This window comes from Dokdonella sp., assembly GCF_017744955.1.
Taxonomy (GTDB): domain Bacteria; phylum Pseudomonadota; class Gammaproteobacteria; order Xanthomonadales; family Rhodanobacteraceae; genus Dokdonella_A.
In genome coordinates this window covers 398,928-456,598 of record NZ_JAGIAG010000002.1, presented here as the reverse complement: position 1 = coordinate 456,598, position 57,671 = coordinate 398,928, and the positions used below count along the sequence as shown (strand labels likewise).

Genomic DNA, 57,671 nt, shown 5'->3' with positions numbered 1-57,671 from the left:
GCGCTGCGCGCGCCGTGCGCCTCACCGAGGTCGGCGAACCCTATGCGCGCGCGGTGCGCGAGACGCTCGATCAACTGGCCGCCGCTACCGCGGCAGTGACCACCCGTCGCTCCGGCGCCACGCTCAACGTCAGCACGTCGGATGGTTTCGCCGGACGGTGGCTGGTTCCGCGCCTGTATCGTTTCCATCGCGCGCACGGCGGCATCGACGTACGCGTGTCCACCACCGGCAAGCTGGCCACCTTCCTCGGCGATGGGATCGACGTCGCCATCCGTTACGGCGGCGGCGCCTATCCGGGGCTTACGTCGGAATGGCTCGCCGACGAGGAAGTCTTTCCCGTGTGCAGCCCGCGGCTGCTGAAAGGCGCACATGCGCTGCGCAAGCCCGCGGACCTGCGCCATCACACGCTGATCCGCGACAACTATCCGATCGGCTGGGCCGAATGGTTTTCCAGCGTCGGCGTCAAGGGCGTGAACCCGCGCGGCGGCCTCACCTTCGACTCCTACACCTTCGCCGTGCAGGCCGCCGTGCAGGGCGAAGGCGTCGCGCTGGGCCGGACCATGCTGGTGGCGGACGATCTCGCCGCGGGCCGGCTGATGCGGCCCTTCGAGCAGGCGCTGAAGGCGACGTCGAGCTTCTATCTGGTCTATCCACCGCAGACGATCCGCCAGCGCAAGGTGAAAGCGTTCCGCGACTGGATCTTCGCCGAGATGGATACCCGCCTCGCGCGATGACGGGGCTCGCGAGCGGTCTCGACCGCCTCCGGCGATTCACCAGCGCGGGACCGCAATCGCCTGACACACCCGCACATCGCCGCCCCCGAGCAGCGTACGCGGACGCATTGCCGTGGCCCCGCCCTAAGGCGGGTTCTTCGTTCGCGCGTCCGGTGTACGATCCGCGCGCAGGTTCCCGCGGGGAAAAAACGGGAACCGCCTGGACGAAGGCCGCGGCGCCCTCTTCCGGCCGTGGCGATCGCATGGGGAGTTGACCTCGATGAAACTGGGTTGCAGACCCGGCCGCGCCAAGAGCGGCCAGGGCAAGTGGTTCCTTGCCGCTTTCGCGGCGACGTTGTGCATCGCGCTCGCCGCGCCCGTCTCGGCCATCCAGCCGGTCGACTCGAACCAGGGCCTGAAGACCAAGCTGTCGCGCCCGTTCCTCGCGCCGGAATTGAGCGTCCAGCCGGATCTGGAGCCGAGTCTCGAACTCGCGCCCGGCCGCTACGTACCGATGAAGACCGGCGCGGCCGAATTCCTGCAGCGGCAGGGCGGCAGCTGGGAGCTGCGCTGGGACCGGCGCTCGGATCGACCCAACCTGATCCAGGGCAGCGGCGTTCCGCTGCTGCCGGGCAAGGGCAACTCCCTCACCGCGGCGAGCCTCGGCCTCGCCGCCGACGCGACGATCGATCTCGCCGTCGTCGAAACGAAGCTGCGCGACTTCATCGCCGCGAACGACGACCTGCTGCAGACGCGCGGCCTGGAGTTCCGCCTCGATCCCGCCAGCACCGCCTACGGCAAGGGCGATACGCACTGGTTCGTCGAATTCGCGCAGTACGCCGGCGGCGTGCGGGTGGATCGCGCGAACCTGTTCTTCCGCATCTCGCACGGCAACGTCGTGCAGTTCGGCGAGGAAATGGTCGCCCCGGTGCGCGTCGACACGCGTCCGTCGATCGCACGCGCGGACGCGTTCAAGGCGGCCTGGCAGGAACTCGCCTTCCCGGCCGGTACCGAGGTCGTGGAGACGCGCGAAGCCGGCGAACTGGTGCTGCTGCCGGGCGCGCCGAGCGGCGAGAAGACGGCCGAGATCTACACCGGCGCGACCGGTGCCGGCTACGTGCATCGCCTGGCCTGGCGCTTCGTGTTCCGCGTCAACGACGACGACGTGACGTACCAGGTGCTGTTCGACGCGCACACCGGCTCGGTCATCGAGGTGCGCAACCTCGCCGTCTACGCCGACGCCACCGTCAGCGGCGGCATCTACCCGACCACCAACACCGATCCGGAAGTCGTCGAGCCGATGCCGTTCGCCGCGGTCACCAACGGCGGCGCCAAGGTCACCGACGCGCTCGGCATCTACGACTACAGCGGCGGCGCCGCGACGACCGCCCTGGACGGCAAGTACTTCAAGATGTCCGACAACTGCGGCGCGATCTCGCTGTCGAATTCGACCGACGGCAACCTCGCGCTCGGCACCAGCGGCGGCACCGACTGCGTCACGCCCGGCGTCGGCGGCGCCGGCAACACGCACGCCTCGCGTACCGGCTTCTACCACCTGACCAACATCAACCGCAAAGCGGCGACCTACCACCCGACCCTGCCGTGGCTGGCGAGCAAGGTCACCGCGAACATGAACGTCAACGACCAGTGCAACGCCGGCTGGGACGGCACCACGGTGAACTTCTTCAAGTCCGGCGGCGGCTGTTCCAACACCGGCGAGATCGCGGCCGTGTTCCTGCACGAATGGGGTCACGGCATGGACACCAACACCGGCGGCGCCGCCAGCGAGAACGGCAGCGGCGAAGCGGTCGGCGACACGTTCGCCTTCCTCGAGACGAAGGACGCCTGCATAGGCAAGAACTTCACGCCCGGCGTCCCCTGCCGCAACTGCGAGGCCACCTGCACCGGCGTGCGCGACCTCGGCGCGTTCAGCACGCACGGCGCGGCGGTCACCGCCAAGCCCTCGACGGTCATCGACAACGGCGGCATCGACTGCGATCGCTGGAGCTGCCCGTACCTGCAATTCGGCATCTTCCCGTACCAGGGTCCGATGGGCTACGAAGGCCATTGCGAGAGCTACATCGCCGGCTCGGCGAACTGGGATCTGGCGCAGGCGCTAGTCGACAAGTTCGGCGAGAGCGAAGGCTGGCAGGAGATGGATCGCATCTGGTACGGCTCGCTGATCCCGTCCAAGAGCGCCTATCGCGTGACCTCCGGCGGCCAGTGCAGTCCCGCGGCGCAAGTGGACGGCTGCGGCGCGAACAACTGGTACACGGTGTATCTCGCCGCGGACGACGACGACGGCAACCTCGCCAACGGCACGCCGAACGCCTGCCGCATCTGGGACGCGTTCAAGGCGCACGACATCGCCTGCGGCACGCGACCGGTCTGCTCGGCAGACGCACCGGACTTCTCGCTCAGCGTACCGAATCCGACGCAGACGACCTGCGCACCCGGCAGCGCGAGCTACACGATCGACATCGGTTCGCAGATGAGCTTCGCCAATCCGGTGACGCTGAACGCGAGCGGCCTGCCGGCCGGCGTCACCGCGAGCTTCACGCCGAACCCGGTCGTCCCGGGCACCAGCGCGATGCTGACCCAGACCGCGTCCGGCAGCGCCGCGGCCGGTACCTCGACGATCACGGTCGCCGGCACCGCCACGGACAGCCCCGGCCATTCCGTCACGGTGCAGTTGCAGACGACCAGCGGCACGCCGGCGACGCCGAGCCTGACCGCGCCGGCCGACGCCGCCGCCGACGTGGCGCGCCAGCCGACCTTCACCTGGGCGACGGATCCCGCCGCGCTGACCTACACGATCGAAGTCGCCAGCGATTCCGGCTTCACCACCATCGTCGCGACCGGCGAGCCGAGCGCGGCGACCTGGACGCCGGCGACGCCGCTGCAGCCGCTGACCACCTACTACTGGCGCGTCAAGGCGAACAGCCCCTGCGGCGACAGCGCGACCTCGCCGGTGTTTTCGTTCACGACCGGCGTGACCTTCCCCGAGCCGTACTGCGTGGCGGCGTTCTCCAACGCGGTCGAACCGATCACGCGCGTGACGATCGGCGGCATCGACAACACCAGCAGCCCGACCGTCGACGGCTCGCCCGCGCTCGAGGACTTCACCGCGATCGTCGGCAGCCTCACCCGCGGCGTCGCCGCCACGATCGCGGTCAAGGGCAATACGGCCGGCAACTTCACCACCTACGTCTCGGCCTACATCGACTGGAACCACAACGGCAGCTTCGACAGCGGCGAGGGCTACAACATCGGCGCGATCGCCAATTCGACCGGTACGGACGCCGTCCAGGCCACCAACACGGTCGCCGTTCCCGCCACCGCACTGACCGGCAACACGCGCATGCGCGTGATCAAGAAGTATTCCTCGTCGGTCAGCTATCCGGCGGCGTGCAATACCGAGGGATGGGGCCAGGCCGAGGACTACACCGTCACCGTCGCCGATGCGACGTCGACCTACACCGTCGGCGGCAATGTCGGCGGCCTGCTCGGCACCGGCCTGATCCTGTCGTTGAACGACGGCGCGCAGACATTGCCGATCGTCGGCGACGGCGCGTTCACGTTCCCGATCGGCCTGGCCGACGGCACCGCGTACGACGTCACCGTCGCCAGCCAGCCAGCCGGCTCGCTGTGCTCGATCGCGCAAGGCAGCGGCACGATCGCCGCGGCGAACGTGACCGACGTGGCCGTCACCTGCTCGAACGACCGCATCTTCGCGGACGGCTTCGAATCGCGCACGCCGTGACCTGACCACCGCCGCCGCACTCCGTCCCCGCCAGGGACGGAGTGCGGCGCGCGCGCCGACGCGCCAACCGGCTATACTCGCGCGTCGATGCACGCCCCGGGAGAAGCGGCTCCAGCCGCTGCCGAAGGCGCAACGCCCGTAATCGCTCAGGCTCCTGACCGGCGCGTGCACACACTCTGGAGAGATCGGTCGCGCGAACGCGCGCCGGCGCCGAAGGGGCAAGAAGCGCGAGCTTCCAAACTCTCAGGCAAAAGGACAGAGGGGCGCCCGCGTGCGGCTTCGCACGTTTTCCGTATTCCGGACGCCTCCATGACCCAGAACGCCTCGCCCTCGCTGCGCGACCTCGAACATCATTCCGCCTTCGTCGAACGCCACATCGGCCCGAACGACGCCGAGATCGCGCAGATGCTGCGCAGCGTCGGCTACGCCTCGCTCGACGCGATGACCGACGCGATCGTGCCCGGCTCGATCAAGTCGGCAGCCCCGCTGGCCCTGCCCGACGCGATCGGCGAAGTCGAAGCGCTGGCGAAGATCCGCGCCGTCGCCGACAAGAACGAAGTCTTCAGGAGCTTCATCGGCCAGGGCTACTACGGCACCCACACGCCGAACGTCATCCTGCGCAACATCCTCGAGAACCCGGCCTGGTACACGGCCTACACGCCGTACCAGGCGGAGATCTCGCAAGGCCGCATGGAAGCGCTGATCAACTTCCAGACGATGGTCGCCGACCTCACCGGCATGGAGATCGCCAACGCGTCCCTGCTCGACGAGGCGACCGCCGCGGCCGAGGCGATGACCTTGGCGAAGCGTTCGGCCAAGTCGAAGTCGAACACATTCTTCGTCGCCGACAACGTGCATCCGCAGACGCTGGAAGTGCTGCGCACGCGCGCCGAGCCGCTCGGCATCGCGCTGCATGTCGGCGCCGACGTCGAGGCCGCCGAAGTCGACGCGTTCGGCGCCCTGCTGCAATACCCCGACACCTTCGGCGGCGTGCGCGACTACCAGGCCGTCGCCGACGCCGTGCACGCGCGCGGCGGCATTCTCGCCGTCGCCAGCGACCTGCTCGCGCTGACCCTGCTGAAGGCGCCGGGCGAGTTCGGCGCCGACATCGTGGTCGGCAATTCGCAGCGCTTCGGCGTGCCGTTCGGCTTCGGCGGCCCGCATGCCGGCTTCATGGCCTGCCGCGACGCGTACAAGCGTTCGATGCCGGGCCGCCTGATCGGCGTCTCGGTCGACACCGAGGGCAAGCCCGCCTATCGCCTGACCTTGCAGACGCGCGAGCAGCACATCCGCCGCGAGAAGGCGACCTCGAACATCTGCACCGCGCAGGTGCTGCTCGCCGTGATGGCCTCGATGTACGCGGTCTACCACGGTCCGGAAGGCCTCGTGCGCATCGCGCGCCGCACGCACCGCCTGGCGGCGATCCTCGCCCGCGCGCTGCGCGAAGCCGGCGTCGCCGTCGGCGACGGCTTCTTCGACACGCTGCACGTCACCGGCATCAATGCGGCCCAGGTGCACCTGTACGCCAGCCACGAGCGCATCAACCTGCGCCACATCGACGCGACCAGCGTCGGCATCAGCCTCGACGAGACGACCACGCGCGCCGAAGTGCTCGCGCTGGCGCGCCTGTTCGGCGCCGCGATCGAGGACCTCGACGCCTTCGACGCGGACACGCCCGACGCGCTGCCGGCGTCGCTGCGGCGGCAGTCGGCGTTCCTGCAGCATCCGGTGTTCAACACGCACCACAGCGAGCACGAGCTGCTGCGCTACATGCGCGCGCTGGCGGACAAGGACCTGGCGATGGATCGCACGATGATCCCGCTCGGCTCGTGCACGATGAAGCTCAACGCCACCGCCGAGATGATCCCGGTGACCTGGCCCGAGTTCGGCAACCTGCATCCGCTGGCGCCGGCCGACCAGGCGCGCGGCTACAAGGAGCTGATCGACGGCCTCGAGGCGATGCTGGCCGAATGCACCGGCTACGACGCGGTCAGCCTGCAGCCCAATTCCGGCGCGCAGGGCGAATACGCCGGCCTGCTCGCGATCCGCGCCTACCACCGCTCGCGCGGCGAAGGCCATCGCGACATCTGCCTGATCCCCGATTCCGCGCACGGCACCAATCCGGCCTCGGCGCAGATGTGCGGCATGACCGTGGTGGTGACCAAGACCGACGCCAACGGCAATGTCGACGTCGAGGACATCCGCCGCAATGCCGAGAAGTACGGCGACCGCCTCGCCGCGATCATGATGACCTACCCGTCCACGCACGGCGTGTTCGAGGAGGAAGTGGTCGAGATCTGCGAGATCGTGCATCGCCACGGCGGGCAGGTGTACACCGACGGCGCCAACATGAACGCGCTGGTCGGCCTGGCCAAGCCGGGCAAATGGGGTTCGGACGTCTCGCACCTGAACCTGCACAAGACCTTCTGCATCCCGCACGGCGGCGGCGGCCCCGGCGTCGGCCCCTGCGCGGTGAAGTCGCACCTGGCGCCGTTCCTGCCGAGGAAGCTCGGCGGCGGCGGCGACGTCGGCATGGTTTCCGCGGCGAGCTTCGGCTCCGCCTCGATCCTGCCGATCAGCTGGATGTACGTCACGCTGATGGGCAAGGACGGGCTGCGCAAGGCGACCCAGGTCGCGATGCTCAACGCGAACTACGTCGCCAAGCGCCTCGCGCCGCACTACGAGACGCTCTACACCGGTCGCAACGGCCTGGTCGCGCACGAATGCATCCTCGACCTGCGCCCGCTCAAGGATGCGACCGGCATCAGCGCAGAGGACGTGGCCAAGCGCCTGATCGACTTCGGCTTCCACGCGCCGACCCTGAGCTTCCCCGTCGCCGGCACCTTGATGGTGGAGCCGACCGAGAGCGAATCGCTGCACGAACTGGATCGCTTCATCGACGCAATGATCCAGATCCGCGACGAGATCCGCGCGGTCGAGGACGGCCGCCTGGATCGCGAGGACAATCCGCTCAAGCACGCGCCGCACACCGCGACGCAGGTCAGCGCGAGCGAATGGACGCGCGCCTACCCGCGCGAACTGGCCGCGTTCCCGCTGCCCTCGCTGAAGCTCTCCAAGTACTGGCCGCCGGTGTCGCGCGTGGACAACGTCTACGGCGACAAGAACGTGATGTGCGCGTGCATCCCGGTGGATGCGTACAAGGAAGAAGCCGAGGCCTGAGCCCCGGCTTGCAGGAGTCGACGCCTGCTTCGGCCAGGCGTCGACCATGCTCGTTGGCCGACGGACGACGCGGCGCCCGTCCGTCGGCGAGCGGAATGATCGGCGCGCTACGGCGCCGGTTCCGCGTCGATCGTGACGTCGTCCAGGCCGTAGTTGGAGATCCGCCCGGCGCTTTCGGTGTAGCGGAATTGGATCGTGTGCTCGGCGCCGTCGGCGTACGCGCCGATGTCCACGCTGCGCTGCGTGTAGCCGTCCTCGGCGTTGGCCGGTTCCGGATAGGACGCCACCTCCACGCCGTCGATGCGCACCGTCATCATCGAATCGCTGCCGTTGACCAGGCCGATCCACAGCCAGAAATTGAGGTAGCGCGGCGCGCCGGACGGAATCCTCAGCCGCTGCGAGACGGTCGACTCCTCGGCCGAGCCTTCCACGCCGCCGAGCCAGGCCCAGATCGGGCCACGGTGCGGCCCCGCCGTGCCGAGGCCGTCGCCGCAGAACACCACCGCGCAGATCGCCGAGCCGCGGACGCTCGAGGTCGAGGTCCACGGACCATCGCCGTTGATGCTGCCCTCGAAGCCCGGGTCGGCAACCGGATTGGACGCCGGCGCACCGTCGAAACCGTTGTCGAAGACCGCGTCGACCGGCGCGTCGATGCCGGTCACCACGAACGACCGCATGCCGCTCGGGCTGGTGCGCGTCCAGCCTGCGACCGCGAGGCCGTCGCCGGAGACGGCGGTGAGTCCGCCTTCGAAGCCCCAATCGGACGGATAGGCGATCGCGCGCGCCGCCAGATAGTCGGTCAGCAGTTCGGTGCCGCCGGCCTCGGTCCAGACGTAGGGCGCGCGCGGCGGGTACAGGAAATACGAACCGGAACCGACCACCGTCCTGCCGTCGTCGCTGACGCCGAACGCGAACGGCATCGACGGAATCTCGACGACTTCGCCGGTCTCGACGTCCAGCCGCCAGGAGCCCGACGACTTGTCGCGCGGATGGAAATGACCGACCACCCAGCGACCGTTGCCGCTGACCGCCGCGCCCTCGCCGACGTTGTACTCACCCCCGTCGAGGGTGACGACCGGATACGTCGCGACACCGTCCTTCCACACCACGCCGCGCCGGAAACCCGACGCCGGCTCGTCGTTCCAGCCGGCAATCACGTGGCCGTCGGCGCTGATCGAGCTCGCGCGCGACGGCGCTTCCGGCGAGGCGACCGGCAACGGCGTCACCGCGCCGTCGGCCGCCGAGTAGTAGTAGGCCCTGGCGACGCTCCAGTCGCTCATCCAGGCCAGCCCGACCGCCGAGCCGTCGTCGGCGACGTCGTCGACGCCGGCGTTCTGCAGATCGACCGGCAGCGGCAGCGCCGTCGGGGCGCCGGCGCCGAGCGGTGACAGCGCCGGCGCGTCGGTGCCGCCGCCCGCGATCAGCGAGCCGGAGATCGCGCCGAGGTTGTTGATGCCGTTCAGATAGTTCATCCCGGTGATAGGTTCTTCCACGCCGCTCGCGCGGATCCAGCGCGCACCGCCGGCGTCGCCGGTGGAGATCGCGAGGTATTGCCCGTTCTGCGAAAACTGCGTCGCCTGTCCGTCGGCGGTGTCGAGCGGGATGAATTCGCCGGCCGCGAAGACCGAACCGCTGGCGATCGTCGCGACGGCGGCGAGATAGGGAGAAACGCGCATGGTGAGCCGACTCCTTGACGCGAAGCACGGGAAGGCCGCGGAAACCGGAGCACATGCCCCGCGCTTCTCGCGTCCGCCCACGCTAGTTGGCCTTGGAGGGAATGCGCTTCGCGCCGCGTTCGCGCAGCATTCTCGGCGTCTGCGAACCCGATCAAGCCGCACATCGGCCGCTCCCGACGCGCTATCGCCGCATGCGTTTCCGATGCGATTTCACGATTCCCGAACGACGCGACAGGCAAGGAAAAAGCCGAGGCTCACGCCTCGGCTTTCCAGGTGCCTCCCGTCGCATGAGGTCCCGACGGACGGCTAGCCGTCCGTCGGTGCCGCGCGATCAGTGGCGCTTGCGCGTCGCCGTGGCGGCGTCCGGCGTCTTCGACGCACGGACCGGCGCACGCAACGTCGGCTGCGTCGCATCGATCGTCACGTCGTCGAGGCTGTAGTTGGACATGATCCCGGCCGTCTCCGAGTAGCGGAACTCGATCGTGTGCGCGGCGCCGTCGGCATACGCGCTGATGTCCACGCTGCGCTGCGTGTAACCGGCTTCGGCTTCCGGCGGCTCCGGATAGGAAGCCACCTCGGTGCCGTCTACGCTGACCGTGAGCACCGAGTCGCTGCCGTTGACGGCGCCGATCCACAGCCAGAAGTTCAGGTACTGCGGTCCGCCGGCCGGAATCGTCACCGACTGGGAGACCGTGCTCTCCTCCGCCGCCTCTTCGGCGCCGCCGAACCAGGCCCAGGCACTGCCCGAATGCGCGCCGGCGCTGCCGCCGCCGTCGCCACACATCGAAATGCTGCACAGCGCGACGCCGAAGTTGGTCGAGGTCGACGCCCATGGCCCCGAGCCGCCGAGGCTCTGCTCGAAGCCCGAGTCGAGCACCGGATTGAGCGGCGGCGCACCGTCGAAGCCGTCCTTGAAGATCGAATCGGCCGGTGCGCTGATGCCGGTGACGATGAACGACTGCAAGCCGTTGGGACTGACGCGGGTCCAGCCGGCGACCGTGTCGCCGTCGCCGGAGATCGCCGTCAGGCCGCCTTCGAAACCCCAGTCCGACGGATATTCGATGCCCTTCGCCGTCATGTAGTCGGTCAGCAGCTGGCTGCCACCTTCCTCGGTCCAGATGTACGCCGCGCGCGGCGGAACGTCGAAGAACCCACTGGCGCCGACCACGGTCTTGCCGTCGTCGCTGATGCCGAACGCGAACGGCATGACCGGAATCTCGGTCAGCTCGCCGGTCTGGACGTTGAGGCGCCAGGAGGCCGCGCCGGTGTCGCTCGGATAGTTGCTGCCGACCACCCATTGGCCGTTGCCGCTGACGGCGGACGCTTCGCCGACGTTGTAGGTATCGGCGCCGATCGTCGCGGTCGGATAGGTCGGCACCAGGCCGATCCACACCACGCCGCGGCGGAAGCCGGTGGTCGGATCGTCGTTCCAGCCGGCGATCACGCTGCCGTCGGCGCTGATCGAGTTGCCGCGCGAACCTTCGTCCGGATCGTCGACCGGCAGCACCGCGATCGCGTTCTGGCTGGCGGAAAAGTAGTAGGCGCGGGCCACGCTCCAGTCGGTGGCCCAGGTCAGGCCGACCGCGGAGCCGTCGTCGGAAACGTCGTAGACGTCGGCGTTCTGCGTATCGGCCGGCAGCGGCATTTCGGTCGGTGCCGTCGCGCCCAGCGCGGACAGCGCCGGCACGTCCGTGCCGCCGTTGTCGGCGCCGCCGCCGACCGGTACCGAGCCGGACACGGTGCCGAGATTGTTGATTCCGTTGAGGGAGTTGAGGCCGGAGATCGGCTCCTCCGCGCCCGTGGCGCGGATCCAGCGCGCACCGCCGCTGCCGTTCACGAAGATCGAAAGGTATTCGCCGTTCTGCGAAAACTTGGTGGCCTGACCGAGTTCGGTCTGGAGCGGAATGAATTCACCGGCCTGGGCGGAAGCGCAGGCGATCAGGGTGATGGCGGCGGCGTACGGGGTGAGGCGCATTGCGGGCTGACTCCTGACAAGGGGGTTCGCAAACCTGCCGCGGAGCCGCTTCCCGACTGGGACGCCGCCCCGTGGCACCGACTGTGGAACCCGGTCAACCTAGTCCGCCCCTGCCGGAAGCGGACTCGCGCGCCATTCGCGCGTCATTCGCGAATCATTCGCGGAGCTCTTTCGCTGCTCCTATCTTTTTGAACTTTTTGATGATTTCGCGAATGCTCAGGCGAACGGATCGCGCAGCACGATGTTCGCGTCGCGATCCGGGCCGGTGCTGACGATCGCCAGCGGACAGCCGGCCAGCTCCTCCAGCGCGCGCAGGTAAGCGCGCGCGGCGGGCGGCAGCTTGTCCCATTCGGTGATGCCGTGGGTCGATTCCTGCCAGCCCGGGAATTCGAGATAGACCGGCGTGCACTCGTCCCAGCCGGCGGCGTCGAGCGGCGCGTACTCGGTGCGCTTGCCGCGGTACTCGTACGCGATGCAGATCTTCAGCTTCTCCATGCCGTCGAGGATGTCGAGCTTGGTGATGCACAGACCGCTGATGCCGTTGATCGCGACCGCGCGCTTCAGCGCGACGATGTCCATCCAGCCGCAGCGGCGCGGACGGCCGGTCGAGGCGCCGTACTCCTGGCCGCGGTCGCGGATGCCCTGCCCGATCTCGTCGTTGAGTTCGGTCGGGAACGGGCCGCCGCCGACGCGCGTGGCGTAGGCCTTGGCGATGCCGAGCACGTAGTCGATCGTGTCGGCGCCGACGCCGGTGCCGGCCAGCGCGCCGCCGATGGTCGTGTTCGACGAGGTCACGTAGGGATAGGTGCCGTGGTCGATGTCGAGCAGCGCGCCCTGCGCGCCCTCGAACAGAACGCGCTTGCCCTGCTTGCGCAGCTCGTACAAGAGACCGGCGACGTCGGACTTCATCGGCTGCACGTACTCGCCGAACGCCAGCGCCTCGTCGTAGGTCTGCTGGAAGTCGATCGCCTCGCCGCCCAGATACCGGGTCAACACGAAGTTGTGGTAGTCGAGCGCGGTGCGCAGCAGCTCGGCCAGTTGCTCCGGATAGTGCAGGTCGGCGACGCGGATGCCGCGACGCGCGACCTTGTCCTCGTAGGCCGGACCGATGCCGCGGCCGGTGGTGCCGATCGCCTTGCCGCCGGCGGCCTTCTCGCGCGCCTGATCGAGCGCGATGTGGTACGGCATGATCAGCGGCGTGGCCGGGCTGATCTTCAGCCGCGAACGCACCTCGACACCGCTCGCCTCGAGCTCCTCGATCTCCTTGCGCAGCGCCGCCGGCGACAGCACCACGCCGTTGCCGATCAGGCACAGCGCGTCGTCGCGCAGGATGCCGGACGGGATCAGGTGCAGCACGGTCTTCTTGCCCTTGATGACCAGGGTGTGGCCGGCGTTGTGGCCGCCCTGGAAGCGCACCACTGCGCCGATGTCCTGCGTCAGCAGGTCGACGATCTTGCCCTTGCCTTCGTCGCCCCATTGCGCGCCGAGAATGACGACTGACTTGCCCATGTTGTTCTCGCCAGATGAAACGGAAATTGTGGAGTGCAGGCGCCGGTGCGCCGCGAACGGCGGTGTCGGCAGCCCGCCCATCTTGCCATTCCCGCGCGGACACCCGGGCCGAGAAAGGATTCGACCTCGGCGTCCGTGCGGGAAACCGCTCTCCACCCGGCCGTCACGCGGCGGATGGAGAGCCGTTTCTAAATCAATGCACGACCTTCAGCGCGATCAGGCCGACCGCCATCATCGCGCCGCCGATCATACGCAGCGAACGTGGATCGATTTGTTGCATCTGTTCGGCCATGCGTTTCCACGCCTGCGGTGCGGCGAACAGGAACAGGCCCTCGAGCACGAGGATCAGGCACAAGGCCGCCGCCAGTTCGCTCACTTGCTCTCTTGCAGGTAATGCAGGAACTCGCTCTTCGGATCGAGCAGCAGCAGGCCGTTCGGCGTCACGAACGACTCGCGGTAGGCCTCCAAGCTGCGGTAGAACGCGTAGAACTCCGCGTCGCGCCCGTAGGCGGCGGCGTAGGTCTGGGCGGCGGCGGCATCGCCTTCGCCGCGGGTCTTCTCGGCGTCGCGGTAGGCTTCGGCCTTGATCACCTGCACCTGGCGGTCGGCGTCGGCCTGGATCGTGCGCGAAACCTCTTCGCCCTCGGCGCGCAGCTGGCTGGCGACCTTCTTGCGTTCCGAACGCATGCGTTCGTACACCGAATTGATCACGGTGCCGTCTTCGGGCAGGTCGATGCGCTTGATGCGCAGGTCGATCACCTCGATGCCGAGGCCCTCGATGGCGGTATTGGCCTCCGCGATCAGCCCCTGGGTCAGGTCCGCACGACCGCCGGAAACCAGTTCCTGCAGCGTCTTGGAGTTCACCGCGGTACGCAGGCCGTCGCGGATGCGCGGCGCGACGCGCGTCTGCGCGACCGACTCGTCGCCGCCGACCGACACGTAGTATCGGGCCGGGTCGGAGATGCGCCACTTCACGAAGAAGTCGATGTTGACGTCCTTCTTCTCGGAGGTGAGCGTGCGCTCGGGCGGCGACTCCAGCGTCAGCAGTCGCTTGTCGAACCGCTGCACCTGCTGCAGCAGCGGCATCTTGAAATGCAGGCCCGGCTCGTAACCGCTTTTCACGATCCGGCCGAACTGGAGAAGAATCGCGGTCTGGTCCGCACGCACGATGAAGATCGAACTGCCGGCGATGAAGACAGCCGCCAGCAGGATCACGATGGAAGCGAAACGCATCAGCGACCTCCCTTGCCCGATTCCGGCGCGACGACCGTGGCGCCGGCCGCACCCGGCACCGCGGCGCGGATTTCCGGCGAGGCCGGCAACGAGATGATGTTCTTGCCGCCGGAGAAGTCGATGATCTTCGGCGTGCGCTCGAGCACGCCCTGCATCGTTTCCAGGTACATGCGCTTGCGCGTGACTTCCGGCGCGGCTTTGTACTGCGCCTGCACCAGGTTGAAGCGCTGCGCGTCACCCTCGGCGCGCGCGACGCGCTCGCTCTTGTAGCCCTCGGCCTCGGCACGCGTGGTGGCGGCGTCGCCGCGCGCCTCCGGCACGACTTTGCTGGCGTAGGCCTTCGCCTCCTCTTCCAGGCGCTGCTTGTCCTGCAATGCGCGGCTGGCGTCGTCGAAGGCGTCCTTGACTTCCTGCGGCGGGCGCACGTTCTGGAAGTTCAGCGCGTTCACGGTCAGGCCGGTCTTGTACTGATCCAGCGTCGCCTGCAGCTGCTGCTTGGCGCGCGTGATCAGCTCGGCGCGCTGGCCGGACAGGATCGTGTCCATCGTGCCGGCGCCGATCACCGAACGCACCGCGCTCTCGGCCGCCTGGCCGAGCGTACCGTCCGGATCGCGCACGCCGAACAGCACCTTCTGCGGATCGGTGACGAGGTACTGCACGTTGAAGTCGATCAGCACGATGTTCTCGTCGCGCGTCAGCATGCGCACCTGCGCGTTGGTGGTGCGCATGCCGCCGACGTTGACTTTGTAGAGCGTCTCGATCGGACGCGGCAGCTTGAAGTTGATGCCCGGCGTCATCAGGCGCGCCACTTCGCCGAAGCGCAGCACGACGCCCGACTCGCCCGCCTTGATCAGCGCGAAGCTGTCGAAGACCAGCCAGACCAGCACGATCGCGACCACCGCGACGCCGGGACCGCCGCCCTTGCCGCCGAACAGGCGATTGAAGAATTCGCGCAGACGCCGGGTCAGCGCATCCAGATCCGGTCCGGAGCCGTTGCCGCCGTTGTCGCGCCACGGGTCGCGCTGCTTGCCGCCGCCGGGTTCATTCCACGCCATTACTCGCTACCTCGCTGCCCGCAACCTTGCCGACATTCTGAGCTTCACTGATTTGGGCTTCACTGAAAAGTGCGGCCAGGGACGGTCGCCTGAGGCGCGTCGTCGGCGGTGATCGCATCCTGACCCGCTGCGCCGTGGCTCCGGAGGCGATCGGGGGGCGATCGCAAGAGACCACGATCGCAAGGATCAATCTACGCCACCACCGCCGGATTGTAGGTAGCGTCCTCCGCTGCGGCAAGCCGATCCAGACGCTCGCGCAGCCATTCGCCGTCGCCGTGGGGCAGGCCGAACAGAGGTTCGACCAGGGCGCGCGGCGCGTCGATGCGGATGTGCCAGCCGCTCTCGTCGGCGCTTTCCTCGGCGATCAGGCCCTGCGCGTGCAGGCGCGCGCGCAGCCGGCCGGCGGAGGACGGCAATTGCAGCTGCGCGCGCACGCGCTCGCTGCCGAGCCGCTGCTCGATCGCGCGGCGCAGGCCGTCCAGCCCGGCCCCGCTCGTCGCCGACACCCAGGCACGCGGCTGTTCGCCGCCGTCGATGTAGTCGAGCCGGTAGGTCGGCTTCGACGAAGCCGCTGCGGATCGAGCAGCCCCGTCGTGGACGGCCGCGTCCGCGCTGTCGTCGGCAGGGACCTCCGCTTGAGGCATATCATCGGCCTGAAGCAGGTCGATCTTGTTGAACACCAGCACCTGCGGCAGATCGTCGGCACCGATCTCGGCCAATACCTTCTCGACGTCGGCGATGCGCTCGTCGCGCTCCGCGTCGGAAGCGTCGACGACGTGCAGCAGCAGATCCGCATCGCGCGCCTCGGCGAGCGTCGAGCGGAATGCGGCGACGAGATCGTGCGGCAGGTCGCGGATGAAGCCGACCGTGTCGGCGAGCAGGATCGGACCGCAGTCCAGGCCGTCGAGGCGGCGCAGGGTCGGGTCCAGCGTCGCGAACAACTGGTCGGCGGCGTACACGCCCGAGCCGGTCAGCGTGTTGAAGAGGGTCGACTTGCCGGCGTTGGTGTAGCCGACCAGCGCCACCACCGGCAGCGCGTTGCGCTGGCGCGAGCGGCGCGCGGTGGCGCGCTGCGTCTCGACCTTCTCCATGCGCTTCTGCAACTGCTTGACGCGCTCGCCGAGCAGGCGGCGGTCGAGTTCGAGCTGGGTTTCGCCGGGACCGCGCAGGCCGATCGAACCGCCGCGCTGGCGTTCGAGGTGGGTCCAGCCGCGCACCAGGCGCGTGGACATGTGCTTGAGCTGCGCCAGCTCGACTTGCAGCTTGCCTTCGTGCGAACGCGCGCGCTGCGCGAAGATGTCGAGGATTAGGCCAGTGCGGTCGACCACGCGGCACTGGGTGAGCTTCTCGAGGTTGCGCTCCTGCACGGGGCTGAGCGCGTGATTGACCAGGATCAGGTCGGCGTCCAGCGCCTGCTTGTGTTCCTTCAGTTCCTCGGCCTTGCCTTCGCCGACGAAATAGCGCGGGTTGGGCCGTTCGACGCGCGCGCCGAGCGAACCGACGACGGTGGCGCCGGCCGAGCGCGCGAGTTCGCCGAATTCCTCCAGCGCGAGCGGATCGTGTTGGCCCGGCGCCTGCGGCTGCAGCAGCAGCGCGCGCTCGCCCTTTTTGGATCGTTCGAACAGGAGACTGGCCCTCGGTTGGGAACCGCCTGGATGCGTCCGTTGCGGACGAATTCAAGCCCGGCGGTCCGCCCGATCAGCTCGCTTCGTCGGTCGCGTCCACGGAGACCGCATGGCCGCCGGAGCCGCCGCCTTCCTGAGCGCCGCCGACGCGCACGTTGCGCGAAGGCACGACGGTCGAGATCGCGTGCTTGTAGACCATCTGACTGACCGTGTTGCGCAGCAGCACGACGAACTGGTCGAACGACTCGACGGTGCCCTGCAACTTGATGCCGTTGACCAGATAGATCGACACCGGCACGCGCTCACGGCGCAAAGCATTCAAAAACGGATCCTGCAGCGACTGCCCCTTGGACATGGTCTTCTTCTCCCAGCAACGAAATCACGAACCGGCAAAAAGTCACGCGGCGCATCAGGGAGGAGCTCCCCGCGCAACGCCCGATTCAATCCGCGTTCAGCCAAGCACGCATCTTAACGATTTGTTCCGACAATTAAAACGGCATCGTTCGCGTTCCGTGACGATCATGCGAGGAAGTCGGCGACCGCCCTCGCCGCATGTTCCGCCAAATCGGCGCGATCCGGCGTGAACGTGCGCGCATCCAGCTCGCTGCGCAGCCAGGTGGTCTGCCGTTTCGCCAATTGCCGCGTCGCAAAAATCGCGCGCTGGACGAAGGTCTCCCGATCGATCTCGCCGGCCAGATACGGCCACACCTGACGATACCCGACCGCGCGCATCGCCGGCAGATCGAACTTCGTCCCGACGGCCGCCAGCAGCTGCCGCGCCTCGTCCAGAAATCCGGCGCCGAGCATCGCCTCGAAACGCGCCGCGATCACCGCGTGGAGCGGCGCGCGCTCCGCGGGCAGCAAGGCCAGCTTGAGGACGCGCCACGGCAGGCGATCGCGCTGCCCGCCCTGCTGCTCGCTGAGCGGCCGGCCGGTGAGCGCGATGACTTCCAGCGCGCGCTGGATGCGCTGCGCGTCGTTCGGGCGGATGCGCGCGGCGGCCGGCGGGTCGAGCCCGGCCAGACGCGCGTGCAGCGCCGGCCAGCCGAGCCGCGCCGCCTCTTCGGCCAATCCGGCGCGCACGCCGGCGTCGGCTTCCGGCAAGTCGGACAGGCCGCGCTCGAGCGCGCGAAAGTACAGGCCGGTGCCGCCGACCAGGAGCGGCACCGCGCCCGATCGCGTCACCTCGTCCATCGCGGCCAGCGCGTCGACGCGGAAATCGGCCGCCGAATACGGCTGTGTGGGATCGCGAATGTCGATCAGGCGATGCGGATGGCGCGCCAGCGTCGCCACGTCCGGCTTGGCCGCTCCGATGTCCAGGCCGCGATAGACCAGAGCGGAGTCGACGCTGATCAGACCCAGCGCGAAGCGCTCGGCCAGCGCGCAGGCGAGCGCGGTCTTGCCGGACGCGGTCGGTCCCATCAGGAAGATCGCAGGTGGGCGTCGATCGGCGAATGGCATCGGAAGATTGTATGTCGAGTGCGAGAGTCTGCTTGTCGCAAGCATCCGTCCATGGAGCGCACCCGGTCGGCTGCTGCCTCCCACTCGCACCGCCGGAGGGCGGTGCTCGACCTATAATCGCGCCCCTCGCCCATCCTCCCCACAGGAACGAACGATGTCGCAAGCGATGATGAAGGCCCTGGTCAAGCGCGAAGCCGCGCGCGGCATCTGGATGGAGGAAGTGCCGGTGCCGGAGATCGGCCCGAACGACGTGCTGGTCAAGCTCGAGAAGACCGCCATCTGCGGCACCGATCTGCACATCTACAAGTGGGACGAGTGGTCGCAGCGTGTGATCAAGCCCGGTCTGGTGATCGGCCACGAATTCGTCGGCCGCATCGTCGACATGGGCGCCGGCGTGCGCGGCTACCAGATCGGCCAGCGCGTCTCCGCCGAAGGGCACATCGTCTGCGGCGTCTGCCGCAACTGCCGCGCCGGCAAGCAGCACCTGTGCCCGAACACCGTCGGCATCGGCGTCAACCGCAACGGCGCGTTCGCCGAGTACGTCGCGGTGCCGGCGTCGAACCTGTGGCCGATTCCGGACCAGATCCCGAGCGAACTCGCCGCGTTCTTCGATCCGTACGGCAACGCCGCCCACTGCGCGCTGGAATTCGACCTGATCGGCGAGGACGTGCTGATCACCGGCGCCGGCCCGATCGGCATCATCGCCGCCGGCATCTGCAAGCACGTCGGCGCGCGCAACGTCGTCGTCACCGACGTCAACGACTATCGCCTCAAGCTCGCCGCCGACATGGGCGCGACGCGCGTGGTCAACGTCTCCAAGCAGTCGGTCAAGGACGTCATGAAGGACCTGCACATGGAGGGCTTCGACGTCGCGCTGGAGATGAGCGGCAACCCGCGCGCGTTCAACGACATGCTCGACTGCATGTACCACGGCGGCAAGGTCGCCCTGCTCGGCATCCTGCCGAACGGCGCCGGCATCGACTGGGACAAGGTCATCTTCAAGGGCCTGGTCCTGCACGGCATCTACGGCCGCCGCATGTACGAGACCTGGTACAAGATGACGCAGATGGTGCTGACCGGCTTCCCGCTGCAGAAGGTGCTGACGCACCAGATCCACATCGACGATTTCCAGAAGGGCTTCGATCTGATGGATTCGGGCAACTGCGGCAAGGTCGTGTGTTCGTGGAATTGAATCGGGACGCGTTCGCTCGATGCGCTGCAGGGACGTGCGGTGAATCCGACGTCTGAATTCGCGTTGCCGCTCCCTCGCCCGAAGCATTCCGCGGCGATCATTCCGACGCATTGAACCTGCGATGCCGCTCCGTCGTCTGCGCGATCAACTCCAATCCGGCCTCGCGGAACTCCCGCCGGGGCCGCTGCTGGCCGCGTTCAGCGGCGGGCTGGATTCCAGCGTGCTGCTGCACGCGCTGGCGCAGTCGGAAGCGGCGCGTGCACGCGGCCTGCGCGCCGTGCACGTCGACCACAGCCTGCACGCCGACAGCGCGAGCTGGTCGCGCCAGTGCGCGGAGTTCGCGCAGGCGCTCGGAGTCGAACTGATCGTGCGCGCGGTCGACGTCGCACGCGTGCCGGGACTGGGCCTGGAAGCCAGCGCGCGCCGCGCGCGCTACGGCGCGATCCAGGAACTGCTCCGGGACGGCGAAATCCTCGCGCTGGCGCATCACCGCGGCGACCAGGCGGAGACCGTGCTGCTGAAACTGCTGCGCGGCGCCGGCCCGGAAGGCGTCGGCGCGATGCGTACGTTGCGCGCGTTCGGCAAGGGACTGGCGTGGCGGCCGCTGCTGCCGCTGCCGCGCGCGGTGCTGCACGAGTACGCCGACCGGCATCGCTTGAGCTGGATCCAGGATCCGAGCAACGCCGATCCGACCATCGACCGCAACTACCTGCGCATGCAGGTGTTGCCGAACATCGCGCGGCGCTGGCCCGAAGCCGAGGCGAGCATGGCGCAGAGCGCGACCTGGGCGCGCGACGCGGCCGACTTCATCGAGTCCGAGGCGGAACGCGCGCTCGCGCGCACGCAGGGCCTCGATCCCGCGACACTGCGCTATCGCGCCTGGCTGGGCTTGCCGCGCGCGCTGCGCGATCCGGTGCTGCGGCGCTGGCTGCGTTCGCTGGCGCTGCCCGAGCCGACGCAGTACCAGGCCGCCGAACTGGTGCGCCAGCTCGGCGAAGCCGGCGAGGACCGGCAACCGTGCGTGCGCTGGCCCGGCGTCGAAGTACGCCGCTACCGCGACCTCCTCTACGCGCTGCCGCCGCTGCAGTTCCCGGTTTCCGACTGGAGCGCGAACTTCGACGGCGGCGAACTCGAACTGCCGAACGGCCTCGGCCGCGTGGCCCTGATCGGCGACGACGGCGCGCCGCGACGCCTCGATTCGCCGCTCGTCGTGCGCTTCCGTCGCGGCGGCGAGAACCTGCGCCTGTCCGAGCAGGGACCGACGCGCGAACTGCGCGACCTGTTCCAGGAAGCCGGCATCCCGCCGTGGCAACGCGGCCGGCTACCGCTTCTGTTCGAATCCGACGACGCAGGCGAGAGCCTGGCCGCGGTTGCCGATCTCTGGCTCGGCGCGCGCGCGGCCGAACGCTTCGCGCGGGCGGGCGCGCGACTGGAATGGAAGACCACCGCCGGAGTTCCATAGCGCGCTCGTTCGCAGCGCCCTCAAGCGCCGGCGGTGCGCGCATGCAGGCGACGCGCCGGCGAAAACGTGGACGATCGCGGGAGCCCATGCTAGCGTTCGCGCCCATGCCGCAATCCGCTCCGGAAACCTCGCAGATCGCCCAGTTCGAGCAGTCGCTCGACGAACTCGAACAGCTCGTCGTGCGCATGGAGCAAGGCGAACTCAGCCTCGACGATTCGCTGCGCTCGTTCGAGCGCGGCGTCGCGCTGTATCGCAACTGCCAGAGCGCGCTCGAACAGGCCGAGCTGCGTGTCAGCCAGTTGCTCGATCCGGGTCTGTCGGAAAGCGCGCGGCCGTTCGACGACGGTGATTCTTGCGATCCTCCCTGATCGCCGCTTCGAGTGGTGCGAGAAACACCGAGCGTTCGCGTCATCCGAAAGTCCAGGGCGGCCATCCTCGGCCGCACTTCTCGAACAAGAGCACCGATCGTTTCCCGTGAGTGAGCTGACGCCTGAACTGATTGCGCTGTCCGCGCGCGCCGACGACGCCCTCGCCCGCTTCCTGCCGCCGGACGAACAGCCGCCGGTCGAGCTGCATCGCGCGATGCGGTACGCGGTGCTCGGCGGCGGCAAGCGCCTGCGTCCGCTGCTGGTCTACGCCACCGGCAACGCGTTTGGCGCGGCTCTGGAACGACTCGACGCGCCGGCTGCCGCGGTCGAGATCATCCACGCCTATTCGCTGGTGCACGACGACCTGCCGGCGATGGACGACGACTCGCTGCGCCGCGGCCGTCCGACCTGCCACATCGCCTTCGGCGAAGCGATGGCGATCCTCGCCGGCGACGCGCTCCAGGCGCTCGCCTTCGAAGTGCTCGCCGACGACGAGAAGCTGGCGGTCGACGCGTCGACGCGGCTGGAAATGCTGCGCGTGCTGGCGCTCGCCTGCGGTTCGCACGGCATGGCCGGGGGCCAGGCGTTCGATCTCGCCGCCGTCGGCCGCAAGCTGGCGCCGGCCGAACTGGAGCGCATGCACGTGCACAAGACCGGAGCGCTGATCCGCGCCTCGGTGCGTCTCGGCGCCCTCGCCTCCGGCCACGCGGACGCGCGCACGCTCGACGCGCTCGAAACCTACGGCCACTGCATTGGCCTCGCGTTCCAGATCCGCGACGACCTGCTCGACATCGAAGCCGCGACCGAGCAGCTCGGCAAGACCGCCGGCAAGGACGTCGCGGCGAACAAGCCGACCTACCCCGCGATCCTCGGCCTCGACGCCTCACGCGCCGAACTCGCCGCGCTGACCGCGCGCGCGCTCGATTCGATTTCCGCGCTCGACGCGCGCGCCGAACCGCTGCGCGATCTAGCCCGCTTCGTCGCCGAACGCGCAAGCTGACGCATCGCGCGCCACGCCGCGCCGTCGGCGCGCGAGAAGCCGCCGGCGAACGCGACCGCCGCATGGGTTAGGCTTGGCGTTTCCGTCGAGCCGGACCCCAGCGATGTCGACCACCGCCATCCCGACCAGCGCCGAGGCGCGCATTCCGCGCCAGATCCCGTACATCATCGGCAACGAAGCCGGTGAGCGCTTCGGCTTCTACGGCATGCGCAACATCCTGACGCCGTTCCTGATCGGCAGCCTGCTGCTGTTCGCGCCGGAAGCCGAACGCGCCGGCATCGCCAAGGACGTGTTCCACACCTTCGTCATCGGCGTGTACTTCTTCCCGCTGCTCGGCGGCTGGCTGTCGGACCGCTTCTTCGGCAAGTACAAGACGACGCTGTGGCTCTCGCTGGTGTACTGCCTCGGCTTCGTCTGCCTGGCGCTGTCCACCGAACACCGGCTCGGCTTCTACGCCGGCCTGCTCCTGATCGCGCTCGGTTCCGGCGGCATCAAGCCGCTGGTGTCGGCCTTCGTCGGCGACCAGTTCGACGGAACCAACAAGCATCTGGCGAAAGTGGTCTACGACGCGTTCTACTGGACGATCAACTTCGGCTCGTTCTTCGCCTCCTTGCTGATGCCGATCTTTCTGCGCAGCTACGGGCCGGCGGTCGCGTTCGGCATCCCGGGTCTGCTGATGTTCGTCGCCACGTTCATTCTCTGGCTCGGCCGCAAGAAGTACGTGATGGTGCCGCCGACGCCGCCCAATCCGCACTCGTTCCTGCGCGTCGCGCGCACGGCGCTGCTGGCGCAAGCCCCCGGCAAGGGGCGTCCGGGACTGGTCGTCGCCGGCGTCGGCGCGCTGCTCGCGCTCGCCGCGCTGGTCTGGCTGATCCGCTCGGACTTCGTCATCGCCGTGCTGACCGCGCTCGGTCTGGTGATCGCGTTTGGTGGCGTCGGCGCTTCGCTGCAGCTCGAACGCGCGCGCGGCGCGCATCCCGACGAAGCCGTCGACGGCGTCAGCGCGGTGCTGCGCATCCTGATCGTGTTCGCCCTGGTCACGCCGTTCTGGTCGCTGTTCGATCAGAAGGCGTCGACCTGGGTCATCCAGGGCAATGCGATGCGCATGCCGGAAGAGCAATGGTGGTGGCCCGGCTGGCTGGTGAAATCACCGGCGCAGATGCAGGCGCTGAACCCGATCATGGTGATGCTGATCATCCCGTTCAACAACCTGGTGCTGTACCCGTTCCTGCGCCGGCTCGGCGTCGAAGTCACCGCGCTGCGGCGCATGGGTTTCGGCCTCGCGCTCTCGGGGCTGGCGTGGATCGTGGCGGGCCTGATCCAGCTCGCCATCGACGGCGGCGACGCCGTGTCGATCGCCTGGCAGATCCTGCCGTACGCGCTGCTGACGTTCGGCGAAGTGCTGGTCTCGGCGACCGGCCTCGAGTTCGCCTACAGCCAGGCGCCGAGCTCGATGAAGGGCACGATCATGAGCTTCTGGATGCTGTCGGTGTCGTACGGAAATCTCTGGGTGCTGGTCACCAATGCCGCCGTGCGCAACGACGCGGTGACCGCGCAGATCGCCGGTACCGGCTTCGGCCTGAACGCGTTCCTGATGTTCTTCTTCGCCGGCTTCGCCTTCCTCGCCGCGCTCGCGTTCGCGCTGTACGCGAGGAGATATCCGATGCAGGACCACTACCGGGCGTGACCGCGATTCCCCGATGCCTACCGCCGGACGGCGGCGTCCCCTCTCCCGCAACGGGAGAGGGGCAACGGAGCCCTTCGGTCAGGAGATCAGGCGCAGTGTGAACGGATAGCGGTAGGCGACGCCCTCGTTCGCCTTGATCGCGGCGATGATCGTGAACACGATCCAGGCGACGAACAGCGCGGCGCCGAGCGGCCAGGCCAGCACGATGCCGATGCCGAACGTCAGGATCGTGAAGGCGGTCAATGCGGCGAAGGCGATCGCCACGGTGATGTTGAAGTTCAACGCTTCCTTCGCCTGGCTCGCCGCGAACGGCAGCGTGTCGCGCTTGACCAGCCACACGATCAGCGGACCGATTACGCAGCCGATGAGTGTGACGAACGCGCTGAACGCGGACAGGTGGCCGATCAACGCCCAGGTGCGCTCGTCGCTCGACAACGTGGCCGGCGGCTGGTCGATCGGGGAATGGGTGGTGTCGGTCTCGCTCATGCGCAGTCTCCGCGGTGGGGTGACGACTGCGATATTGCTACGGCGTGCAGGCGCCGCAATAGCGCGGAAGTCATGCCGTGACGAATGGCGGATATCGTTCAGGCATCGGTTCATTTCCGGCGCCTTGCGCGGAAATGCCCGTCATTCCCGGCGCAAACACCGCTCGCGCACCGGCGTCGCGGCCCGAAACCGTCCACATCGGCCAGCCTGATACAATCGCCGGTTTCGCGCAGCCGCGCGCCCTCTTTCGAAACATGGAGTTCCGTATGTCCAGCGCGATCCTGAAGGCCCTCGGCCTCGAGCAGACCAATTCCGGCACCTATCTGGGCCACGGCGAATGGTCGAAGACGACCGACGCCGGCCTGCTGCAGTCGATCAACCCGAGCAGCAACGAAGTCATCGCCGAAGTGCACGCATCCGGCACCGGCGACTACGAGACGATCGTGCGCCGCGCGCAGGAAGCCTTCGCGGTCTGGCGCACGACGCCGGCGCCGCGCCGCGGCGAGGCGATCCGCCTGTGCGCGGACGCGCTGCGCAAGCACAAGGACGCGCTCGGCAGCCTGGTCGCGCTCGAGATGGGCAAGTCCAAGCCGGAAGGCGACGGCGAAGTGCAGGAAATGATCGACATCGGCGAGCTCGCGGTCGGCCTGTCGCGCCAGCTGTACGGCCTGACCATGCATTCCGAGCGTCCCGGCCACCGCATGTACGAGCAATGGCATCCGATCGGCCTGGTCGGCGTGATCTCGGCGTTCAACTTCCCGGTCGCCGTGTGGGCGTGGAATTCCTTCGTCGCCGCCGTGTGCGGCGACATCACGATCTGGAAGCCGTCGCCGAAGACGCCGCTGTCGGCGATCGCGTCGATGAAGATCTGCAACGAGGCGCTGAAGGCCGGCGGCTTCCCAGACATCTTCTTCGTGTTCAACGACGCCGGCACCGAGCTGGCCTCGCAGTTCGTCGACGACAAGCGTATTCCGCTGATCAGCTTCACCGGCTCGACCCGCGTGGGCCGCATCGTCGGCGAGCGCGTCGCGCAGCGCATGGGCCGCAGCCTGCTCGAACTCGGCGGCAACAACGCGATCATCGTCGACGAGAGCGCGGACCTGAAGCTGGCGATCCCGGCGATCGTGTTCGGCGCGGTCGGCACCGCCGGCCAGCGCTGCACGACGACGCGCCGCCTGTTCGTGCACGAGTCGATCCACGACGACGTGCTGGCCAAGCTGGTCGGCGCGTACAAGCAGGTCGAGAAGAAGATCGGCGATCCGACCGACGCGAAGAACCTGATGGGTCCGCTGAACAGCCGCGACGCGGTGCAGGCCTATCTCGGCGCGGTCGAGAAGGCCAAGGCCAGCGGCGGCAAGGTCGAGACCGGCGGCGCGGCGATCGACGGCAAGGGCAATTTCGTGCTGCCGACGATCGTGACGGGCCTTTCGAACGCCGACGAAGTCGTGCAGACCGAGACCTTCGCGCCGATCCTCTACGTCATGAAGTTCAAGACGCTCGACGAAGCACTCGCGCAGCAGAACGCGGTGCCGCAGGGACTGTCCTCGTCGATCTTCACGCAGAACCTGAAGGCGGCGGAGGCGTTCCTCAGCGCGGCCGGCTCGGACTGCGGCATCGCCAACGTCAACATCGGCACCAGCGGCGCCGAGATCGGCGGCGCGTTCGGCGGCGAGAAGGAAACCGGCGGCGGCCGCGAATCGGGTTCGGATGCGTGGAAGGCGTACATGCGCCGCCAGACCAACACGATCAACTATTCCGACGCGCTGCCGCTGGCGCAGGGCATCAAGTTCGAGTTCTGAGTCACTGCGAAGAAATCGTCGGTCCCGCTCGACCACCGGAACGCTGTCGAGCGGGACTGCGAGGGCACGAAAACGAAGCGGACGTCGGTGTAGCGTACGAGCCACGCGGCAATCTGCAGCGCACAGCGGTCAATGGATGCCCGCGTTCGCTGGCATTACATCGATAGGTCGCCGAGACGTAGCTCCAGCGTCCTTCGGCGCAGCTTCATCCGCTCCGGATCTACTCACGAACCGATGACGCTCACCTCTCCCGCTCGCGGGAGAGGTCGGCGCGCATCGCACGCCGGGTGAGGGACGCTCCCGAATCGACCTCCGGCTCCAAACCGGCGGAAACGAGGCGTCCCCTTGCCTCCGTGGCGCCGCCCCACCGAAACCGGAAGAACGAGCGACGAGGCCGGATGACGATTTCGCCTCCCCCGGCCGCCCCGCTGGCGAAACGGCCGGGATCGGCAAGCGCGCCTACTTCTTCTTCGCCGGCGCCGCTGCCGGCTTCTTCTCTTCGACTGGCTTCAGCAGATCGTCGATCGACTTGTCGATGTTGGCGTACTTGTGCGCCGGCAGCTGGTAGGTCCAGCCGTCGAAGTGCGCGTTCAGGTCGGCGACTTCCTTGTTCGCGGCAGCCAGGCGCTGCTCGCGGTCCTTGGCCGGATCGCTGACCGCCAGCGGCTTGATCGGCGCGTCCTTGGCGCCTTCGGGCTGTGGATCCTTCGAGGCCTTCGCCGCTTCGGCGGCGGCCGCGGCCGTGTCGAAGTCTTCCTTCGCCCTGGTCTGCGCGGCGGCGATGCCCTTGTCGGCCTGCGCGGCGTCGAGCGATGCCTTGAACTGCGCGTAGTGCTTGCCGTCCTTCTCCCACGCGGTCGCGTCGACGACGAGGCCATCGAACGCGGCGTAGCGCGCCTTGGTCGCATTCGCCTCGGGCGCTGCGTCCTTCGCCGGAACGACGTCGTCGAAGCGCAGGCCGGCCAGGGTCGAGGCGAGCCCGTTGGCGGTGAACTCCGAGCCGGCCTCGCGCCCCTTCGGCACTTCCAGCAGCTTGAAGTTCGCGTCGCCCTCGGCCGCCTTGGCCACCTTGAAGCTCTTGCCGTCGGGATGCGTGATGGCGACCGACTCGATCCGCGTCGCCGGCACGTCGGCCAGGTCTTTCTTCAACCAGTCGGCCGCGGTCTTCGGCGGATTCAGCGCGGTCGACGCCAGCCAGCTCTGCGCCTCGCCGGCCCGCCGGACGAAGCTGCCGTCGCCGCGCGCATTGGCCGTGCCGACGATCAGCGCCAGCGGCTGCGCGAGCCCGCCGAGCTCGATCTTGAGGCCCTTGGCATCCTTCGCGTCGACGTCCTCGACGCCGAGCACGGCGTACTTGTCCTTGTTCGCGGTCTTCTGCTCGACCAGGGTCGTGTCGGCCAGCTTGAGCAGGAGTTCGCGCAGCTTGCCGGTGTCGACCGCGTAGCCGCCCTTCTCCGCCAGGGTCCAGCCGTTCTCGCCGCGCTCCAGCGTCGCCACGACCTTGTTCTCGGCGCCGGTCACGACCAGCTTCGAGACGTCGTTGACGTGCTCGCGCAGCTCCGGCGCGAGATACGTGGTCTGCGTACCACCTTCGCTGCGCGGCTGGCTGCGCTGGTTCAGCACGATCGCCACGACGATCGCGATCAGCGCGGCGACGGCGAGTCCGATCAGGGTCTTCTGGTTCATGCGCGGGCTCCCTGTGCCTGCCGCCGGCGCTGCGCGCGCCACCACGCGAAGGCGAGCGCGGCGAGCGTGACCAGCAGCGGGATCAGCACGATGTTGACGATCTTCAGGCGCGTGCCGAGCGATTCGATCTCGGCGTCGAGCTGGCGCCGCACCTGGCGCAGCTCCTTGCGGATCTCGAGCTTGCGCTTCAGGAAGTTGTCCAGCTCCGCCTTCTGCTCCGGCGACAGGATCTGCGCCTGGTCCTTCGACTTCGCGCTCTGCAGCTCGGTCAGCTTGCGCTCGGTGTCGGACAACTCCTTCTGCAGCTCCTGCTCCTTGGCGCGGAAGCGCTCGTCGGCATTGCGCTTGAGCGCGTCGACCGTCGCGAAAGGACGCTGCGAGGTCGCGCGGCCACGGATCGAGATCAGATCGCTGGAACCGGCGAGCGTGTCCAGCACGTTGACCGCGAAGTCGCCGTTGTTGGCGAACGCGTTCATGATCTGCTGGCCGAAGAACGGCGTGATGCGCACCCACAGACGATCGCTGAGGATGTCGGTGTCGGCGACCAGCACGATCTGGCCTTCGTCCTTGGCCTCCTTCAGCGCGCCTTCGCCGTTGCGCTCGGGGAACGCGGTCTTGAACTTGCCGGTCAGGCGCGCCGCGATCACGAACGGCGTGCCGGCGGCCTTGTAGCCGCTCATCAGGGTGCTCGGGTCGGCCAGCATGCGCAGGCGGTCGCTGGCCACGCTCATCGCGTCCGAGGTGGTCTGCAGCAACGGAATCAGCTTGATGTCCTTGGCGTCCTTGGAGAGCTCGAAGAAGCCCGCCGAGGAGATGTTGATCGTGTCGAGGTTGGCGGTCGCCACCTCGTCGCGATTGAGGTCGCTGTCGGTCAGGCCGAGGATGCCCGGATGGCGCACCGGCGCCTGCCCTTCGGCGATGCTGATCGGCAGCGCGCGCGCGCGATCGAGCACGACCTTCTTCGGGTCGTACTCGATGCCCCAGGCCTTGAACAGCTTGGGCAGGTCGGACGACTTGTCGGCCATCATCGCGGCCATCGGGTTGTTCGGGTCGGCGCCGCTGTCGTCGAGTTCGGCGCTCGGGTCGACGAAGGCGAGCAGGTGGCCGCCGCGCAGCACGAACTGGTCGATCGCGTACTGCGCGTCGTCGGTCAGCTGCTTGGGGTGCACCACCACCAGCACGCTGATGTCCTTGTCGATCTCCTTCAGGTTCTCCGCGGCGACCGGGCGCATCTCGAACAGCTGCGTCCATTGCTGGTCGACCGCCCACGGCTGGCGCATCTGCCGCGTCTGCGGATCGAAGCCGGCGGCGATCGGCAGGCTCGAGAGCAGGCCGACGACCGGCTTCTTCGGCGTCTCCAGCTCGTGGATCAGCTTGGCGACGTCGTATTCGAGGAAGGCTTCCTTGTCCGGCTGCAGGAACGGAATCGACGCCTGGCCGTTGGTCGAGTTGGTGCCGGCCAATCCCAGGAAGATCTTGTCGCCGGCCGCCGAGACCGGCACCGACTGCAGGCCGAAGCTGGTGGCGCGGTCCTCGTCCTCGGAGAACGGCAGCGGATCGATGACCTCGAGCTTGATCTTGCCGCCGGCGCGCGCCGACATCTCCTGCAGCATCTCGCGCACGCGCGTCGCGTACGCACGCACCTGCGGCAGGTTCTGCGAGCCCTTGTCGGAGTAGAACAGGTACAGGTTGATGGGTTCGTCGATCGAGCCCAGGATGTTCTTGGTGCCGGCGGACAACGTGTACAGATGGTTCTGCGTCAGGTCGACGCGCGCGCCGCGGAACAGCACGTTGACCAGCAGCAGGACGGCGACGAGCAGCACGCCGATCACGAGCAGCGCGGTACCGGAGAGAGTCTTGCGAGTGATTGCCATGTCGGTTCCCTCCTTCAGGCCGCTTTCTTCATGTCGATGACGACCGCGGTCGCGTACAGCCAGGCGACGATCATCAGGACGAAATAGATCAGGTCACGCAGGTCGATCACGCCTTTGCTGATCGAGGCGAAATGGGTCAGGAAGCTCAGACCCGCGATCGCGTCGACCACGCCCTGCGGCGCGACCGCGCTGATCGCATCCAGTACCAGCGGGAAGCCGGCCAGGAGCAGCAGGAAGCAGATCACCACGGTCAGGATGAAGGCGACGACCTGGTTGCGCGTCGAGGCCGACAGGCACGAGCCGATCGCGAGGAATGCGCCGGCCATCAGCAGCGAGCCGAGGTAGCTCGCGAAGATCACGCCGTTGTCCGGGCTGCCGAGATAGTTGACCGTGATCCAGATCGGAAACGTCAGCGCCAGCGCGATCGCGATGAAGGCCCAGGCGGCGAGGAACTTGCCGAGCACGGCCTGCCACATCGTCACCGGCAGCGTCAGCAGCAGTTCGATCGTGCCGGTCTTGCGCTCCTCGGCCCACAGCCGCATCGACACCGCCGGAACGAGGAACAGGTACAGCCACGGATGGAAGTTGAAGAACGGCTGCAGGTCGGCCTGGCCGCGCTCGTAGAAGCCGCCCATGTAGAACGTGAACGCGCCTGCCAGCAGCAGGAAGATCACGATGAACACGTACGCGACCGGCGTCGCGAAATAGCTGCGCAGTTCGCGCTTGAAGATCGTCAACGTGCCGCTCATGTCCGCGCCTCCTTGCCGCCGGCTCCCTGCGTGATGGTGCGGAACACCTCGTCCAGGCGTCCGGCCTCGAGCGCGAGTTCGCGCACTTCCACGCCCTGCGCCTTCAACGCGTCGCCGACGGCGACGAAGATCGAGCGGCCCGGCTTGGGGAACGCGGTGATGCGGCCGTCCTGCGGATCGACCTCGATCGCGGCGACGTCGGCGACCTTGCCGAGCGCCTCCTTCGCCTGGTTCACGTTGGTCGCGGTCAGCGACACCGCCTGGTGGTAGCGCGAGCGCGCTTCCAGTTCGCTCGGGCTGGCGTCGGCGAGGATGCGGCCGCCGGCGATGATGATCGCGCGCGTGCAGACCGCGTGGACTTCCTCCAGCAGGTGCGTGGAGATGATCACCGTCTTGTCGCGCGCCATCGAGTTGATCAGCGTGCGCACTTCCTGCTTCTGGTTCGGATCGAGGCCGTCGGTCGGCTCGTCCAGGATCAGCACCTTCGGGTCGTGCAGGATCGAACCGGCCAGGCCGACGCGGCGCTTGAAGCCCTTCGACAAGGTGTCGATCGGCTGCTCCAGCACGCGCTCCAGGTGCAATCGCGCGATCGCGTCGTCGATGCGGGCGTAGCGCGGCTCGCCCTTCAGCCCGCGCACGTCGGCAATGAAATCGAGGAACTCGCGCACGCTCATCTCGCCGTAGCTCGGCGCGCCTTCCGGCAGGTAGCCGAGCGCGCGCTTGGCCTCGAGCGGCTGCGACTCGACGTCGAAACCGGCCACCGTCGCGCCACCGGAAGTCGGCGCGAGGAACCCGGCCAGCATCTTCATCGTCGTCGATTTGCCGGCGCCGTTGGGCCCGAGGAAGCCGAGCACCTGACCGGGCTCGACCTTGAACGTGATCGCGTCGACGGCAGTGAAGCCGCCGTAGCGCTTGGTGAGTTGCCGCGTTTCGATCATCGTGGATTTTCCTCTGCGATCCGTCCGGGATCGCCGCAATCTGCCGAGTCGCGCCGATCCTTTGCGCAACGACTTCGGAAGGTCTACCAGCGGCCGTCCCGGGCCGCACTTCTCAAGAAAACCGCACGGCCCCGAGACGCCGAGCGGACAGGTGCACGTTGGAAACGCCGCGAAGCTCGCGTGTACCGGACCCGGTCCGGCGGTCGTCGACCGCCCGCACGGTGGACGAAACTTCGAGGCGCCGCGAAAGATACCGCAAAGTCGGCGGAAAGTTCCCCGGCCGATTCCTCCCCTACCATCGGCGTTTGCGCGAGAATCCTCGCCACCCCGCCGACGCGGATGCCGCGCGTCCGCCATCCACCCAGGAGCATTTCCCATGGCAGACGAGATCATCGACAACCGCGCGCGCCACCGCTACGAGCTGAGCGCCGACGGCTACGTCGCGCACGTCGACTACGAGCGCGCTCCCGGCACCATCACCTTCATCCACACCATCGTGCCCGAGGAACTCGGCGGGCGCGGCATCGGTTCCAAGCTCGCGCGCCGCGTGCTCGACGACGCGCGCGCGGCCGGCGAGAAAGTGATTGCGCAATGTCCCTTCATCGCGGCCTACATCGGCAAGCATCCCGAATACCAGGACCTGGTGCAGGCATGAGTGGCACGCGATTCGACGCGCCGCCGGTCGCGACAGGCACCGTCGTCGTCGCCGAGACCGGTGACGGCCGCTTCGCCCAGTACGTGCTCGACGGACGACACCAGCTGGCCGCCGACGAGCCCGCCTCGGCCGGCGGCGACGACACCGGACCGGGGCCGTACGAGCTACTGCTGATGGCGCTCGGCGCCTGCACGTCGATGACGCTGCGTCTCTATGCGACCCGCAAGCAGATGCCGCTCGAACGCGTGATCGTGCGGCTCAGGCACGCCAAACGCTACATCGAGGACTGCCGGGACTGCGGCGACAAGCCGGTGATGCTCGACCACATCCAGCGCGAGATCGAACTGGTCGGCGCGCGCGAAGAGGACAAGCCGCGCCTGCTCGACATGGCGGACAAGTGCCCCGTGCACCGCACGTTGACGTCGAAGATCGTCATCGACACGCGACTGGCGTGAAGCGCCGGCCTCAGAAACCGTCGCCGCACTCGTACGGCGGCGGATAGCGCCGACCCGCGCGCAGCGGCCGGAAGCACGGCGCTTCGCGCAGGAACGTCGGCTGCGTATTGGCCGCGTGCCAATCCGGAATTCCGGCCAGCGGCAGCGGACGCAATTCCTGCGGATCGGCGAGCAGTTCGCCGGCCGCGATCGCGGCGGCGATCCGCTCTTCCGCAGCGGGCCAGCGCGCGATCATCACGCCGGCTTCGATGTTCAGCGAGGCGAATCCGCGCGAAGAGACGCGCACCGCCAGCGCCTTCGCGACCGGCAGGTCGTGACCGTTCCAGACGTGCTCGACCAGCGCATGGCCGAACACGGTGACCGCGATCGAACATCCCCATTGCGCACGTTGCGCTCCGAACAGCGCAGACCAGTCGTGCGCGTCCCACGACGGCAGCAACGCCGGCTCGGCCAGCCAGACGATCGCGCCGGCTTCGTCGAAATGCGTCAGCGCGCATTGTCCGCGCGTGCGCCGCTTCGGCCCGACGCTGGCGATGTCGGCGACCTGGCGCGCGTTCAACGCGCGCTTGAGCCGTGGATGACGCAGCCAGACCAGCGCGTTGTAGAAATCGTGCGGATCGCATTCGCGCGTGGCCAGTTCGCCGCGCCCGGCGATGCGCGTCTCGTAGTGCAGGCCGTCGGCCAGCAACGCCGCGTCCTGGGCGCGAAATCTCGGCCGCTCGATCCGGTCCGCCTCGACGGCAGCCAGGCGCAACCGTTCCAATTCGGCCACGGAAAAAGCATCCGCACGAGACGGACCGGCTGCCGACTGCCAGATCCGCAGCAGCGGATGGGGCATCGGAGCGTGCCGCGGCGGCGATGCGCCGTGCCGCAAGGGCCGGTTCGATTCGACGGGGGTGCGGGTCGGAACGGAGACATCCATGGCGGCGCGCAGGATAAGGCAATCCCGGTCGCGGCGTGCCGCGGTCCGAAGAAAACCGAAGCGTCGATCCTCCGCATCGGCAAGGCTCTCACGCCGGCGATCCGCGCTCGCCGGCGCAGCGACGGCTCGGGCTTCCTTGCCCGAGCCGCGCGCCGCCTCAGCCGTCGAAGCCGTCGGCGAACACGCGATCCCACTCGACGGGGAGCGGCGCCGACGCCGCGCCGACGTTGCCGGCCGCGTCGCTCGCACGCGCGCTGAGGCTGCGCTCGCCGCCGAGATCGCCGGCGCAGCTCCACTCCCCCTGCTCGTCGGCGCGCGCGCTGCAGAACGGCTGTGCGCCGGCGAGCACGACGACGTCGGCGTCCGCCTCGGCCGTGCCGCCGACGGTGAACTGTGGCGCATCGACGACGTCGGGCAACCGCACGGTCGGCGCGTCCGGCGGCGTGCGGTCGATCCGCACCGAAGTGCCGGGGCCGACGGCCGTTTCGATGCCGCCGCGCACCGCACCGACGGCGAACGCATGCTCGCCTTCGCCGACGCCGGCGAGTTCGAGCGAATACGCGCCGCCGGCGCAAGCCGTCGAGACGCCGGTGTAGATGCCGCCGCGATACGCCTTGACCGTGTCACCGTCGCTGCAGACACCGCCGAGGCGGATCGGATCGGCGCGCGTGACGCCGTCCGCGTCCGAACGGCCGCTGTCGGTGGCGGGGTCGAGTCGCGGCGCGGCCAACGGAGTGAAATCCACGTGCAGCGGCGCCGAGTCGACGCCGCGGTTGCCGGCCGCGTCGGTCGTGCTCGCGGTCAGCGTGTCCCGCTCGCCGAGGTCGCCGGCGCAATGCCATTGGCCCGCGCCGTCGACCCGCGTCGCGCAGAACGGCTGCCCGTCGGCGAGCACGGCGACGTCGGCGTTCACCTCCGCGCTGCCGCCCACCTCGACCTGCGTGCCACCGCTGGCCGCGCGCAGGAGCAGCGTCGGCGCCGGCGGCGGCGTGCGATCGACCAGCACGAAGGCGCCGGGGCTGCGCGTCGTCTCCAGGCCGGCGCGCGTCGCCGTGACGGCGACGATGCGCAGGCCCTCGCGCGCGCCGGCGACGTCGATCGAGAACGCGCCGCCGCTGCAATTCCCCGACGCGTTCATCGGCTCGTCGATGTCGTAGATCGTGACCAGGTCGCCATCGCGGCAGGTGCCGACGATGCGCAGCGGATCGGCCAGCGTGATGCCGTCGGTGTTCGAGCGGCCGGTATCGGTGGAGACGTCGAGGAACGGCGCTTCCAGCGGACTCAGCTCGACGCGCTCGAACGCGTGCTCGGCACGCCCGGGATTGCCGGCGAGGTCGGTCGCGGTGGCGACGAAGCGATGCGGGCCCATGGCGAGCAGGAACAGCTTGTGCGGATCGCGGCAGGCCGTCGGCGTCGCGCCGTCGAGACTGCAGACCGCCGGCACGGCTTCGTCGACCTCGACGCGGAACTGCGTCTCGTCAGCGGTGATGCCCGCCGGCGGCGCCTCGGTGAAGCGCACGACCGGCGCACGCGTGTCGATCGTCACCTCGAACGGCGCGGTCGGGTCGCTCCATTCGCCGTCGACGAGCGCCTGCGCCTGGATCGGATGCGAGCCGTCCGTCAGGGGAGCCGCGGCGGCGACGACGTAGCGGCCGTCGACGCACGCGGCACCGTTCTCCGCCCGCACGCCGTCGATCCACAGATGGACGGTCGCCTCCGCGAGGCAGCGGCCGGTGAAGCGCGGAGCGACCACGTTGGTGATGCCGTCGTTGCTGGAGATGCCACTGTCGTCGGCGGCCAGCAATGCCGGCGCGCCGGCCGGCGGCTCGACCGCCGGCGCCTCGTACTCGACCGCGCCGATGTCGCAACGCAGGGCGCCGCTGCCGCCGTCGACGACGCGCGCGTGACCGACGCCGCGCTGGTCGAAGCGACGCGGCGCGGGCAGGAAGTCGCGGCAGCCGGCCTCGTCGCCGGCGTCGACCAGCGCGCTGGTCGCGAGCGGCAGCAAGGTCGGCGTCGGGCCGCCGTGATCGCCGAGCTGGCCGTCGAAGCCCGGATCGACGTCGAGCAGATTGCCGCTGCCGGTGTAGCTGCAGCTGCCGCGCCGATCGGAGACCAGGCTGTAGCCGATGGTGAGTGCGGTCGTGTTGTTCTTGGAGCAGTCCGGTCCGAAGATCGCCGCGCCCGGATTGGTCGGGTCGACGTTGAACGCGAGCACGCTGTGGCGGATCGTGGAGGTCTTGCTGCCGTTGAAGCGCAGGCCGCCGCCGGAACCGACGCCATTCGCTTCTGCATCCGAGCGGTTGTGCGTCAGCGTCACGCCGTACAGCGCGAGTTCGCCGTTGGTGCCGTCGACGTTGATGCCGCCACCGCTGTGATTGGCCTCGTTGGCGTCGATCGTGCTGTTGCTGATGCGCAGCAGCTGCACGCTGTTGATGCCGCCGCCGGTGCCGCTGGTGCCCGTGCCGGTGGCGCGGTTGCCGACCACGGCGGAGCCGACGAGGTCGAAGTTCAGGCCCGACGCGCTGCCGCTCAGGTTGATACCGCCGCCGCTGCCGACGGCGCTGTTGTTCTGCACCAGCACCTCGCGCAGGAAGCCGCGCATGCCGGCCTGGATGCCGCCGCCGCTGGCGATCGAGACGTTGTCGCGAACCACCACGCGTTCGAGGCTGAGGAAACTGCTGCCGCTGTTGCTGAACAGCCCGGCGCCGGACGAGAAGCCGGCGGTTTGGCCGCCGCGAATGGTCAGGTCGGCGAAATGCGCGGTCAGGCGTCCCGAGGTCACGCCGGTGCCGCTCGGGTCGAGGTGGAACACGCGATCGAGGCCGTTGCCGTCGACGATCGTCGCGCCGGCACCTTCGCCGTACAGGCCCATCGGCGAGCGCAGGTCGAAATCGCCGGAAGCGTTGGCGTCCTCGCCCGCGCCGGCCAGCTCGATGCGATAGGTGCCGGCCGGAATCACCACCGCGCCGGGCGCCGCGTTCGCGGCCGAGATCGCCTCGCGCAGCGAACAGTCGCCGTCGGCGCAGGTGCTGCCGGCGCGATCGTCGCTGCGCGTCACACGGTACTGCGGCGCGCGGTCGATCGACAGGTTCAGCGTCATGCTGCCGCTGCTTTGCGTGGCGCGCGAGACCAGGATCGAGTACTCGGTGTTCGGCGCGAGCCGCAGCCCCGCGAGGCGCGCGGTGTTGGCGCTGCCGTCCTGGTTGCCGTTGTCGTTGCAGCCGCCGCCGACCAGTTCGAACGCGCCGGGCGTGCCGGTCCACACGCTGAGCACGCTGTCGTAGCTCGAGCCGACGGTGTCGAGGTTGAGGTACTCGACCTCCCCGCCGGTGCTGTAGCTGTACCAGACCGCATTGCCCGGATTGAGCGAACTCGGGAAACACGGCCCGGTCGGCTCGTCGCTGTTGAACAGCGCGCTGCCGACGTCGGTCTGTACGGCGCTGTACGGCAACGCGGCGACGGCGATGCGATCGGTCCAGCGGTCGTTGGGCGCGGCGGCCCAGACGGGCGCGCAAACGAGCCCGCACGCGAGGGCGAGCCACCCTCGCTTGATCTGATTTTCGAACATCTGACATTCCCCAGAAAAATGGCACGCCGAAGAACCCCCGCGGCGCGGGGGCACGGTAGGACAAGATTTCCGTTGCGGCGTGTGCCGTGAGTCATGCCCGCGCGCGGCGGGCGCGCTCAGCCGGCGAGGCGGCCGATCAGGTCGTGCTCGTCGGCATGCAGGATCTCGACGTCGGCGAACTGGCCGAGCTTGAGCTTCTGGCCGTCGTCGATGCGCACGACGCCGTCGATCTCGGGCGCGTCGGCCTTCGAGCGCGCGACGGCGCCGTCCTCGTCGACCTCGTCGACCAGGACCGTCTGCCGCGTGCCGATCTTGCGCGCCAGGCGCACGGCGGAGATCTCCGCCTGCACTTCCATGAAGCGCTCGAGGCGTTCTTCCTTGACCTCCTCCGGCACCGGATCGGGCAGTTCGTTCGCCCGCGCGCCGTCGACCGGCGAATAGGCGAACGCGCCGACGCGATCGAGTTCGGCTTCGCGCAGGAAGTCGAGCAGTTCCTCGAACTCGGCCTCGGTCTCGCCGGGGAAACCGACGATAAAGGTGCTGCGGATGGTGAGTTCCGAACAGGCCTTGCGCCACGCCTGCACGCGCGCGAGCACCTTGTCGACCGCACCGGGACGCTTCATCAGCTTGAGGATGCGCGGACTGGCGTGCTGGAACGGGATGTCCAGGTACGGCAGCAGCTTGCCGTCCGCCATCAGCGGAATCACCTCGTCGACGTGAGGATACGGATAGACGTAGTGCAGCCGCGTCCAGGCGCCGAGTTCGGCCAGGCCTTCGCACAGATCCTTCATGCGCGTCGCGTACGCGCGGCCGCGCCAGTCGCGCGCGGCGTACTTCAGGTCGACGCCGTAGGCGCTGGTGTCCTGCGACACCACCAGGAGTTCCTTCACGCCGCCCTTGACCAGCTTCTCGGCCTCGACCAGCACCTCGTCGACCGGGCGCGACACCAGGTCGCCGCGCATCGACGGGATGATGCAGAAGGTGCAACGGTGGTTGCAGCCCTCGGAGATCTTCAGGTACGCGTAGTGCTTCGGCGTCAGCTTGATCCCTTGCGGCGGCACCAGGTCGAGGAACGGATCGTGCTTGGGCGGCAGCGCCTCGTGCACGGCGCTCATCACGCTGGCGTAGTCCTGCGGGCCGGAGATCGAGAGCACGTCGGGATGCGTCTCGCGGATCAGCTCGGCGCGCTTGCCGAGGCAGCCGGTGACGATGACCTTGCCGTTCTCCTCCAGCGCCTCGCCGATCGCGTCGAGCGACTCGTTCACCGCCGCGTCGATGAAGCCGCAGGTGTTGACGACGACGACGTCGGCGGAGTCGTAGCTCGGCACGATGTCGTAGCCCTCGACGCGCAGCTGGGTGAGGATGCGTTCGGAGTCGACGAGCGCCTTGGGGCAGCCGAGGCTGACGAAACCGACCTTGGGATTGCGGCGGGACATGGAAATCCGGAGCGGGATGGACCGCGCATTTTAGCAGCGCAAGCACACGGGCTGTTCATGAAGAGTGTAGCCAGGGATGGCCGCGGTTGAACTCCAAGACGACGAAGGCCACGTCAGCGGCCTTTCGCCGGCCGAAGCGGCAATCACGGACGATTGCACGACCTGAAGAGTGCGGCCATGGGACGGTCGCGGCCGGACGCTCCGAAGCCGTGTTCACCCAGCCGTCGAAGCGGGTCGGACTGCAGCGGTCACGGACGATCGCATACACTCCCGACGCATGAGCGAACCCACGCCGTGCTGCCCCGTCATCCTCCTGCCCGGCATCAAGGGCACCGAACTGACCGACGAATATCCGGCCGACCGCGAGTCGGTGTGGTCGGTGTCCAACAGCCTGCGCGGCGACTTCAAGCGCCTCGCCCTGCATCCGGACGATCGCCGCTACGAGCGCATCGAGCCGGCGCGGGTCGCGCCCGGGCCGGTGTTCAATCTGATCTACGAGCAGTTCCTGACCAGCCTGCGCCACGAGCTGTCGCCGACCGAGGATCGCCCCACGCCGGTGTTCGCGTTCCCGTACGACTGGCGCCGCGCGCTCGGCGACATCCAGGAGCAGCTCGACGGCTTCATCGACGAGGTCATCGCGCGCACCCTGCTGCTGCGCCACTACTACGGCTCGGACTATCGCAGGCGGCCGCGCGTGCACTTGGTCGGGCATTCGATGGGCGGCCTGATCGTCGCCGGCTATCTGGCGCGCTACGGCGGCGCCAAGGTGGCCAAGGTGGCCACGCTGGCGACGCCGTTCCAGGGGTCGGCCAACGCCGTGCTGTCGATCGCCACCGGCCAGGCGTCGATGACGGGTGTCGACGTCAGCCCCGCCGAACGCGAGGTAGCGCGCATGCTGCCGGCGGTCTACCACCTGCTGCCGAGCTACGCCGGCGCGCTGGCCTGGCCGCAGGCACTCGCGCGCGGCTTCTACAAGCCGCTGGCCTGGCAGCCGAGCGTGTACCAGACGATCGCCGAATACATCCGCCTGTACTCGCGCCGCGATCCGGCCGAGACCGCCGCCCTGCCGGACCGCATCGCCGAAGCCGCCGGCATCCTGCGCGCGATGCTCAACGAGGCGCAGAAGCATCGCGCCGGCGTCGATGCGCTGAACCTGAAGGACGCCGGCCTCGCCCCCACCGACTGGCTCTGCCTCGCCGGCATCGGCGAGGCGACCGTCGACCGCATCGCCGCCACCACCGTGCCGCTGCCCGACCCGGACGCGTTCGCCAAGGCGGCGATCTTCGACGGCGCCAAGGCGATCGAGATCGACCTGCGCGCTTCCGCGCCGGTCGACGACTACGACCCCGCGCAGCGCGAGCGCGCCGACGTGCGCACCGGCGACGCGACCGTGCCGCTCGCCGGCGCGACGCCGACGTTCCTGCCGTACGAACAGCTCGTCGCCGTCACCCGTCATCACTACGCCTGGTGGGAGCTCGGCGACCGCCTGATCAACGGACTGGTCGACCTGCACGCCGCCATGCCGCGCATGAACGCGGTGCAGGCGATGGTCACCGCGCATTTCCTCGGCCGCGACGCACGCTCGATCGAGGCGCTGCCGGCGCCCGGCGTGGCGGCGGACGCGTGGCGGCCGCCGCTGGGCGGTTTGGTACTGGGGTAACCTGTATTTCCGGAACGCTTCGCTCGACAGGAGTTCGCATGGGCCAGCACATCCAGTTGAACACCTCGCGCCTGCACTGCATCGGCGCCTACCTCGCCAAGGCCCCGGGCACGCCGAAAGGCGGCCTCGTCGTCGTGCAGGAAATCTTCGGCATCAACGCGCATATCCGCGACGTCGTCGACCGCTATGCCGCGCTCGGCTACACCGCGATCGCGCCGGCGTTCTTCGACCACGTCGAGAACGGCGTCGAACTCGGCTACGACGAGGCGGGCTACGCGCGCGGGCGCGAACTGGTCGGAGAAATCGGCTTCGACCTCGCGCTCGACGACATCGCCAGTGCGGCGGAAGCGATCTCCTCCGCCGGCAAGATCGGCTGCGTCGGCTACTGCTGGGGCGGCACCGTCGCCCTGCTCGCCGCGATCCGCCTCGGCCTGCCGGCAGTCAGCTACTACGGCGCGCGCAACACCGCCTTCCTCGATCAGCCGCCGACAGCGCCGGTGCAATTCCATTTCGGCGAACGCGACGCGTCGATTCCGCCGGAAGCGATCGCCAAGCACCGCGCCGCCCTGCCCGACGCGGAAATCCACGTCTACCCGGCCGGCCACGCGTTCAACCGCGACGTCGACCCGAAGGCGTACGACGAGCCCAGCGCGAAGCTCGCGCTGGAACGCGCGCTCGCGTTCTTCGATCGCCATCTGGCCTGAGCGAGGCGCCTGCCGGATGCCGTTCACACTCAATTCGCGCCTCACCGCCGATACGCATCTGATCGGCGAACTTCCGCTGTCGCGCCTGCTGCTGATGGACGACGCGCGCTACCCGTGGTTGATCCTGGTGCCGCGCATCGCCGGCGCGCGCGAGCTGATCGATCTCGACGGTGGCGACCGCGCGGCGCTGCTCGACGAGGTCGCCGCGGTCTCGCGCGTGCTGGAAGCCGTGCTGCGTCCGGACAAGCTCAACGTCGCCGCGCTCGGCAACGTGGTCGCGCAGCTGCACCTGCACGTGATCGCGCGCTACGCGCACGACGCGGCCTGGCCGCAGCCGGTCTGGGGCCGCGGCGAGCGCGTCGCCTACGCCGCGGCGGACGCCGCCGCGCGCGTCGCCGAGTGGCGCGCGGCGCTGAAGGAACAGCTCGCGTGAATGCACGCGCCGCGGCGGTCGACGCCCCGGCCGCACCCGGCTTCTCGATGGAGCCCGTGGGCGAAACGATGCTGCTGCTGCGCTTCGGCGAGCGCATCGACGCCGACGTGAACGCGCGCGTGCACGCCGCCGCGGACATGCTGCGCCGGGTCGAGATGCCCGGGCTCCTCGACGTAATTCCCGCCTATGCCACGCTCGCCCTGCACTACGACGCCGCGTTCTGGGCCGGTCGCGACGGCGAGCCGCCGTGGCGGCATCTGGCCGGAACGCTGAGCGCGGTGTTCGCCACGCCGCCGCGCGGCGACGCGCACGAAGGTCGCGTGGTCGAGATCCCCGTCCACTACGGCGACGCGCACGGCGCCGACCTCGACGCGGTCGCCGCACACGCCGGGCTCGGCGTCGACGAGGTGATCGCACGCCACGCCGGCACCGAGTACCGCGTCGCGATGCTCGGCTTCGCGCCGGGTTTTCCGTACCTGCTCGGCCTCGATCCGGCCTTGCACATGCCGCGCCGCGCGCAGCCGCGCACGCGCGTGCCGCGCGGTTCGGTCGCGATCGGCGGCGCGCAGACCGGCATCTATCCGTCGGAGCTGCCGGGCGGCTGGCAGCTGATCGGCCGCACGCCACTGATCCTATTCGACGCCGCGCGCGAACCGCCGTGCCTGCTGCTTCCCGGCGACCGCGTGCGTTTCCGCGCGATCCAGGCGAGCGAATTCGACGCGCTGGCGGATGGCGCGACGTGAGCGTGACCGTCCTCAAACCCGGCCTGCTGACCACCGTGCAGGATCGCGGCCGCAACGGCTACGGCGCACTCGGTGTCGGCCATGCCGGGCCGATGGACGATGTCGCGCCGCGCCTCGCCAACGCGCTGGTCGGCAACGACGACGACGCCGCCGCGCTCGAAATCACCCTGCTCGGACCGCGCCTGCGCTTCGACGACGACGCGCTCGTCGCGCTGACCGGCGCCGACTTCGACGCGCGCATCGGCGACGCCCCGCTCGCGGCCTGGCGCACCGTGCGCGTGCGCCGCGGCGAAATCCTCGATCTCGGCCGCGCGCGCCGCGGTGCGCGCGCCTATCTCGCGATCGCCGGCGGCTTCCACGCGCCGCGCGTGCTCGGCAGCACCGCCGTCGACGTGAACGCGCGCATCGGCAGGCCGCTGCGCGAAGGCGACGTTCTGGCGACGGCCGCCGAGCCTCGGATTGCCTTCGTCGAACGACAGCGCGGCGCGAGCACCAGCGGCTTCGGTCCGGCGTGGTCGCTCGATCCGCGGCCGTGGTTCGACACCGATCCGAGCGCGCCGATCCATCTGATCCGCGGCCGCCACTTCGACGCGCTCGACGCCGCCTCGCGCACGGCGCTGTTCGACGCGCCGTTCCGCATCGCGGCGGAATCCAACCGCGTCGGCTACCGGCTCGACGGGCCACGCCTCGCGTTGGTCGCCGCGCTGGAAATCGTCAGCGAGCCGCTCGCGTTCGGCGCCGTGCAGCTTCCGCCGGGCGGCCAGCCGATCGCGCTGACGGCCGAGCACCCGGTCACCGGCGGCTATCCGCGCATCGGCCAGATCGCCGCGATCGACCTGCCGCGCCTGGCCCAGCGCCGCCCCGGCGACATGCTGCGCTTCGTGGAAATCGATCTCGACGAGGCGCAAACGCGCTATCTTCGCCGCGAATACGAACTGGCGCGCCTGCTCGAAGCCGTCGCGGCCAGGCTCGAATAGCCCGCTCCGCAGCGAACGATCGAACACCGAGCACGCGCGGCACACGAAGGAAGCACGAAGCGCATCGAATTTTTCCGGCTTTCCTTCGTGCTCCGGTGTCCTTCGTGGTGAAATCCTACGACTCATCGACGCCTCTCCGGATGACGCAACGCATAGACCTCAACAGCGACATCGGCGAATCCTTCGGCGCCTGGAGCATGGGCGACGACGCCGGCGTGCTCGCCCACGTCACCTCGGCGAACATCGCCTGCGGCTTCCATGCGGGAGACCCGGACACGATGCGACGCACGGTCGACCTCGCCGCGCGCGCCGGCGTGGCGGTCGGCGCGCACGTGTCGCTGCCGGACCTGCAAGGCTTCGGCCGCCGCGAGATGAAGCTCGGCGCCGACGAGGCGTACGCGCTCACGCTGTACCAGATCGGCGCGCTGGCCGGCTTCGCGCACGCGGCCGGCGCGCGCCTGCGCCACGTCAAGCCGCACGGTGCGCTCTACAACATGGCCGCGCGCGATCCGGTGCTGGCGGACGCGATCGCCTCCGCGACGCGCGACTTCGATTCCGCCCTGATCCTGGTCGGCCTCGCCGCCAGCGAACTGCCGCGCGCCGGCGAGCGCGCCGGCCTGGCGGTCGCCCACGAAGCCTTCGCCGACCGCCGCTACCAGGCCGACGGCACGCTGACGCCGCGACGCGAAGCGGATGCCGTCATCGAGGACGTCGACGCCGCCGTGGCGCAGGCGCTGTCGATCGCGACGCGCGGAGAAGTCGCAACGCGCGACGGCGGCGTGCTCGAACTGCGCGCCGACACGATCTGCGTGCATGGCGATCGGCCCGGCGCCGGCGTCTTTGCGGCGCGCCTGCGCGCTGCGTTGATCGGAGCCGGCGTTACGCTTGCGCCACTCGTATCAAGAATCTGATCGAAGGAGCGGTTCTCGCAGAGACGCCAAGACGCAAAGGAAGGCGAGAAATGACGGAGAACGACATTGGAACGCAGGTCATTGATGCTGCGCTGGAGGTTCACCGGAAACTCGGACCTGGTTTGCTCGAATCCGTTTACGAAGTCGCTCTTGCGCACGAACTCGTTGCGCGCGGATTGAATGTGCAAAGGCAGGTCGGCATCCCGATACGGTACGGCGGCATCGCATTCGAAGAAGGTTTCAGGGCCGATATCATCGTCGAGCAACGCGTGATCGTGGAGATCAAATCGGCCGAAGCGGTGACGAATGCACACAAAAAACAGCTCCTGACTTACTTGCGCCTCACCGGCATGAAGCTTGGGTACCTACTGAATTTCGGCGCCGCCCTGATGAGAGACGGCATAACGCGAACCGTAAATGGGCTCGATGAAAGCAAATAGCTTCTTCTCTGCGACCTCTGCGGCTCTGCGAGAGCCGCTTCCTAGGAGGCCCTGGTGAACTACTGGCCCTTGCTCGGCGTCGCCGTCGTGGTGATCGGCTTCGTGCTGAAGCGCAATCCGGTTCTGGTCGTGGTCGTCGCCGGCGTGGTCAGCGGGCTCGCTGCCGGCATGGGCGTCGGCGACCTGCTCGCGCTGATCGGCAATTCCTTCGTCAGCAACCGCGCCCTGCTGCTGTTCGTGCTGACGCTGCCGGTGATCGGCCTGCTCGAGCACTACGGCCTGCGCGAGCGCGCACAGGCGTGGATCGCCGGCTTCCGCTCGATGACCCTGGCGCGGCTGTTGATCGCCTACCTCGGCCTGCGCCAGGTCCTGTCGATGTTCGGCCTGATCGACCTCGCCGGGCACGCGCAGACCGTGCGGCCGCTGCTCGCACCGATGAGCGAGGCCGCCGCCGACGGCGATCGTCCGCTGGATGCGCCGTCGCGCGAACGCGTACGCGCACTCGCCGCGGCCACCGACAACGTCGGGCGCTTCTTCGGCGAGGACGTGTTTCTCGCCTTCGGCGCGGTGCTGCTGATCCAGGGCTTCTACGAGCGGCAGGGCATCCATCTCGAACCGCTGGCGATCGCGTTGTGGGCGCTGCCGACCGCGATCGCGGCGTTCGTGATCCACGCGCTGCGCATCGTGTGGTTTCAACGTTCCCTGCGGGAGAGCGACGACGGAACGCCGCGAGCGAATTCCCCGGACGGCACGATCGCACCGCTCGACGAAGGCGCGGTTGGCCGCGGTGATCACGGACGATCGCAAGGATGATCTCCGTCGAACACATCTACTGGCTCGTCGGCGCATTCCTGCTGGTCGCAGCGATCATGAACGCGCGCGAGCGGCGCTGGTCGATGGCGGCGTTCTGGTTCGTGCTTTCCGGCGCGTTCCTGCTCGGTGACCTGGTGCAACTCGCCACCGCCGAGGGCGTACGCTGGCCGGCGCAGGCAATGGGGCTCGGCGTGATCGCGCTGGGACTGCTGGCCGCCAGCGGAACGATGCAGAGCAAGACGTCCAGCGAAGAGCAGCGCCGGGAATCCGCGCAGCGCCTCGGCAACCGCCTGTTCGCCCCGGCGCTGGCGATTCCGCTGGTCACGCTGGCGATCGTGCTCGGCGCGCCCTACTTGCGCTGGGGCAACGCGTCGCTGATCGACGGCGCGCACGTGACGCTGGCCTCGCTCGGCATCGCCTGCCTCGTCGCGCTGGCGTTCGCGCTGCGCACGACGCGGTCGACCGTGCCGCAATCCCTGGCGCAGGGCCGCCGCCTGCTCGACACGCTCGGCTGCGTCGCGCTGCTGCCGATGCTGCTAGCGACGCTCGGCAGCGTATTCGCCGCGACCGGCGTCGGCGACGCCATCGCGGATCTGGTCGAGATGCTGATTCCGATCGACTCGCGGCTCGCCTGCCTGACCGCGTTCGCGTTCGGCATGGTGCTGTTCACCGTCATCATGGGCAACGCGTTCGCCGCGTTCCCGGTCATGATGGCCGGCATCGGTCTGCCTCTGCTGGTGCTCAAGCACGGCGCCGAGCCGGCCGTGCTCGGCGCGATCGGCATGCTGACCGGCTATTGCGGCACGCTGCTGACACCGATGGCGGCGAACTTCAACATCGTGCCGGCCGTGCTGCTGGAACTGCCGGACCAGTACGGCGTGATCCGCGCACAAGTTCCGACCGCACTGCTCCTGCTCGCGGTGAACTTCGCCCTGCTGTGGTATCTGGCTTTCCGCTGAAGATTTTCCGAGGAAAACACATGCATCGAGGATCGTGTCTGTGCGGTGCGGTCAATTTCCGCATCGACGGCCCGCTGGGCGCTTCGGACGCGTGCCACTGTTCCATGTGCCGTCGGCAGTCCGGACATTTCTGGGCTTCCACCGACGTCCTGCGCAAGGATCTGAAGATCGTCGGCGCCGACCATCTCACCTGGTTCCAGTCGTCGGAAGCGGTGCGCCGCGGCTTCTGCTCGGTCTGCGGCTCAGCCCTGTTCTGGGATGCGCCGGCGCGGGAGAGGATCGCGGTCTCGATGGGATCGCTCGATTCCCCCACCGGAGCGCGCCTGGAGAAGCACATCTTCGTCGCCGACAAGGGCGACTACTACGACATCGGCGACGGCCTGCCGCAGAATCCGCGTTAGCGTCGCGCCGCGACGTTCCGCACACCCTCGCACGACGACCGCTCATGATCGACGAACCCGCCATCCTGCTCACCGGCTTCGAATCCTTCGGCGGCGAGCGCATCAATCCCTCGCGCGAGATCGTGCTCGCGCTCGACGGCGAGACGATCGGCGCGCACCGTGTCGTCGGCGCGATCCTGCCGGTCGCGTTCTCCCCGACGCACGTCTTGCTCGAAGCCCTGCTCGAGGAGCATCGGCCGCGCCTGGTGCTCGCGCTGGGGCAGGCCGGCGGACGCGGCGAGATCTCGCTCGAGCGCGTCGCGGTGAACCTGATCGACGCGCGCATCGCCGACAACGACGGTCTGCAGCCGATCGACGAGGCGATCGTCGAGGGCGCACCCGGCGCGTACTTTTCCACCTTGCCGCTGAAGGCGATGCGGGCGCGGCTGCACGATCTCGGCATCCCCGCGGCACTGTCGCTCTCCGCCGGCAGCTACGTCTGCAACCAGGTGTTCTTCGTGCTCGCCCATCTGCTGGCGACGCGCTGGCCCCAGGCGCGCGGCGGCTTCGTGCACGTGCCGTTGCTGCCGGAGCAGGCCGTCCATCATCCCGGCCAGCCGAGCATGGCGCTGGAAACGATGCTCGCCGGCGTGCGCGCGGCGCTCGAATGCGCGCTCGCCAACGGAAGCGACCTGCGCGTGGCCGGCGGCACGACGTGCTGAGGCGAGCCGAAAGGCCTCGTCATCGCGCTCACGCGCGGACGAGGAGCTCCCGCGGCGCTCAGCAGCCCTTGCCCGCCTCGCTCTCCGGCGTCACCTCGATGATGATCTCGCCGGTCGCCGCATACGGCAGTCGCGTCTTGAGCGCCTCGGTCTTGTAGTAGAAACCGTACTGCGTCGGCGCGCTGACCGCTTCGCGCAGCTCCGACTCGTAGGTCTTGCCGACCACGCTCGGCGTGGTCGCGAGCGCGAAGCGGCGCACCTGGTCGAGCGTCACGCAGGCGAGCAGGCGCGTGCGCCGGAACGGCCGGATGTCGAGGTTCAACGGCTTCGCTTCGATCGGCGCGCGCACCGTGCCGTCGTCGCCGAACACGTACAGCAGCGGCTTGAAGACGGCCTTGCCGCGCCCGTTCGGATTGGGCAGCGCGAGCACCTGCACGCGCACGGCGGCGTGATCGAGATGACGCGGCAGCTCGACCAGACGGTAGCGGCTCTCGCCTTTCGGGAAATCGCGCTCGGGCGCCTTGTCGTCGACGCGCACGCGCATCGGCTGTTCCGTCGGCAGCGCGATCGGGCCTTTCGCCGGCGCGTCGACGACGGCGGGCGTCGGATGGCCGGAGCCGAACAGACGCTCCTTCCATTCGGAATAGGTTTCGCCGAGGAAACGCAGCGGATTGGCAGCGGCCGCATCGGCCGCAACGACGGCCAACGCGACGGAAAGAAGTAGGCGGAAGCGGATCATCGGAAAATCGGAAAACGCAACGCGCCGCGTGGCGGCGCGTTCGGTAGCGGAGCCCGGCGGCGCCGGGTCCGGAGGAAGCAGTCGCGCCGACCGGCGCGACCGCGGATCAATGCTCCGGCGGCGCGGCGGCGGCCGGTTCGGCGGATGCCGCGGGAGCGGCTTCCGGCTTGTTCTCGATCGGCGGCGGCGCCGGCGTCGCGGCGGCGGCCGGCAGGTCGATCGACTTCAGTTCGCCGCCCTCCTGCTCGAACGCCTTCAGCTGCAGCGTGCGCGCGATCGAACCGATCGACTTGCGCTGCTCGTCGCTGCCGCCCTTCTTGAGCACGATGCCGGTCAGCTGCTCGCGATCCTTCAGGTCGCTGATGTAGCCGAACAGCTCCGCCTTGCCCATCGTCGAACCGTCGATCGAGTAGCGATCGCTCTTGACCGGCTGCACCATCGCATTGCCGTCGCGCACGTCCGAACGCGCGAACGCGCCGGCGGCCACGACCATACCCGTTGCCAGGACCAGACCGCGCATCAGATTCTTCATCGCCTTCGCTCCGTTCATTGCACGCCTTCGTTCGCTCGACGCCGGCCGACTCACTCGCCGCGCGCCTGCAGTTCGCTGATCACGCCGTCGCTTTCCTGCACGTACGCCTTGAAGTTCATCTGGCGGGCGATGCGCACCAGCGTCGCCTCGTGCTCCTTCTTGACCTTCTGCTTCTCGCCGCGCTTGAGCAGCACGGTCGTCAGCGGCAGCTTCTCTTCCTGCGTGCGGTGGCGGAACGCGCTTTCCAGGTCCTGCGGGGTCAGCGGCACGTCGTTGAGGTCGAACTGGTTGTCCTTCGCGGCCACCAGCGTCACGTCGAAACCGGCCGGAATGTTCTCCGCCTGCTTGACCACGCCGGACGACTTGCTGCCGCCGCCGAACCAGCTGCAGGCCGACATCGCGACGGCCACCGCCAGCAACACCGCCAGCTTCGCCGCACCGAGCACCGAGAAACTCCGCATCGCACCTGCTCCGCCAAAAATTCGGGAGGCAAAGCCTACCACCGCGGGGCGGAGCCGGTAAGCCGTCGTTGGCGCGCGTTCACGCATGCGGCAAGGTCACGCCGGTCTGGCCCATGTACTTGCCGCCGCGATCCTTGTAGCTGGTCTCGCACTCCTCGTCCGATTCGAGGAACAGCATCTGCGCGACGCCTTCGTTGGCGTAGATGCGCGCCGGCAGCGGCGTGGTGTTGGAGAACTCCAGGGTGACGTGGCCTTCCCATTCCGGCTCCAGCGGCGTCACGTTGACGATGATGCCGCAGCGCGCGTAGGTGCTCTTGCCGAGGCAGATCGTCAGCACCTTGCGCGGGATGCGGAAGTACTCGACCGTGCGCGCCAGCGCGAACGAATTGGGCGGGATGATGCAGACCGGCTGCTTCACGTCGACGAAGCTGCGCTCGTCGAAGCGCTTCGGATCGACGATGGTCGAGTTGATGTTGGTGAACACCTTGAACTCGTCCGCGCAGCGCACGTCGTAGCCGTAGCTCGAGGTGCCGTACGAGACCAGGCGGTCGCCGCCGTTGTGCTTGACCTGGCCCGGCTCGAACGGCTCGATCATGCCGTGCTGCTCGGCCATGCGGCGGATCCACTTGTCGCTCTTGATGCTCACGGATGCTCCGGTTCGCGCGAAGGCGCGGATTCTGGAAGGAAAGAGCGCGATTCTAGCGCGCCTGCGCGGACTGCCTCATTCGCTTTCACCTCTCCCGCCCGCGGGAGAGGTCGCGCCGCAGGCGCGGGTGAGGGGAAGCTGGAAACGCCGTCCCAAGCTTGCCCTCACCCCAGCCCTCTCCCGCAAGCGGGAGAGGGAGAAAGGTTCGCGCTCGCGGGCGACACCATCCGCTTTCACCTCTCCCGCTCGCGGGAGAGGTCGCGTCGCAGGCGCGGGTGAGGGGAAGCTGGAAACGCCGTCCCAAGCTTGCCCTCACCCCAGCCTTCTCCCGCAAGCGGGAGGGGGGAGAAAGCGCATGCCCGCAGGAAGAACGAACTGTCCGCGAGACACAACCCCTCAGAAGATCAGATGACGCACGACCTTCCAGTTGCCCGCCTCGTCCGCCTGCCACACCGTCAGGAAATAGCCGCTGTTCGCGCTCGGCTGGCCCGGCGTGCGCTCGATCGTGTAGTTGCCGTGGCCCCAGACGTAGACCAGGTTGCCGGAACTGGCGATGCCGTCGTCGACGATCTGACCGTCGATGATCGGCGGGCTGTGCTCGAACGCCTCGCGGTAGTAGCTCTCGATCGCGGCGCGGCCGGTGATCGCCTTGCCGCCGGCGGTGATCAAGGCGCCGGTCTCGGCGAACGGCGCCGCCAGCGTCCGCGCGTCGCGCGCGCGCATCGCGCCCGGCCAGTCGGTGTTGGCGGCGGCGATCGCCGGCTGCGCGGCGGCGATCAGCGCGGCATCCGAGCCGCCGGTCGGCTTGACGCCCGCGGCCGACGGCGCGGTCGCGCAGCCGGCGAGCAAGGTCGCCGCGAACAGGCCGCACGCGGCGGCGATACGTTGCAGGGTCGCCTTCATGAGTTCTGCACCACGATCTTCGGGAACTGGATCGCCTTGTTGCGCGCGCGCAGCGACAGCCGCGCGGCGGCGTTGCGCGCGATCTCGCGATAGCGCGCGGCGAGATCGGAATCGGGCATCGCCGCGACCGTCGGCGTGCCGCCGTCGGCCTGCTCGCGGATGCGAATGTCGAGCGGCAGGCTGCCGAGCAAGGGCACGCCGTATTGCTCCGCCATGCGCGCGCCGCCGCCGGTGCCGAAGATGGGCTCCTCGTGGCCGCAGTTCGTGCACACGTGGGTGGCCATGTTCTCGATGATGCCGAGCGTGGGCACGTTGACCTTCTCGAACATCTTCAAGGCCTTCCTCGCGTCGAGCAGGGCGATGTCCTGCGGCGTCGTCACGATCACCGCGCCGGACACCGGGATGCGCTGGCACAAGGTCAGCTGGATGTCGCCGGTGCCCGGCGGCAGGTCGATGATCAGATAGTCCAGGTCCGACCAGTTGGTCTCGCCGAGCATCTGCTGCAGCGCCTGCGTGGCCATCGGGCCGCGCCAGATCATCGCGGTGTCTTCCTCGATCATCAGGCCGATCGACATCGCCTGCACGCCGTGCGCGAGCTTCGGCTCGATGCGCTTGCCGTCCTTGGTGTCCGGCTTGCCGGTCAGGCCGAGCATGCGCACCTGGCTCGGGCCGTAGATGTCGGCGTCGAGCACGCCGACGCTGGCGCCCTCGGCCTTGAGCGCCAGCGCGAGGTTCGCCGCGACCGTCGACTTGCCGACGCCGCCCTTGCCGGAAGCGACCGCGATCACGTTCTTGACGCCGGGCAGCGGCGTCAGGCCCTGCTGCACCTCGTGCGCGTAGACGCGGCAGGACACGCTGACCGCGGCATGCGCGATCGACGGTTCGGCCGTCAGCGCGTGCTTGACCGCGTCGGCGAGCGCGGCCTGCGCGCCGAGCGCCGGATACGGCAGCAGGATGTCGACGGAAACGTCGTTGCCGGAGACGCCGACGCCACGCAACGCGCCGCTGGCGACCAGGTCGGCGCCGCTGTGCGGATCGACGACACCGGCGAGGATCTGGCGGACGCGGGTTTCGAGAGGATTGGTCATGCTCGGAAGGCGAAGGCTCGCAACAGGCGACGGGGAATCCGTCGATTATGCCAGCCGCTCCGCTGCGGCGCGCCTTGACGCCGACAGGGGCGCGACGGCACCTTGCCGTTTCCATCCGTGCCGGGAGGTTGCGTCATGCTGAAACCGCGCTTCATCGTTGCGCTCGCGCTGGGTCTCGCGTTCGGCGCGCCCGCCCTCGCCCAGGACCTGACGTCCCCCGCCGGCCAGTGGACCACGATCGACGACGAGACCGGCAAGCCGAAGTCGATCGTCGAGATCGACGTCGCCAACGACCAGTTGACCGGCAAGGTGGTCCAAGTGCTGTGGTCCGAACGCGGCCCGCACCCGGTGTGCGAGAAGTGCGACGGCGAGCGCAAGGACAAGCCGGTCGAAGGCATGACGATCATCTGGGACATGAAGAAGTCCGGCGACGGCTGGGAAGGCGGCACCATCCTCGACCCGAAGAGTGGCAAGACCTACGGCTGCAAGATCCACCTGATCGAAGGCGGCCAGAAGCTCGAAGTACGCGGGTTCAAGGGCATCTCCCTGCTCGGCCGCTCGCAGACCTGGGTGCGCAAGGCGGCGACGCCCTGAAGGTCGTCCGGATGACTGCATGACGTCATGCCCGCGAAACCGGGCATGCGTCGGGAACGGAAAAAGGGGATTCCGCGTTCGCGGGAATGACGCATCCGGTTCGACGGGTCGAATCCCTGGTCGAATGTCCATGGTCCGTCGCATGACGGATCACGGCACACAGGCGCCCCCGCTCTTGCCTCCGCCGCGGCCTCTCTCACAAGAGGGAAAGGTGATTGGCGCATCATCCCGTCGCGCGCATGCGTGAACGGAAGATGCTCTAGACTCGGCGGTCCCCTGCCTGTTTTTTCGCCCGCCATGCTGCGCTGGTTCGAATCGCTGATCGAGATTTTCGCGGACTCCTCGCGCGAGGTGCCGCCGCGCGGCGTGCTGGCGTTCTACCTGTTCCACCTGCGCCCGGTCTGGCGCGTGTTCGCCGGCGCCTGCGTGGCCGGTCTGCTGCTGGCGCTGGCCGAGGTGATGATGTTCGGCTACCTCGGCCAGCTGATCGACCTCGTCAACGCGGGCCGGCCCGAGAGCTTCTTCCGCGATCACGCCGGCACGCTGGCGTGGATGGTCTTCGTCGTGCTGGTCGCGCGGCCGCTGCTGCTGTGGCTGCACTGCCTGTTCATCAATCAGGCGGTCGCGCCGAGCCTGGACAACCGCGTGCGTTGGCTCAGCCATCGCCACGTCGTGCGGCAGAGCCTCTCCTTCTTCCAGAACGACTTCGCCGGGCGCATCGCCAACCGCGTCATGCACACCGGCGATTCGCTGCGCGAGTCGGCGGTGCAGATCGTCGACGCGATCTGGTACGTGCTGATCTACACCACCAGCGCGCTGGTGCTGTTCGCCGAGGCCGACCTCTGGCTGATCGCGCCGCTGGTGGTCTGGCTGTTCGTCTACGTCGGCATCCTGTGCTACTTCGTGCCGCGCACGAAGGCGCGCTCCTGGCGCGCCTCCGAGGCGCGCTCGAAGCTGATGGGTCGCCTGGTCGATGGCTACGGCAACATCCTCACGCTGAAGCTGTTCGCGCACAGCGAGCGCGAGGACGCCTACGTCGCCGAGGCGCTGCGCGAACAGGTCGCGGCGAGCCGCAGCATGACGCGGCAGGTCACCGGCATGGACGCCTCGATCTCGATCGTGAACGGCTTCATGATCGTCGGCACGGCGGCGCTGGCGACCTGGCTGTGGAGCCGCGGCTCGGTGACTGCCGGCGCGATCGCGCTCAGCACCGGCCTGACCATCCGCATCCACAACATGTCCGGCTGGATCATGTGGGTGGTCAACGGCATCTTCGAGAACATCGGCACGGTGCAGGACGGCATCGAGACGATCTCGCAGCCGCGCGACATCGTCGACGCGCCCGGCGCGCCCGATCTCGTCGTCGGCACCGGCGCGGTCGAGTTCCGCGACATCCACTTCCACTACGGCCAGAAGGGCGGCGTGATCTCGGGGCTGGACCTGTCGATCCGCGCCGGCGAGAAGATCGGCCTGGTCGGCCCGTCCGGCGCCGGCAAGTCGACCCTGGTCAACCTGCTGCTGCGCCTGCACGACCTCGAGGACGGCCGCATCGCGATCGACGGCCAGGACATCGCCGCGGTGACGCAGGAGAGCCTGCGCTGCCAGGTCGGCATGGTCACGCAGGACACCTCGCTGCTGCACCGCTCGATCCGCGACAACCTGCTCTACGGCCGCCCGGATGCGTCCGACGCCGCGCTCGCCGACGCGGTGCGCCGCGCGCGCGCCGACGAATTCATCCCGCAGCTCACCGACGGCGACGGTCGGCGCGGCTACGACGCGCACGTCGGCGAACGCGGCGTCAAGCTCAGCGGCGGCCAGCGCCAGCGCATCGCGATCGCGCGCGTGCTGCTGAAGGACGCACCGATCCTGGTGCTCGATGAGGCCACCTCGGCGCTGGATTCGGAAGCCGAGGCGGCGATCCAGGACAGCCTCGACGACCTGATGCAGGGCAAGACCGTGATCGCCATCGCGCACCGCCTGTCGACCATCGCGCGCATGGACCGGCTGGTGGTGATGGACAAGGGCCGCATCGTCGAATCGGGCACGCATGCCGAGCTGATCGCGCACGACGGCCTGTACGCGCGGCTGTGGGCACGCCAGACCGGCGGCTTCGTCGCTGCCGAGGCTGACGCAGAAGCGTAAGTCTGGTTTCTCGCAGAGACGCGGAGAACGCAGAGGAAAGAACGTGTTGTAGAGGTTGATCGACCTCTGCGCTCTCTGCGTCTCTGCGAGAGAAGCTTTTTCGCCATCCCGGCACCGCATGCGATGCGGATGTCGATGTACGAGAGAAGCTCTTCGTTAAGCCCCCCGACCTCATGCGATAATTCCGCTTTGCAGCAACGCAGCGGAACCCACGACGCATGAGCGCGCCGGCCCCAAAACAGATCCTGGTCACCCACGCCCTGCCGTACGCGAACGGCCCGCTGCACATCGGCCATCTGCTCGGCTACATCCAGACCGACGTGTGGGTGCGCGCCAGGCGCATGGCCGGCGACACCGTGCATTTCGTCGCCGCCGACGACGTGCACGGCACGCCGATCATGCTCGCCGCCGAGAAGGCCGGCCAGACGCCCGAGGAATTCATCGGCCAGGTCTACGACAGCCACGTGCGCGACTTCGCCGACTTCGGCATCGCCCACGACTACTACTACACGACGCACTCGCCCGAGAACCGCGAACTCGCCGAACTGATCTACGCGCGCCTGCGCGCCGGCGGCCACATCGCCGTGCGCTCGATCCGCCAGCTGTACGATCCCGTGCGCGAGATGTTCCTGCCCGACCGCTACGTCAAGGGCATCTGCCCGAACTGCGGCACGCCGGACCAGTACGGCGACAACTGCGAGAACTGCGGCGCGACCTATGCGCCGACCGACCTCAAGGAACCGCGCTCGGTGCTGTCCGGCGCGACGCCGGAACTACGCGACTCGGAGCACTACTTCTTCCAGGTCGGCGACTTCACCGCGCTGCTGCAGGACTGGCTCGCCGGCAAGCTGACCCACGGCGAAGCCGTCGTGCACCCGTCGGTCGCCGCCAAGCTGAAGGAATGGCTGGACGCGGAAGGCGGCGTGCGCGACTGGGACATCTCGCGCGACGCGCCCTACTTCGGCTTCCCGATCCCCGACGCGCCGGGCAAGTTCTTCTACGTCTGGCTCGACGCGCCGATCGGCTATCTCGCCAGCTTCAAGAAGTACTGCGCCAGCGACGCGGGCGCCAAGAACGGCCTGACGCCCGCCTCGTTCGACGCCTTCCTGCAGACCGGCGACGCCGGCTTCGATCCGAACGCCGAGATGCACCACTTCCTCGGCAAGGACATCGTCAACTTCCACGGCCTGTTCTGGCCGGCGATGCTGAAGGGCGCCGCCCTGCGCACGCCGACCGCGCTGCACGTGAACGGCTATCTCACCGTCAACGGCGAGAAGATGTCGAAGTCGCGCGGAACCTTCGTGATGGCGCGCACCTATCTCGACGCCGGGCTCGAGCCCGATTGGCTGCGCTACTACTTCGCGACGATGCTGACCGCCGCACCGGTCGACCTCGACCTCGACCTGAAGGCGTTCGAGGATCGGGTGAACTCGCACCTGGTCGGCAAGTGGGTGAACATCGCCAGCCGCTGCGCCGGCTTCGTGCACAAGTTCTTCGGCGGACGCCTCGCCGCGGCGATGCCGGAACGCGAGCGTGCGCTGTACGACAGCGCCGCCGCCAAGCTCGCCGGCTGCGCCGGGCTGTACGACGCCTGCGATTACGCAGGCGCGATGCGCCGCATCGTCGAAGTCGCCGACGAGGCGAACGCCTACGTCGCCGAGAAGGCGCCGTGGCAGCTCGCCAAGGACGAACGCAGGCGCGAGGAACTGCACCTGGTCTGCACGCTGGCGCTGAACTACTTCCGCCTGCTGTCGATCTGGCTGAGCCCGGTCGTGCCGGACATCGCCCGCCGCGCGCGCGCGCTGCTGCGCGAGGACTGGACGCGCTTCGCCGCCGCCGACGCGCCGGCGCTCGGCATCCCGCTCGACGAATTCACCGCCCTGACCACGCGCATCGACGCGAAGAAGATCGACGCCATGATCGAAGCCTCCAAGGAATCGCTGCAACCCGCCGCCGCATCCGTCCCCGCAACCGGTACGGCCGATGCGAAGAAGGCGCCGGCTTCCTCCAATCCCCAATCCCCAATCCCCAATCCCGGCCTCATCTCTATCGACGACTTCGCCAAGCTCGACCTGCGCGTCGGCAAGGTGCTCGCCTGCGAATTCGTCGAGGGGTCGGATAAGCTGCTGCGCTTCGAGCTCGACGCGGGCGACCTGGGCACGCGCCAGATCTTCTCCGGCATCCGCGCCGCCTACGGCGAGCCTTCGAAGCTGGTCGGCCGCAACGTCGTGTTCATCGCCAACCTTGCCCCGCGCAAGATGCGCTTCGGCACCTCCGAAGGCATGATCCTGTCGGCCGGCAGCGGCGGCAGCGACCTGTTCCTGCTCGACGCGGACGCAGGCGCCGTGCCCGGCGCCGCGGTGAAGTAGCGGGGCCGGCTTGCAGCGCGCGTACTGGTCGGCGGATTTCGGCGAGGCGCACGTCGTCGAGGCGATGCTGCGCGCGCACGGCCTGCACGCGTCGGTGTTCGACGCCGGAATCGTGCGCCAGGACTGGTTCAAGACGCTGGCGCTCGGCGGCTATCGCGTGATGGTGCCCGCCGCGCAGATGGCGTCGGCGCAGGAGTTGCTCGCCGACTACCGGTCCGGCGCGATGACGCTCGCGGACGCCGATCTCGACGTGCCTGCCTGCCCGCGCTGCTCCGGCCATGCCGTCGCCGACGATCCGCGGCCGCGCAGGGTCGTCTTCGGCACGCTGCTCGCCTCGCAGGTCGCACCGTTCGCGTTCACCTCCTCGCCCGCGCTGTTGTGGATCGCGGGCCTCCTGCCCTTCCTTCCCCTAGCCGCCGCGCCGTTGCTCGGATCGCGGCATCGCTGTCGAAGCTGCGGCGCCGCTTTCGCGACGCCGCGGCGGCATTTCGATGCGCTCGCGCACGCCGTGGCCGAGGCGGAGCCGACGGCGTCGGCGGAGCCCGCCGGATGAGCACGACCGCCGACCTCGCCGACCGCCTCGACGCCCTGCTGCCGCAGACCCAATGCACGCGCTGCGGCTATCCGACCTGCCGCGCCTACGCGCAGGCGATCGCGAGCGGCGCGGCCGACATCGACCGCTGCCCGCCGGGCGGCGAGGACGGCGTCGGCGCGCTCGCCGCCCTGCTCGGCCGTGCCGCGAAGCCGTTGAATCCAGACTACGGCTTCGAGCGGCCGCCGCTGGTGGCGGTCATCGACGAGGCGATCTGCATCGGCTGCACCAAATGCATCCGCGCCTGCCCGGTCGACGCGATCGTCGGCGCGGCCAAGCGCATGCACACGATCATCGCCGCCGAATGCACCGGCTGCGAGTTGTGCCTGCCGCCGTGTCCGGTCGATTGCATCTCCCTGCAACCGACCGCCGCGCAGCCGCTGCCGCGCACCG

General features: G+C 68.8%; 50 protein-coding genes and 1 riboswitch (2 of these 51 cut by a window edge). Of the genes, 27 read left to right on the top strand and 23 right to left on the bottom strand.

The genetic code is table 11. The annotated features are described in order from the left end of the window. The 3 genes from gcvA to gcvP all read left to right on the top strand — a co-directional run. A protein-coding gene (gene gcvA, locus J7520_RS07060; protein ID WP_291185880.1) for a transcriptional regulator GcvA crosses the window boundary here: on the top strand, positions 1-734 show its 3' portion. It extends 163 nt beyond the left edge of the window; the window shows 734 of its 897 coding nt (coding positions 164-897); its start codon lies off the left edge, out of view; the stop codon is at positions 732-734. A 259-nt stretch (positions 735-993) separates the two neighbouring features. After that, entirely contained in the window at positions 994-4,476 is a 3,483-nt protein-coding gene (locus J7520_RS07055) for a GEVED domain-containing protein (RefSeq protein WP_291185878.1), read from the top strand. 166 nt (positions 4,477-4,642) lie between these two features. Further along, positions 4,643-4,745, top strand: a riboswitch (glycine riboswitch). 40 nt (positions 4,746-4,785) lie between these two features. After that, positions 4,786-7,656 carry an aminomethyl-transferring glycine dehydrogenase gene (gene gcvP / locus J7520_RS07050; RefSeq protein ID WP_291185876.1) on the top strand — a complete coding sequence of 957 codons (2,871 nt, stop codon included), beginning with the start codon at positions 4,786-4,788 and terminating at the stop codon, positions 7,654-7,656. A 107-nt stretch (positions 7,657-7,763) separates the two neighbouring features. Here the strand turns inward: gcvP and J7520_RS07045 are convergent, their stop codons facing one another. From J7520_RS07045 to miaA, 9 genes are all read right to left on the bottom strand, one after another. Then, complete coding sequence (locus tag J7520_RS07045; RefSeq protein ID WP_291185873.1) at positions 7,764-9,332, bottom strand: hypothetical protein; 1,569 nt, start codon at positions 9,330-9,332, stop codon at positions 7,764-7,766. Positions 9,333-9,663: 331 nt separating this feature from the next. Further along, complete coding sequence (locus J7520_RS07040) at positions 9,664-11,307, bottom strand: hypothetical protein (RefSeq protein ID WP_291185871.1); 1,644 nt, start codon at positions 11,305-11,307, stop codon at positions 9,664-9,666. 216 nt (positions 11,308-11,523) lie between these two features. Further along, positions 11,524-12,816: an adenylosuccinate synthase gene (locus tag J7520_RS07035; RefSeq protein ID WP_291185868.1), complete on the bottom strand. Its 1,293-nt coding sequence runs from the start codon at positions 12,814-12,816 to the stop codon at positions 11,524-11,526. A 193-nt stretch (positions 12,817-13,009) separates the two neighbouring features. Then, positions 13,010-13,192 (bottom strand): DUF2065 family protein, encoded by a 183-nt coding sequence (locus J7520_RS07030; protein ID WP_291185865.1) that lies wholly within the window; start codon positions 13,190-13,192, stop codon positions 13,010-13,012. Further along, entirely contained in the window at positions 13,189-14,049 is an 861-nt protein-coding gene (gene hflC, locus J7520_RS07025; protein ID WP_291185862.1) for a protease modulator HflC, read from the bottom strand. The genes J7520_RS07030 and hflC overlap by 4 nt, the downstream gene beginning before the upstream one ends. Further along, complete coding sequence (gene hflK / locus J7520_RS07020; protein WP_291185860.1) at positions 14,049-15,104, bottom strand: FtsH protease activity modulator HflK; 1,056 nt, start codon at positions 15,102-15,104, stop codon at positions 14,049-14,051. The genes hflC and hflK overlap by 1 nt, the downstream gene beginning before the upstream one ends. A gap of 191 nt (positions 15,105-15,295) precedes the next feature. Beyond that, positions 15,296-16,729: a ribosome rescue GTPase HflX gene (hflX, locus tag J7520_RS07015; protein WP_291186534.1), complete on the bottom strand. Its 1,434-nt coding sequence runs from the start codon at positions 16,727-16,729 to the stop codon at positions 15,296-15,298. 73 nt (positions 16,730-16,802) lie between these two features. After that, entirely contained in the window at positions 16,803-17,084 is a 282-nt protein-coding gene (gene hfq, locus J7520_RS07010; protein ID WP_291185858.1) for an RNA chaperone Hfq, read from the bottom strand. A gap of 164 nt (positions 17,085-17,248) precedes the next feature. Further along, the gene (gene miaA, locus J7520_RS07005; RefSeq protein WP_291185856.1) at positions 17,249-18,190 is read right to left on the bottom strand and encodes a tRNA (adenosine(37)-N6)-dimethylallyltransferase MiaA; all 942 of its coding nucleotides are present in this window, start codon (positions 18,188-18,190) and stop codon (positions 17,249-17,251) included. A gap of 169 nt (positions 18,191-18,359) precedes the next feature. Here miaA and tdh point away from each other — a divergent pair, with 169 nt between their 5' ends. From tdh to J7520_RS06980, 5 genes are all read left to right on the top strand, one after another. After that, a complete protein-coding gene (gene tdh / locus J7520_RS07000; RefSeq protein ID WP_291186531.1) occupies positions 18,360-19,382 on the top strand; it encodes an L-threonine 3-dehydrogenase in 1,023 nt (340 codons plus the stop codon). Between the two features lie 121 nt (positions 19,383-19,503). Next, on the top strand, positions 19,504-20,844 hold the full coding sequence (gene tilS, locus J7520_RS06995) for a tRNA lysidine(34) synthetase TilS (protein WP_291185854.1): 1,341 nt from the start codon (positions 19,504-19,506) through the stop codon (positions 20,842-20,844). 104 nt (positions 20,845-20,948) lie between these two features. Further along, entirely contained in the window at positions 20,949-21,212 is a 264-nt protein-coding gene (locus J7520_RS06990) for an exodeoxyribonuclease VII small subunit (RefSeq protein ID WP_291185851.1), read from the top strand. Positions 21,213-21,327: 115 nt separating this feature from the next. Next, a complete protein-coding gene (gene ispA, locus J7520_RS06985) occupies positions 21,328-22,212 on the top strand; it encodes a (2E,6E)-farnesyl diphosphate synthase (RefSeq protein ID WP_291186529.1) in 885 nt (294 codons plus the stop codon). 103 nt (positions 22,213-22,315) lie between these two features. Further along, positions 22,316-23,899, top strand: a complete 1,584-nt coding sequence (locus J7520_RS06980) for an oligopeptide:H+ symporter (protein ID WP_291185848.1) — start codon at positions 22,316-22,318, stop codon at positions 23,897-23,899. A 78-nt stretch (positions 23,900-23,977) separates the two neighbouring features. Here J7520_RS06980 and J7520_RS06975 read toward each other — a convergent pair whose 3' ends face one another. Next, complete coding sequence (locus J7520_RS06975; RefSeq protein ID WP_291185845.1) at positions 23,978-24,385, bottom strand: DUF4870 domain-containing protein; 408 nt, start codon at positions 24,383-24,385, stop codon at positions 23,978-23,980. A gap of 266 nt (positions 24,386-24,651) precedes the next feature. Between J7520_RS06975 and J7520_RS06970 the strand changes: the two genes are divergently transcribed. After that, a complete protein-coding gene (locus J7520_RS06970) occupies positions 24,652-26,184 on the top strand; it encodes an aldehyde dehydrogenase family protein (RefSeq protein ID WP_291185842.1) in 1,533 nt (510 codons plus the stop codon). A 459-nt stretch (positions 26,185-26,643) separates the two neighbouring features. Here the strand turns inward: J7520_RS06970 and J7520_RS06965 are convergent, their stop codons facing one another. Genes J7520_RS06965 through J7520_RS06950 form a run of 4 tightly spaced genes read right to left on the bottom strand, consistent with a single transcriptional unit; the run spans position 26,644 to position 31,431 of the window. After that, the gene (locus J7520_RS06965) at positions 26,644-27,870 is read right to left on the bottom strand and encodes a DUF4340 domain-containing protein (protein WP_291185839.1); all 1,227 of its coding nucleotides are present in this window, start codon (positions 27,868-27,870) and stop codon (positions 26,644-26,646) included. Continuing rightward, entirely contained in the window at positions 27,867-29,744 is a 1,878-nt protein-coding gene (locus tag J7520_RS06960; protein WP_291185836.1) for a Gldg family protein, read from the bottom strand. Before J7520_RS06960 ends, J7520_RS06965 begins: the two co-directional genes overlap by 4 nt. 14 nt (positions 29,745-29,758) lie before the next feature. Then, positions 29,759-30,493, bottom strand: coding sequence for an ABC transporter permease subunit (locus J7520_RS06955; RefSeq protein WP_291185833.1), 735 nt, complete (start codon positions 30,491-30,493; stop codon positions 29,759-29,761). Further along, positions 30,490-31,431: an ABC transporter ATP-binding protein gene (locus J7520_RS06950; protein ID WP_291185830.1), complete on the bottom strand. Its 942-nt coding sequence runs from the start codon at positions 31,429-31,431 to the stop codon at positions 30,490-30,492. The genes J7520_RS06955 and J7520_RS06950 overlap by 4 nt, the downstream gene beginning before the upstream one ends. 376 nt (positions 31,432-31,807) lie before the next feature. On the opposite strand from J7520_RS06950, the gene J7520_RS06945 reads away from it, so the two are divergent. Next, the gene (locus J7520_RS06945; RefSeq protein ID WP_291185827.1) at positions 31,808-32,086 is read left to right on the top strand and encodes a GNAT family N-acetyltransferase; all 279 of its coding nucleotides are present in this window, start codon (positions 31,808-31,810) and stop codon (positions 32,084-32,086) included. Then, positions 32,083-32,541: an OsmC family protein gene (locus J7520_RS06940; protein WP_291185824.1), complete on the top strand. Its 459-nt coding sequence runs from the start codon at positions 32,083-32,085 to the stop codon at positions 32,539-32,541. Before J7520_RS06945 ends, J7520_RS06940 begins: the two co-directional genes overlap by 4 nt. Positions 32,542-32,551: 10 nt before the next feature. Here the strand turns inward: J7520_RS06940 and J7520_RS06935 are convergent, their stop codons facing one another. The 3 genes from J7520_RS06935 to rimO form a co-directional block, all read right to left on the bottom strand. After that, on the bottom strand, positions 32,552-33,313 hold the full coding sequence (locus tag J7520_RS06935; protein ID WP_291185822.1) for a DUF3025 domain-containing protein: 762 nt from the start codon (positions 33,311-33,313) through the stop codon (positions 32,552-32,554). Positions 33,314-33,620: 307 nt separating this feature from the next. Further along, positions 33,621-37,034, bottom strand: a complete 3,414-nt coding sequence (locus J7520_RS06930; protein ID WP_291185820.1) for an Ig-like domain-containing protein — start codon at positions 37,032-37,034, stop codon at positions 33,621-33,623. A 116-nt stretch (positions 37,035-37,150) separates the two neighbouring features. Beyond that, entirely contained in the window at positions 37,151-38,470 is a 1,320-nt protein-coding gene (rimO, locus tag J7520_RS06925; protein ID WP_291185818.1) for a 30S ribosomal protein S12 methylthiotransferase RimO, read from the bottom strand. 277 nt (positions 38,471-38,747) lie between these two features. Here rimO and J7520_RS06920 point away from each other — a divergent pair, with 277 nt between their 5' ends. From J7520_RS06920 to pcp, 11 genes are all read left to right on the top strand, one after another. Next, the gene (locus tag J7520_RS06920) at positions 38,748-40,130 is read left to right on the top strand and encodes an alpha/beta fold hydrolase (protein WP_291185815.1); all 1,383 of its coding nucleotides are present in this window, start codon (positions 38,748-38,750) and stop codon (positions 40,128-40,130) included. A gap of 38 nt (positions 40,131-40,168) precedes the next feature. Further along, complete coding sequence (locus tag J7520_RS06915) at positions 40,169-40,834, top strand: dienelactone hydrolase family protein (RefSeq protein WP_291185812.1); 666 nt, start codon at positions 40,169-40,171, stop codon at positions 40,832-40,834. 16 nt (positions 40,835-40,850) lie between these two features. Further along, positions 40,851-41,267 (top strand): HIT domain-containing protein, encoded by a 417-nt coding sequence (locus tag J7520_RS06910; protein WP_291185809.1) that lies wholly within the window; start codon positions 40,851-40,853, stop codon positions 41,265-41,267. Continuing rightward, positions 41,264-42,010, top strand: coding sequence for a 5-oxoprolinase subunit PxpB (gene pxpB, locus J7520_RS06905; RefSeq protein WP_291185805.1), 747 nt, complete (start codon positions 41,264-41,266; stop codon positions 42,008-42,010). The genes J7520_RS06910 and pxpB overlap by 4 nt, the downstream gene beginning before the upstream one ends. Next, complete coding sequence (locus tag J7520_RS06900) at positions 42,007-42,987, top strand: biotin-dependent carboxyltransferase family protein (protein WP_291185803.1); 981 nt, start codon at positions 42,007-42,009, stop codon at positions 42,985-42,987. Before pxpB ends, J7520_RS06900 begins: the two co-directional genes overlap by 4 nt. A 140-nt stretch (positions 42,988-43,127) precedes the next feature. Further along, entirely contained in the window at positions 43,128-43,898 is a 771-nt protein-coding gene (locus tag J7520_RS06895) for a 5-oxoprolinase subunit PxpA (protein ID WP_291185800.1), read from the top strand. Between the two features lie 50 nt (positions 43,899-43,948). Further along, complete coding sequence (locus tag J7520_RS06890) at positions 43,949-44,338, top strand: GxxExxY protein (RefSeq protein WP_291185798.1); 390 nt, start codon at positions 43,949-43,951, stop codon at positions 44,336-44,338. Positions 44,339-44,392: 54 nt separating this feature from the next. After that, positions 44,393-45,151, top strand: coding sequence for a DUF969 domain-containing protein (locus tag J7520_RS06885; protein ID WP_291185796.1), 759 nt, complete (start codon positions 44,393-44,395; stop codon positions 45,149-45,151). Next, complete coding sequence (locus J7520_RS06880) at positions 45,148-46,110, top strand: DUF979 domain-containing protein (RefSeq protein WP_291185794.1); 963 nt, start codon at positions 45,148-45,150, stop codon at positions 46,108-46,110. The genes J7520_RS06885 and J7520_RS06880 overlap by 4 nt, the downstream gene beginning before the upstream one ends. A gap of 20 nt (positions 46,111-46,130) precedes the next feature. Then, positions 46,131-46,511, top strand: coding sequence for a GFA family protein (locus J7520_RS06875; RefSeq protein WP_291185791.1), 381 nt, complete (start codon positions 46,131-46,133; stop codon positions 46,509-46,511). A 44-nt stretch (positions 46,512-46,555) separates the two neighbouring features. Then, the gene (gene pcp, locus J7520_RS06870; protein ID WP_291185788.1) at positions 46,556-47,212 is read left to right on the top strand and encodes a pyroglutamyl-peptidase I; all 657 of its coding nucleotides are present in this window, start codon (positions 46,556-46,558) and stop codon (positions 47,210-47,212) included. A 58-nt stretch (positions 47,213-47,270) separates the two neighbouring features. Here pcp and J7520_RS06865 read toward each other — a convergent pair whose 3' ends face one another. The 6 genes from J7520_RS06865 to apbC all read right to left on the bottom strand — a co-directional run bounded on the left by J7520_RS06865 (position 47,271) and on the right by apbC (position 51,581). Beyond that, on the bottom strand, positions 47,271-47,951 hold the full coding sequence (locus J7520_RS06865; protein WP_291185786.1) for a hypothetical protein: 681 nt from the start codon (positions 47,949-47,951) through the stop codon (positions 47,271-47,273). Between the two features lie 106 nt (positions 47,952-48,057). Then, the gene (locus J7520_RS06860; protein ID WP_291185784.1) at positions 48,058-48,501 is read right to left on the bottom strand and encodes a hypothetical protein; all 444 of its coding nucleotides are present in this window, start codon (positions 48,499-48,501) and stop codon (positions 48,058-48,060) included. A gap of 32 nt (positions 48,502-48,533) precedes the next feature. Beyond that, positions 48,534-48,944 (bottom strand): hypothetical protein, encoded by a 411-nt coding sequence (locus tag J7520_RS06855; RefSeq protein ID WP_291185781.1) that lies wholly within the window; start codon positions 48,942-48,944, stop codon positions 48,534-48,536. Positions 48,945-49,023: 79 nt separating this feature from the next. Continuing rightward, complete coding sequence (gene dcd, locus J7520_RS06850) at positions 49,024-49,590, bottom strand: dCTP deaminase (RefSeq protein ID WP_291185778.1); 567 nt, start codon at positions 49,588-49,590, stop codon at positions 49,024-49,026. A gap of 396 nt (positions 49,591-49,986) precedes the next feature. Further along, complete coding sequence (locus tag J7520_RS06845; RefSeq protein ID WP_291185776.1) at positions 49,987-50,493, bottom strand: SgcJ/EcaC family oxidoreductase; 507 nt, start codon at positions 50,491-50,493, stop codon at positions 49,987-49,989. Continuing rightward, positions 50,490-51,581 carry an iron-sulfur cluster carrier protein ApbC gene (apbC, locus tag J7520_RS06840; protein ID WP_291185774.1) on the bottom strand — a complete coding sequence of 364 codons (1,092 nt, stop codon included), beginning with the start codon at positions 51,579-51,581 and terminating at the stop codon, positions 50,490-50,492. Before apbC ends, J7520_RS06845 begins: the two co-directional genes overlap by 4 nt. A gap of 135 nt (positions 51,582-51,716) precedes the next feature. Here apbC and J7520_RS06835 point away from each other — a divergent pair, with 135 nt between their 5' ends. The 5 genes from J7520_RS06835 to J7520_RS06815 form a co-directional block, all read left to right on the top strand. Next, positions 51,717-52,175, top strand: coding sequence for a DUF2147 domain-containing protein (locus tag J7520_RS06835; RefSeq protein WP_291185772.1), 459 nt, complete (start codon positions 51,717-51,719; stop codon positions 52,173-52,175). A 297-nt stretch (positions 52,176-52,472) separates the two neighbouring features. Next, a complete protein-coding gene (locus J7520_RS06830; protein WP_291185770.1) occupies positions 52,473-54,317 on the top strand; it encodes an ABC transporter ATP-binding protein in 1,845 nt (614 codons plus the stop codon). A gap of 218 nt (positions 54,318-54,535) precedes the next feature. Next, positions 54,536-56,686 (top strand): methionine--tRNA ligase, encoded by a 2,151-nt coding sequence (gene metG, locus J7520_RS06825; protein WP_291185767.1) that lies wholly within the window; start codon positions 54,536-54,538, stop codon positions 56,684-56,686. Positions 56,687-56,696: 10 nt separating this feature from the next. Beyond that, a complete protein-coding gene (locus J7520_RS06820; RefSeq protein WP_291185764.1) occupies positions 56,697-57,239 on the top strand; it encodes a hypothetical protein in 543 nt (180 codons plus the stop codon). After that, positions 57,236-57,671: the 5' portion of an RnfABCDGE type electron transport complex subunit B gene (locus J7520_RS06815; protein ID WP_291185761.1), read on the top strand. 305 nt of this gene lie beyond the right edge of the window; 436 of the gene's 741 nt are visible here — the first part of the coding sequence; its start codon is at positions 57,236-57,238; the stop codon falls past the right edge of the window. Before J7520_RS06820 ends, J7520_RS06815 begins: the two co-directional genes overlap by 4 nt.

What these genes read in the sequence shown, in the direction of transcription:
- J7520_RS07055 (WP_291185878.1), top strand. Translation starts at nt 994, where the DNA reads ATGAAACTGGGTTGCAGACCCGGCCGCGCCAAGAGCGGCCAGGGCAAG.
- gcvP (WP_291185876.1), top strand. Translation starts at nt 4,786, where the DNA reads ATGACCCAGAACGCCTCGCCCTCGCTGCGCGACCTCGAACATCATTCC.
- J7520_RS07045 (WP_291185873.1), bottom strand. Translation starts at nt 9,332, where the DNA reads ATGCGCGTTTCTCCCTATCTCGCCGCCGTCGCGACGATCGCCAGCGGT.
- J7520_RS07040 (WP_291185871.1), bottom strand. Translation starts at nt 11,307, where the DNA reads ATGCGCCTCACCCCGTACGCCGCCGCCATCACCCTGATCGCCTGCGCT.
- J7520_RS07035 (WP_291185868.1), bottom strand. Translation starts at nt 12,816, where the DNA reads ATGGGCAAGTCAGTCGTCATTCTCGGCGCGCAATGGGGCGACGAAGGC.
- hflC (WP_291185862.1), bottom strand. Translation starts at nt 14,049, where the DNA reads ATGCGTTTCGCTTCCATCGTGATCCTGCTGGCGGCTGTCTTCATCGCC.
- hflK (WP_291185860.1), bottom strand. Translation starts at nt 15,104, where the DNA reads ATGGCGTGGAATGAACCCGGCGGCGGCAAGCAGCGCGACCCGTGGCGC.
- hfq (WP_291185858.1), bottom strand. Translation starts at nt 17,084, where the DNA reads ATGTCCAAGGGGCAGTCGCTGCAGGATCCGTTTTTGAATGCTTTGCGC.
- miaA (WP_291185856.1), bottom strand. Translation starts at nt 18,190, where the DNA reads ATGCCATTCGCCGATCGACGCCCACCTGCGATCTTCCTGATGGGACCG.
- tdh (WP_291186531.1), top strand. Translation starts at nt 18,360, where the DNA reads ATGAAGGCCCTGGTCAAGCGCGAAGCCGCGCGCGGCATCTGGATGGAG.
- tilS (WP_291185854.1), top strand. Translation starts at nt 19,504, where the DNA reads ATGCCGCTCCGTCGTCTGCGCGATCAACTCCAATCCGGCCTCGCGGAA.
- J7520_RS06990 (WP_291185851.1), top strand. Translation starts at nt 20,949, where the DNA reads ATGCCGCAATCCGCTCCGGAAACCTCGCAGATCGCCCAGTTCGAGCAG.
- J7520_RS06980 (WP_291185848.1), top strand. Translation starts at nt 22,316, where the DNA reads ATGTCGACCACCGCCATCCCGACCAGCGCCGAGGCGCGCATTCCGCGC.
- J7520_RS06975 (WP_291185845.1), bottom strand. Translation starts at nt 24,385, where the DNA reads ATGAGCGAGACCGACACCACCCATTCCCCGATCGACCAGCCGCCGGCC.
- J7520_RS06970 (WP_291185842.1), top strand. Translation starts at nt 24,652, where the DNA reads ATGTCCAGCGCGATCCTGAAGGCCCTCGGCCTCGAGCAGACCAATTCC.
- J7520_RS06965 (WP_291185839.1), bottom strand. Translation starts at nt 27,870, where the DNA reads ATGAACCAGAAGACCCTGATCGGACTCGCCGTCGCCGCGCTGATCGCG.
- J7520_RS06960 (WP_291185836.1), bottom strand. Translation starts at nt 29,744, where the DNA reads ATGGCAATCACTCGCAAGACTCTCTCCGGTACCGCGCTGCTCGTGATC.
- J7520_RS06955 (WP_291185833.1), bottom strand. Translation starts at nt 30,493, where the DNA reads ATGAGCGGCACGTTGACGATCTTCAAGCGCGAACTGCGCAGCTATTTC.
- J7520_RS06950 (WP_291185830.1), bottom strand. Translation starts at nt 31,431, where the DNA reads ATGATCGAAACGCGGCAACTCACCAAGCGCTACGGCGGCTTCACTGCC.
- J7520_RS06945 (WP_291185827.1), top strand. Translation starts at nt 31,808, where the DNA reads ATGGCAGACGAGATCATCGACAACCGCGCGCGCCACCGCTACGAGCTG.
- J7520_RS06940 (WP_291185824.1), top strand. Translation starts at nt 32,083, where the DNA reads ATGAGTGGCACGCGATTCGACGCGCCGCCGGTCGCGACAGGCACCGTC.
- J7520_RS06930 (WP_291185820.1), bottom strand. Translation starts at nt 37,034, where the DNA reads ATGTTCGAAAATCAGATCAAGCGAGGGTGGCTCGCCCTCGCGTGCGGG.
- rimO (WP_291185818.1), bottom strand. Translation starts at nt 38,470, where the DNA reads ATGTCCCGCCGCAATCCCAAGGTCGGTTTCGTCAGCCTCGGCTGCCCC.
- J7520_RS06920 (WP_291185815.1), top strand. Translation starts at nt 38,748, where the DNA reads ATGAGCGAACCCACGCCGTGCTGCCCCGTCATCCTCCTGCCCGGCATC.
- J7520_RS06915 (WP_291185812.1), top strand. Translation starts at nt 40,169, where the DNA reads ATGGGCCAGCACATCCAGTTGAACACCTCGCGCCTGCACTGCATCGGC.
- J7520_RS06910 (WP_291185809.1), top strand. Translation starts at nt 40,851, where the DNA reads ATGCCGTTCACACTCAATTCGCGCCTCACCGCCGATACGCATCTGATC.
- J7520_RS06895 (WP_291185800.1), top strand. Translation starts at nt 43,128, where the DNA reads ATGACGCAACGCATAGACCTCAACAGCGACATCGGCGAATCCTTCGGC.
- J7520_RS06890 (WP_291185798.1), top strand. Translation starts at nt 43,949, where the DNA reads ATGACGGAGAACGACATTGGAACGCAGGTCATTGATGCTGCGCTGGAG.
- J7520_RS06880 (WP_291185794.1), top strand. Translation starts at nt 45,148, where the DNA reads ATGATCTCCGTCGAACACATCTACTGGCTCGTCGGCGCATTCCTGCTG.
- J7520_RS06875 (WP_291185791.1), top strand. Translation starts at nt 46,131, where the DNA reads ATGCATCGAGGATCGTGTCTGTGCGGTGCGGTCAATTTCCGCATCGAC.
- pcp (WP_291185788.1), top strand. Translation starts at nt 46,556, where the DNA reads ATGATCGACGAACCCGCCATCCTGCTCACCGGCTTCGAATCCTTCGGC.
- J7520_RS06865 (WP_291185786.1), bottom strand. Translation starts at nt 47,951, where the DNA reads ATGATCCGCTTCCGCCTACTTCTTTCCGTCGCGTTGGCCGTCGTTGCG.
- J7520_RS06860 (WP_291185784.1), bottom strand. Translation starts at nt 48,501, where the DNA reads ATGAACGGAGCGAAGGCGATGAAGAATCTGATGCGCGGTCTGGTCCTG.
- J7520_RS06855 (WP_291185781.1), bottom strand. Translation starts at nt 48,944, where the DNA reads ATGCGGAGTTTCTCGGTGCTCGGTGCGGCGAAGCTGGCGGTGTTGCTG.
- J7520_RS06845 (WP_291185776.1), bottom strand. Translation starts at nt 50,493, where the DNA reads ATGAAGGCGACCCTGCAACGTATCGCCGCCGCGTGCGGCCTGTTCGCG.
- apbC (WP_291185774.1), bottom strand. Translation starts at nt 51,581, where the DNA reads ATGACCAATCCTCTCGAAACCCGCGTCCGCCAGATCCTCGCCGGTGTC.
- J7520_RS06835 (WP_291185772.1), top strand. Translation starts at nt 51,717, where the DNA reads ATGCTGAAACCGCGCTTCATCGTTGCGCTCGCGCTGGGTCTCGCGTTC.
- J7520_RS06830 (WP_291185770.1), top strand. Translation starts at nt 52,473, where the DNA reads ATGCTGCGCTGGTTCGAATCGCTGATCGAGATTTTCGCGGACTCCTCG.
- metG (WP_291185767.1), top strand. Translation starts at nt 54,536, where the DNA reads ATGAGCGCGCCGGCCCCAAAACAGATCCTGGTCACCCACGCCCTGCCG.